This window comes from Chryseobacterium sp. AG363, from assembly GCF_003610675.1.
In the GTDB taxonomy this organism is placed as follows: Bacteria; Bacteroidota; Bacteroidia; order Flavobacteriales; family Weeksellaceae; genus Chryseobacterium; species Chryseobacterium cucumeris.
Genome location: NZ_RAQF01000002.1, coordinates 1,160,531 through 1,218,201, shown reverse-complemented (window position 1 = coordinate 1,218,201; position 57,671 = coordinate 1,160,531). Strand labels below are relative to the sequence as shown.

Annotated in this window: 54 protein-coding genes (1 of these 54 cut by a window edge); 17 read left to right on the top strand and 37 right to left on the bottom strand. The window is 35.8% G+C overall.

Going from position 1 to position 57,671, the window contains the following annotated elements:
* The 4 genes from DEU39_RS05435 to DEU39_RS05420 form a co-directional block, all read left to right on the top strand.
* Positions 1 to 816: the end of a peptidase domain-containing ABC transporter gene (locus tag DEU39_RS05435; protein ID WP_120231213.1), read on the top strand. Its footprint begins 1,401 nt before the window's first position; only the last 816 of its 2,217 coding nucleotides appear in the window; its start codon lies off the left edge, out of view; the stop codon is at positions 814 to 816.
* Positions 776 to 2,068: an HlyD family efflux transporter periplasmic adaptor subunit gene (locus DEU39_RS05430; RefSeq protein WP_120231212.1), complete on the top strand. Its 1,293-nt coding sequence runs from the start codon at positions 776 to 778 to the stop codon at positions 2,066 to 2,068. The genes DEU39_RS05435 and DEU39_RS05430 overlap by 41 nt, the downstream gene beginning before the upstream one ends.
* 434 nt (positions 2,069 to 2,502) lie before the next feature.
* Complete coding sequence (locus DEU39_RS05425) at positions 2,503 to 3,261, top strand: TonB-dependent receptor (protein WP_183037376.1); 759 nt, start codon at positions 2,503 to 2,505, stop codon at positions 3,259 to 3,261.
* A 919-nt stretch (positions 3,262 to 4,180) separates the two neighbouring features.
* On the top strand, positions 4,181 to 5,143 hold the full coding sequence (locus DEU39_RS05420; protein WP_120232200.1) for a hypothetical protein: 963 nt from the start codon (positions 4,181 to 4,183) through the stop codon (positions 5,141 to 5,143).
* Positions 5,144 to 5,153: 10 nt separating this feature from the next.
* On the opposite strand, the gene DEU39_RS05415 is transcribed toward DEU39_RS05420, so the two are convergent.
* The 9 genes from DEU39_RS05415 to DEU39_RS05375 all read right to left on the bottom strand — a co-directional run bounded on the left by DEU39_RS05415 (position 5,154) and on the right by DEU39_RS05375 (position 13,171).
* Positions 5,154 to 5,708: a DUF4256 domain-containing protein gene (locus tag DEU39_RS05415; RefSeq protein WP_120231210.1), complete on the bottom strand. Its 555-nt coding sequence runs from the start codon at positions 5,706 to 5,708 to the stop codon at positions 5,154 to 5,156.
* A 128-nt stretch (positions 5,709 to 5,836) separates the two neighbouring features.
* Entirely contained in the window at positions 5,837 to 6,235 is a 399-nt protein-coding gene (locus tag DEU39_RS05410) for a DoxX family protein (protein ID WP_062669345.1), read from the bottom strand.
* Between the two features lie 18 nt (positions 6,236 to 6,253).
* Positions 6,254 to 6,832, bottom strand: coding sequence for a YdeI/OmpD-associated family protein (locus DEU39_RS05405; RefSeq protein ID WP_120231209.1), 579 nt, complete (start codon positions 6,830 to 6,832; stop codon positions 6,254 to 6,256).
* Positions 6,833 to 7,041: 209 nt separating this feature from the next.
* Positions 7,042 to 7,515, bottom strand: a complete 474-nt coding sequence (locus DEU39_RS05400) for an SRPBCC domain-containing protein (protein ID WP_120231208.1) — start codon at positions 7,513 to 7,515, stop codon at positions 7,042 to 7,044.
* A gap of 140 nt (positions 7,516 to 7,655) precedes the next feature.
* The gene (locus DEU39_RS05395; protein ID WP_062669351.1) at positions 7,656 to 7,982 is read right to left on the bottom strand and encodes an ArsR/SmtB family transcription factor; all 327 of its coding nucleotides are present in this window, start codon (positions 7,980 to 7,982) and stop codon (positions 7,656 to 7,658) included.
* A gap of 150 nt (positions 7,983 to 8,132) precedes the next feature.
* Positions 8,133 to 10,247 carry a carboxy terminal-processing peptidase gene (locus DEU39_RS05390; protein ID WP_120231207.1) on the bottom strand — a complete coding sequence of 705 codons (2,115 nt, stop codon included), beginning with the start codon at positions 10,245 to 10,247 and terminating at the stop codon, positions 8,133 to 8,135.
* A 695-nt stretch (positions 10,248 to 10,942) separates the two neighbouring features.
* Positions 10,943 to 11,623 (bottom strand): NADAR family protein, encoded by a 681-nt coding sequence (locus DEU39_RS05385; RefSeq protein ID WP_120231206.1) that lies wholly within the window; start codon positions 11,621 to 11,623, stop codon positions 10,943 to 10,945.
* 8 nt (positions 11,624 to 11,631) lie between these two features.
* A complete protein-coding gene (locus tag DEU39_RS05380) occupies positions 11,632 to 12,717 on the bottom strand; it encodes a hypothetical protein (protein ID WP_120231205.1) in 1,086 nt (361 codons plus the stop codon).
* A gap of 46 nt (positions 12,718 to 12,763) precedes the next feature.
* Entirely contained in the window at positions 12,764 to 13,171 is a 408-nt protein-coding gene (locus tag DEU39_RS05375) for a helix-turn-helix transcriptional regulator (protein WP_120231204.1), read from the bottom strand.
* 150 nt (positions 13,172 to 13,321) lie between these two features.
* Between DEU39_RS05375 and DEU39_RS05370 the strand changes: the two genes are divergently transcribed.
* Positions 13,322 to 13,561: a SymE family type I addiction module toxin gene (locus tag DEU39_RS05370; RefSeq protein WP_034697863.1), complete on the top strand. Its 240-nt coding sequence runs from the start codon at positions 13,322 to 13,324 to the stop codon at positions 13,559 to 13,561.
* Between the two features lie 99 nt (positions 13,562 to 13,660).
* Here the strand turns inward: DEU39_RS05370 and DEU39_RS05365 are convergent, their stop codons facing one another.
* A complete protein-coding gene (locus DEU39_RS05365; protein WP_062669355.1) occupies positions 13,661 to 14,422 on the bottom strand; it encodes an O-methyltransferase in 762 nt (253 codons plus the stop codon).
* Positions 14,423 to 15,069: 647 nt separating this feature from the next.
* Here DEU39_RS05365 and DEU39_RS05360 point away from each other — a divergent pair.
* Complete coding sequence (locus DEU39_RS05360) at positions 15,070 to 15,852, top strand: YdcF family protein (RefSeq protein WP_120231203.1); 783 nt, start codon at positions 15,070 to 15,072, stop codon at positions 15,850 to 15,852.
* A 78-nt stretch (positions 15,853 to 15,930) separates the two neighbouring features.
* On the opposite strand, the gene DEU39_RS05355 is transcribed toward DEU39_RS05360, so the two are convergent.
* Both DEU39_RS05355 and DEU39_RS05350 read right to left on the bottom strand, forming a co-directional pair.
* Entirely contained in the window at positions 15,931 to 16,800 is an 870-nt protein-coding gene (locus DEU39_RS05355) for a DMT family transporter (protein WP_120231202.1), read from the bottom strand.
* Between the two features lie 197 nt (positions 16,801 to 16,997).
* Positions 16,998 to 17,393: a VOC family protein gene (locus tag DEU39_RS05350; RefSeq protein ID WP_120231201.1), complete on the bottom strand. Its 396-nt coding sequence runs from the start codon at positions 17,391 to 17,393 to the stop codon at positions 16,998 to 17,000.
* A gap of 143 nt (positions 17,394 to 17,536) precedes the next feature.
* Between DEU39_RS05350 and DEU39_RS05345 the strand changes: the two genes are divergently transcribed.
* A complete protein-coding gene (locus tag DEU39_RS05345; protein ID WP_120231200.1) occupies positions 17,537 to 18,130 on the top strand; it encodes a hypothetical protein in 594 nt (197 codons plus the stop codon).
* A 328-nt stretch (positions 18,131 to 18,458) separates the two neighbouring features.
* Here the strand turns inward: DEU39_RS05345 and DEU39_RS05340 are convergent, their stop codons facing one another.
* Both DEU39_RS05340 and DEU39_RS05335 read right to left on the bottom strand, forming a co-directional pair.
* The gene (locus DEU39_RS05340) at positions 18,459 to 19,412 is read right to left on the bottom strand and encodes a DUF6624 domain-containing protein (protein WP_120231199.1); all 954 of its coding nucleotides are present in this window, start codon (positions 19,410 to 19,412) and stop codon (positions 18,459 to 18,461) included.
* Between the two features lie 150 nt (positions 19,413 to 19,562).
* Positions 19,563 to 21,020, bottom strand: coding sequence for a PLP-dependent aminotransferase family protein (locus tag DEU39_RS05335; RefSeq protein WP_120231198.1), 1,458 nt, complete (start codon positions 21,018 to 21,020; stop codon positions 19,563 to 19,565).
* A 94-nt stretch (positions 21,021 to 21,114) separates the two neighbouring features.
* Between DEU39_RS05335 and DEU39_RS05330 the strand changes: the two genes are divergently transcribed.
* On the top strand, positions 21,115 to 21,450 hold the full coding sequence (locus DEU39_RS05330; RefSeq protein ID WP_120231197.1) for an antibiotic biosynthesis monooxygenase family protein: 336 nt from the start codon (positions 21,115 to 21,117) through the stop codon (positions 21,448 to 21,450).
* A gap of 21 nt (positions 21,451 to 21,471) precedes the next feature.
* The gene (locus tag DEU39_RS05325) at positions 21,472 to 21,879 is read left to right on the top strand and encodes a GNAT family N-acetyltransferase (RefSeq protein WP_120231196.1); all 408 of its coding nucleotides are present in this window, start codon (positions 21,472 to 21,474) and stop codon (positions 21,877 to 21,879) included.
* A gap of 99 nt (positions 21,880 to 21,978) precedes the next feature.
* Here DEU39_RS05325 and DEU39_RS05320 read toward each other — a convergent pair whose 3' ends face one another.
* From DEU39_RS05320 to DEU39_RS24290, 7 genes are all read right to left on the bottom strand, one after another.
* Positions 21,979 to 23,217 (bottom strand): hypothetical protein, encoded by a 1,239-nt coding sequence (locus tag DEU39_RS05320; protein ID WP_120231195.1) that lies wholly within the window; start codon positions 23,215 to 23,217, stop codon positions 21,979 to 21,981.
* Positions 23,218 to 23,306: 89 nt separating this feature from the next.
* Positions 23,307 to 24,095: a DUF2625 domain-containing protein gene (locus DEU39_RS05315; RefSeq protein ID WP_228436656.1), complete on the bottom strand. Its 789-nt coding sequence runs from the start codon at positions 24,093 to 24,095 to the stop codon at positions 23,307 to 23,309.
* Between the two features lie 10 nt (positions 24,096 to 24,105).
* Positions 24,106 to 24,981 carry a phosphotransferase gene (locus tag DEU39_RS05310; RefSeq protein WP_228436654.1) on the bottom strand — a complete coding sequence of 292 codons (876 nt, stop codon included), beginning with the start codon at positions 24,979 to 24,981 and terminating at the stop codon, positions 24,106 to 24,108.
* Between the two features lie 195 nt (positions 24,982 to 25,176).
* The gene (locus tag DEU39_RS05305; protein WP_120231193.1) at positions 25,177 to 26,334 is read right to left on the bottom strand and encodes an alpha/beta hydrolase-fold protein; all 1,158 of its coding nucleotides are present in this window, start codon (positions 26,332 to 26,334) and stop codon (positions 25,177 to 25,179) included.
* 145 nt (positions 26,335 to 26,479) lie between these two features.
* Entirely contained in the window at positions 26,480 to 27,973 is a 1,494-nt protein-coding gene (locus DEU39_RS05300) for a BspA family leucine-rich repeat surface protein (RefSeq protein ID WP_120231192.1), read from the bottom strand.
* A gap of 285 nt (positions 27,974 to 28,258) precedes the next feature.
* Entirely contained in the window at positions 28,259 to 30,643 is a 2,385-nt protein-coding gene (locus DEU39_RS05295; RefSeq protein ID WP_120232199.1) for a TonB-dependent receptor, read from the bottom strand.
* Positions 30,644 to 30,850: 207 nt separating this feature from the next.
* Positions 30,851 to 31,135: a bacteriocin-like protein gene (locus tag DEU39_RS24290; protein ID WP_062669384.1), complete on the bottom strand. Its 285-nt coding sequence runs from the start codon at positions 31,133 to 31,135 to the stop codon at positions 30,851 to 30,853.
* A gap of 449 nt (positions 31,136 to 31,584) precedes the next feature.
* Here DEU39_RS24290 and DEU39_RS05285 point away from each other — a divergent pair, with 449 nt between their 5' ends.
* Positions 31,585 to 32,373, top strand: coding sequence for an XRE family transcriptional regulator (locus DEU39_RS05285; RefSeq protein WP_062669386.1), 789 nt, complete (start codon positions 31,585 to 31,587; stop codon positions 32,371 to 32,373).
* Positions 32,374 to 32,442: 69 nt separating this feature from the next.
* Here the strand turns inward: DEU39_RS05285 and xth are convergent, their stop codons facing one another.
* Entirely contained in the window at positions 32,443 to 33,222 is a 780-nt protein-coding gene (gene xth, locus DEU39_RS05280; protein WP_120231191.1) for an exodeoxyribonuclease III, read from the bottom strand.
* A 191-nt stretch (positions 33,223 to 33,413) separates the two neighbouring features.
* Here xth and DEU39_RS05275 point away from each other — a divergent pair, with 191 nt between their 5' ends.
* Positions 33,414 to 34,649, top strand: a complete 1,236-nt coding sequence (locus DEU39_RS05275) for a YaiO family outer membrane beta-barrel protein (RefSeq protein WP_120231190.1) — start codon at positions 33,414 to 33,416, stop codon at positions 34,647 to 34,649.
* Here DEU39_RS05275 and DEU39_RS05270 read toward each other — a convergent pair.
* From DEU39_RS05270 to DEU39_RS05240, 7 genes are all read right to left on the bottom strand, one after another.
* Entirely contained in the window at positions 34,646 to 38,083 is a 3,438-nt protein-coding gene (locus DEU39_RS05270) for a sulfatase-like hydrolase/transferase (RefSeq protein ID WP_120231189.1), read from the bottom strand. The genes DEU39_RS05275 and DEU39_RS05270 overlap by 4 nt on opposite strands.
* Positions 38,077 to 39,144 carry a HEAT repeat domain-containing protein gene (locus DEU39_RS05265; RefSeq protein ID WP_120231188.1) on the bottom strand — a complete coding sequence of 356 codons (1,068 nt, stop codon included), beginning with the start codon at positions 39,142 to 39,144 and terminating at the stop codon, positions 38,077 to 38,079. The genes DEU39_RS05270 and DEU39_RS05265 overlap by 7 nt, the downstream gene beginning before the upstream one ends.
* Before the next feature lie 9 nt (positions 39,145 to 39,153).
* The gene (locus DEU39_RS05260; RefSeq protein WP_062669396.1) at positions 39,154 to 39,510 is read right to left on the bottom strand and encodes a response regulator transcription factor; all 357 of its coding nucleotides are present in this window, start codon (positions 39,508 to 39,510) and stop codon (positions 39,154 to 39,156) included.
* Between the two features lie 13 nt (positions 39,511 to 39,523).
* Positions 39,524 to 43,432 (bottom strand): response regulator, encoded by a 3,909-nt coding sequence (locus tag DEU39_RS05255; RefSeq protein ID WP_120231187.1) that lies wholly within the window; start codon positions 43,430 to 43,432, stop codon positions 39,524 to 39,526.
* A 388-nt stretch (positions 43,433 to 43,820) separates the two neighbouring features.
* On the bottom strand, positions 43,821 to 44,636 hold the full coding sequence (locus DEU39_RS05250; RefSeq protein ID WP_062669400.1) for a ferritin-like domain-containing protein: 816 nt from the start codon (positions 44,634 to 44,636) through the stop codon (positions 43,821 to 43,823).
* Positions 44,637 to 44,660: 24 nt separating this feature from the next.
* Positions 44,661 to 45,371, bottom strand: coding sequence for a ferritin-like domain-containing protein (locus DEU39_RS05245; RefSeq protein ID WP_062669402.1), 711 nt, complete (start codon positions 45,369 to 45,371; stop codon positions 44,661 to 44,663).
* Between the two features lie 79 nt (positions 45,372 to 45,450).
* The gene (locus DEU39_RS05240) at positions 45,451 to 46,020 is read right to left on the bottom strand and encodes a fasciclin domain-containing protein (RefSeq protein WP_062669404.1); all 570 of its coding nucleotides are present in this window, start codon (positions 46,018 to 46,020) and stop codon (positions 45,451 to 45,453) included.
* Between the two features lie 252 nt (positions 46,021 to 46,272).
* Between DEU39_RS05240 and DEU39_RS05235 the strand changes: the two genes are divergently transcribed.
* Positions 46,273 to 46,842 (top strand): RNA polymerase sigma factor, encoded by a 570-nt coding sequence (locus DEU39_RS05235; RefSeq protein ID WP_228432501.1) that lies wholly within the window; start codon positions 46,273 to 46,275, stop codon positions 46,840 to 46,842.
* 1 nt (position 46,843) lies between these two features.
* Positions 46,844 to 47,665, top strand: a complete 822-nt coding sequence (locus tag DEU39_RS05230) for an anti-sigma factor domain-containing protein (RefSeq protein WP_120231186.1) — start codon at positions 46,844 to 46,846, stop codon at positions 47,663 to 47,665.
* A gap of 177 nt (positions 47,666 to 47,842) precedes the next feature.
* On the opposite strand, the gene DEU39_RS05225 is transcribed toward DEU39_RS05230, so the two are convergent.
* The 3 genes from DEU39_RS05225 to DEU39_RS05215 all read right to left on the bottom strand — a co-directional run bounded on the left by DEU39_RS05225 (position 47,843) and on the right by DEU39_RS05215 (position 50,860).
* A complete protein-coding gene (locus tag DEU39_RS05225; RefSeq protein WP_120231185.1) occupies positions 47,843 to 49,237 on the bottom strand; it encodes an alkaline phosphatase in 1,395 nt (464 codons plus the stop codon).
* A gap of 78 nt (positions 49,238 to 49,315) precedes the next feature.
* A complete protein-coding gene (locus DEU39_RS05220; RefSeq protein ID WP_120231184.1) occupies positions 49,316 to 50,518 on the bottom strand; it encodes a GTP-binding protein in 1,203 nt (400 codons plus the stop codon).
* A 3-nt stretch (positions 50,519 to 50,521) separates the two neighbouring features.
* A complete protein-coding gene (locus DEU39_RS05215; protein WP_120231183.1) occupies positions 50,522 to 50,860 on the bottom strand; it encodes a MerC domain-containing protein in 339 nt (112 codons plus the stop codon).
* A gap of 86 nt (positions 50,861 to 50,946) precedes the next feature.
* On the opposite strand from DEU39_RS05215, the gene DEU39_RS05210 reads away from it, so the two are divergent.
* Positions 50,947 to 51,336 (top strand): Fur family transcriptional regulator, encoded by a 390-nt coding sequence (locus tag DEU39_RS05210; RefSeq protein WP_120231182.1) that lies wholly within the window; start codon positions 50,947 to 50,949, stop codon positions 51,334 to 51,336.
* 65 nt (positions 51,337 to 51,401) lie between these two features.
* Here DEU39_RS05210 and DEU39_RS05205 read toward each other — a convergent pair whose 3' ends face one another.
* Together DEU39_RS05205 and DEU39_RS05200 are read right to left on the bottom strand one after the other, a co-directional pair.
* Positions 51,402 to 51,887: a hypothetical protein gene (locus tag DEU39_RS05205; protein ID WP_034697952.1), complete on the bottom strand. Its 486-nt coding sequence runs from the start codon at positions 51,885 to 51,887 to the stop codon at positions 51,402 to 51,404.
* Between the two features lie 342 nt (positions 51,888 to 52,229).
* Positions 52,230 to 53,489, bottom strand: coding sequence for a hypothetical protein (locus DEU39_RS05200; protein ID WP_120231181.1), 1,260 nt, complete (start codon positions 53,487 to 53,489; stop codon positions 52,230 to 52,232).
* 163 nt (positions 53,490 to 53,652) lie between these two features.
* Here DEU39_RS05200 and DEU39_RS05195 point away from each other — a divergent pair, with 163 nt between their 5' ends.
* Positions 53,653 to 54,144 (top strand): hypothetical protein, encoded by a 492-nt coding sequence (locus DEU39_RS05195; protein WP_062669418.1) that lies wholly within the window; start codon positions 53,653 to 53,655, stop codon positions 54,142 to 54,144.
* A 63-nt stretch (positions 54,145 to 54,207) separates the two neighbouring features.
* Here the strand turns inward: DEU39_RS05195 and DEU39_RS05190 are convergent, their stop codons facing one another.
* Genes DEU39_RS05190 through DEU39_RS05180 form a run of 3 tightly spaced genes read right to left on the bottom strand, consistent with a single transcriptional unit; the run spans position 54,208 to position 55,820 of the window.
* Positions 54,208 to 54,435, bottom strand: a complete 228-nt coding sequence (locus tag DEU39_RS05190) for a hypothetical protein (RefSeq protein ID WP_062669420.1) — start codon at positions 54,433 to 54,435, stop codon at positions 54,208 to 54,210.
* An 18-nt stretch (positions 54,436 to 54,453) separates the two neighbouring features.
* Positions 54,454 to 54,915: an NUDIX hydrolase gene (locus DEU39_RS05185; RefSeq protein ID WP_062669422.1), complete on the bottom strand. Its 462-nt coding sequence runs from the start codon at positions 54,913 to 54,915 to the stop codon at positions 54,454 to 54,456.
* Between the two features lie 59 nt (positions 54,916 to 54,974).
* Positions 54,975 to 55,820, bottom strand: a complete 846-nt coding sequence (locus DEU39_RS05180) for an AraC family transcriptional regulator (RefSeq protein WP_147367554.1) — start codon at positions 55,818 to 55,820, stop codon at positions 54,975 to 54,977.
* Between the two features lie 90 nt (positions 55,821 to 55,910).
* Here DEU39_RS05180 and DEU39_RS05175 point away from each other — a divergent pair, with 90 nt between their 5' ends.
* Together DEU39_RS05175 and DEU39_RS05170 are read left to right on the top strand one after the other, a co-directional pair.
* Positions 55,911 to 56,891 carry a polysaccharide deacetylase family protein gene (locus DEU39_RS05175; protein WP_120232198.1) on the top strand — a complete coding sequence of 327 codons (981 nt, stop codon included), beginning with the start codon at positions 55,911 to 55,913 and terminating at the stop codon, positions 56,889 to 56,891.
* A gap of 145 nt (positions 56,892 to 57,036) precedes the next feature.
* The gene (locus tag DEU39_RS05170) at positions 57,037 to 57,426 is read left to right on the top strand and encodes a DoxX family protein (RefSeq protein WP_147367553.1); all 390 of its coding nucleotides are present in this window, start codon (positions 57,037 to 57,039) and stop codon (positions 57,424 to 57,426) included.
* Positions 57,427 to 57,671 lie beyond the last annotated feature (245 nt).

Genomic DNA, 57,671 nt, shown 5'->3' with positions numbered 1-57,671 from the left:
GAAGAAGATAATTATGAAAATAACAGCTTTACGCTGCCTTCCTCGGGAACCTTAAAGTTTTCAAATGTTTACTTTCAGTATTCTGCTCGCCAGCCCTACGTATTACAGAATCTAAATTTTGTCATCCCCGAAGGAAAGACTACTGCTTTTGTGGGAGACAGCGGTAGTGGCAAATCTACAATACTAAAGCTTTTACTGCGCTTATATGAGCCTTCGGCCGGTGAAATTACAGTGGGTGAAATGAATTATAAGAACATAAGCATTTCTAACTGGAGAGATCAATGTGGGAGTGTTTTCCAGAACGGTAAGATATTTAATGATACTGTATTAAATAATATTGTCCTCAACACAAATAATATTGATTATAAATTGCTAAAAGATGTCGTTGATATTGCAAACATGACACAAGAGATTGAGAATATGCCTTTGGGGTACAAAACTAAAATAGGTGAAAACGGAAGGGGGATAAGTGGTGGACAAAAGCAGAGAATACTTATCGCAAGAGCTTTATACCGAAATCCGAAATATATATTTCTGGACGAGGCGACCAATGCACTTGATTCAATCAATGAAAAAAATATTGTTCATTCTCTTTCCGGAGTATTCGTTAATAAAACGGTTGTAATTGTTGCCCATCGTTTAAGTACCATTATGGACGCAGATCAGATTATCGTAATGAAAGACGGTAGGATTATAGAAAGAGGAAATCACATGACCCTTATGAATCAAAAGGGACATTATTATAAGCTTTTTGAAAGTCAAATAAATGTTTTAAATGGAACCGAGAAATTACATACAGAGACCACCACAGCCTAATTCGGAGGAAATTACTTTTCTAGTTTCACGAATACCGAGTAATATCAGTATACGGATTTTTGTTTTGATTAGTTTACTTCTATTAGTACTTATCAGCGCCTTATTTGCGATAAAATATCCAGATTCTTATAAAGGGTCTGTCACGATCGTGGCAGATAATCCATCCATATCTCTTGTGGCCAATCATCAGGGGCCGGTAGTTATTTTGAAAAAAGACCACGAAGCTGTTAATAAAGGAGATATTGTCGCTTATATTGAAAATGAGGCCTCTTTTCAGGAAATGTTAGTGTTGGAAAAAACAATGCTAAATTTTAATGCGGATACAGATTTTGCTTCATTTTACCAGGCACTTCCTAAAATAGTTCATGTTGGAGAGATTAATAACAACTATTTTACTTTCCTTAATGCCTTACAGCAATATGTCCTTTTTTCCAAGAATGACCTTTATGACAAACAGCAGAAGCTTTTAGATAATCTTGCAAGTAAACAGGAGAAGGAGCTGAACTTACAGAAGGGCAGGGTTGAACTGATCAATAAGAATGACAAATTGGGGTACAATAAGCTTAGAAGAGATTCCGTGCTTAGGGATGCCCAGATCATTAGCCAGCAACAATTCGAAGATACAGAGCAAAACTATCTCAACGCGCTGCAATATAATAATACGACTAAACAGGAGATTCATAAACTGGATCAGGAAATTCTGACTACAAAAAATAAAAGCACGGAAGCACGGATCCTAAAAACGGAAAAAGAGGAAAAACTTATCTCCGACTTATACAATAGCTATAATGATCTTATTAATAAAATCAGGGCTTGGAAAAGAGCTTTTTTGATTATTGCACCTGTTGGTGGAAAGGTGCAATTTTTAAGTTTTCTGAAAAATAATCAATATATAAATCATCAGGATCCCATCTTTGCGATTGTTCCCGCATCCAATAAAGTCAATGGCCAAATGCTTATCTCAGATTTTGGATTGGGTAAAATTAAACAAAGCCAGGATGTACTGATAAGACTCAATAATTTTCCCCATGAAGAATACGGAGTCATAAAAGCAAAGGTGATAAAAGTTTCGTTTTTGGGAAATACTGTTAAAACGGTAAACGGTGATGAAAAGAAGTATATGGTAGACTTGGCGATCACAGCTGCAGGCAGTACGATCCTTTCGGATGGAGTAGTTGGAGAAGGAGAAATTTTGACTGATAACAAAAGACTTTACGAAAGGGTTCTGGAAAAAGTTATTCTGAACTTCTAAAAATAATGATAAATGATTAAAATGAATCTGCTATCGATGTTTATCTTATAAAGGTATAGAGCGGGACCCTTAGGATCCCTTTGCACGTTCCAATGAGATTCCCATAGCAAAGCAATTTTTGTGAACTGCCAGAACGATCGTACGTGGAGGGCACTTTCTGCATATTTTGTTTTATTATTTATTTAGAATTAATAAAAACAATATGTCTTTGCAATCCACTTTTTTTATAAAAAAATTCAAAGAAAAATTCTATTCAAAACAAGCAATGAAAATTAATCAATGCAGTATGGCTAAGATCGCCGTCGTATTATTATATTGTTCTTATTCGTTATCCTCCAGAGTTTTCGCTGCGGTAGCCTTTATTTAATCAAATCATTTATCTATATATTCTTTTCATGTTCAGCAAAATGGTACTATCACTGGCCGGGTTGTCAATGAAGAAGGAGTACCTTTGCAAAACGTCAAAATACAGCTACTTTCAGCCGTTCGCTTCCTTTTCACAGGGTTATTCTATCGGCGATGTAGGACTTATATTGCGAAACGGTGTTTCCTTAAGCCAGATTGATCCCAAACCAGTTGTTGTCAACAATTTTGAGGTGGGTATCAACGGTAAGCTATCTGTTTGGGACTACCAGCTTACAGGTTATTATAGTACGTCTAAGAAAGGAACTAATTTTGCGGAGACTTCTGTACCTGGTAAATATGAGCTGCTCCAGGTTCTTCAGCGTATTTATGGTGTTGAATTTGTCGCAAATGTAAAACCGGTTCAATGGTTGTCTATTGGTACGGTACCGGGATACATGGACGGACGTCAGGATTTAAAGAAGGAGGGAACTTTTAAAGATAAACTTGACAATTCGATAATTTCTCCCTTCAAAATTAACCTAAATGTTGACTTTAAGCTGACCAAAGAGTGGAATGTTTATGTGCAGTTCCTCCATTTAGGTGGAAGAGACGTGTTTCCGGCAGATGTATATAATTATGGAAAATATCCAATTTCGGGGTACAATTTAGTGGATTTCCAGACGAAATATAAATATAATAATTTTACTTTTTTGTTCTCCGTTAATAACCTATTTAACACCGATTACTATCCAATACATGCCGAAGTACGTGGCGCAACCAATGAGGGGCGCTATTATATCAAGAGTGCGGGGACAATGGCCAACCTGGGAGTACAGTTCGATCTGTAGTGGCAAAAGAATTTAATTCGGCTAATATTACCATATTTACAGTAAAGACAAGACAGAAAACTTCGTATGATTACCCTATATAGCAGGGTTCTGGAAAACTCCAGGACCTTTTCAAGCATTTTCTAGTTTTTATTCGTTCTACGCTATATACAGTTAAGTGAGATATAATTGTTGCAATTTTTTTCTGACTTTTGAAACGACTATACTGATGCCCACCTAAAACTATACCTGGCACGGGCCCCGTTTTTAGATTAAAACATGAGAATTTGCAATTCTTCCCAACTGCTGAAGGAAAGGTGTTGAACTTATCACTCGTAAAGAGCCGTAAACCTAACAGCTTTTTTATGATGGTGACATGGTTAAGCGAAACAAAATACATGAGAATTGTACAAATTTGGAGTACTTGATGCTCAAGTTGTTAAAACTATATTTTCTCTTGTGTTTGAATTAAATACTAATTTTATTGTAATGCTAGAGTACATTAGCTTAGAAATACTTTTACAAGAAGATTGTAATATATTTCGTATTTTTATAGCATAAAGTTACGAAGGCAATTCTTTGAAATCAAGTGAAATGCGTAACATTACCAAATCGTTACCTTGATTTTTGTAAAACCTCGCAAACCATTATTCAATAACGTTTCTATACAGAATGTTGTACTTATATATTAAAAATAGGATATGAAGAGATAATGATTTTTTGGTGAAAATTAATATTTAATAAAATGGATTTTAAGGAAAAATATTAATTAAAAAAATACATTGAAATTACTAATACTTACGGCATGTTAATTATGCTTTATCTAAGTGCACAAAAATGTTTAAAAATATTGCTCATCATGAAATACTATTTTAATGCTCCTAAAAATGTCTGATGTTTTTAGGCATGAAAAATGATTTACTCTTTAAAATTGATTGTAATGAAAAAGAGTGCTAAAGTGCTGGGCTTAGGATTATTTATTTTAGGTGTATGTTTTGTCGGGGGACAGACTCCTCAGAATTATATTTATACCTCCTCGGGAGATCTGCATGGAATTGAAAAACTGATTACCCGTAAAGATATCGGCGGAGTACAGATTGTCTATAACTGGAAAGCTTTGGAAACATCAAAAGATGTATATGATTTTTCTGTTATTGAGAAAGATCTGAATTATCTGACAAGTCTTAACAAAAAGCTATTTATCCAGCTTCAGGACAGATTTTTTGAACCACAAGCAAAATATATTCTGGAGTATGTGTTGAAAGATAAAGAGTATAAAGGAGGATTGATTCCTCAGTATGATAATCCGGGTGAAAATAAACCAGTTGGAAACGGTTGGGCTACCCAGCAATGGAATCCAGCGGTCCGAATGAGATTTCAGAAGCTGATAGGTGAGCTGGCAAAGCAATTTGACGGAAAAATACAGGGGATTAATCTTCCGGAAACAGCGATAGATATTGATATGAAAAAAGATAAAACAGGATTTAGCTGCGACCGTTATTTTCAGGCTGAATTGGAAAATTTACAATTTGCAAGAACTGCTTTCCATCAGTCTTACGTATTGCAATATGTTAATTTCTTTCCGTGTGAATGGGAAAATGATCACCAATATATGTCCAGACTGTTCGATTTTGCGTATAAAAATAATATCGGATTGGGTGGACCAGATATTGTTCCTGATAAAAAAGCACAAATGAAAAACTCTTATCCTTTTTTTAATCAGTATAAAGGAAAGCTTTCTCTTGTAGCCATGGCCGTTCAGGAGCCGACGCTGACGTATAAAAACCCGAAAACGAAAAAACCTTTTACCAAAGAAGAATTTACAGAATATGCTGAAAACTATCTTGGCGTTAATATTATTTTCTGGAGTGTGGAATCTCCCTGGTTGAGAGATCCCAGCTAAGAATTCTCCCTTATACTTTTAATAACCCTCGAAAGCCTCTTGCGGCATAATAAGAATCTGCACCATTGTGATAAGTAAATACAGTATTGTACCGTCTGTCACAGAAAATAGCTCCTCCAACTTCACGGATCTGCGGTGGTGTTTTGATCCAGCTTGAAGTCTTTTGGTCAAATTTTCCCAATTCCTGAAGTTGACGATATTCTTCCTCTGTCAAAAGTTCAATGCCCATTTCAGAAGCGGTATCAATGACATTGCTTTCTGGTTTGTTGGCTTTTCTGGCATCCCAGGCAGGATAATCATAGCATAAGCTTCGGCGTTTGGGGCTTTCCGGAGAACAGTCAACGAAAGAATATTCATCTGTTTTTTTATTATAATCTACCACGTCAGGTTCACCTTCTGTAGTTTCCATTTCGTATAAAGAACGGACCTTTTCGGGATGGGCTTCTAGTTTTTGTTGGATTTTTTCCCATTTCAGATCTTTATGACGGTTCATATTTTTTTCAAAACGGGCTTTTAGTGTTTTCAAAAGCTCGTTGATTTGTTCCTGGGTTAGTTTCTTTTTCATGTCAAATTTTATTTTTTTATGTTGATTGGTGTTGTTGGAAATCGCGAAGACGCAAATTTTATTAATAATGGTTTGTTTAAAGACGAAAGGATTTTACCTGTGATAAAATTTCTGAATCTTTAAAATTATTAATCAGTAATCGTAATTTTTCTTTCTGCAGGTCTGAAGTACCAGGAAATAATGACCAGTACCAATAATAATACCGCAGGAAAAGTTCTGCCGGCCGTATCACCAACGATAAGATGGGAAATTACAGCGCCTGACATGACAAAGAAAAATCCTGCGTAAGCCCATTCTTTGAGTATTAGTCGCTTAGGAATTAAGATGGCCATAACGCCCAGAATTTTCCAGACTCCGATGATGGTCATCAGATAAGAAGGATAGCCGAGATTAGTAAAATTGGCCAGTTCATCTTTGTTTTTCATCAGTTGGACAATGGCTGTTGAAACCATTCCCAAAGCCATCCAAAGGGTGAATATCCAATAGATGATTTTTGTTCTTTTTTGTGAGGGTTGTGGTGTGTTCATGATTGTTTTTTTATATAATTAGTCGTTTAATCCTATTCCGTCCATGATTTGTGGGATGCATTTTTCAATGCGGGCTTCACGGGTTTTAGATTGTTTTGCAGAGGAGAAGTGGAGAAGATAAGCTCTTTGTCTTCCGGGAGTTAATGCTTTAAAAGCTTCCTGTAATGCAGGATCTTGATCCAGCTTCTCCTGAAATTCTTCAGCCATTTCAAACTCTTTTGTTTTCTTCATTTCTACTTTAGCACCCGATTCTTCTATTTCAACGGCTTGAAACATATAAGAGCGAATAACTTCCTCCAAATCATTAATTTGTGCTACTTCGGTAAAACGAATCTGCCTTGCGGCCTGTACATTTTTAGACTGCTGAATCAAAATATGATCAGGATCTTTCATCAAAGCTCCTTTAAAGAAGAGAAGCGCACAATATTCTTTAAAACCATGGATCAGGAAAATATTTTTCCCTTCATAGGTATAACAGGGACAGCCCCATTTTAAATCTTCTACAAGCTCAGTACTAAGGGCAATAGCTCTTAATTTTTCAAATTCTTCCTGCCATTGTCCGGCATTTTCGAAGAAAAAATTAACTTTTGGATTCATGAGTTCTGGGTTTATGTGTTTGAGGGTTTGAGAGTGGGAGAGTTTTGGGTTACGGGATGTGGGATTCGGGTTATTTTGGGGTGTGATTTGAGTTATTCAGGTTTGAGGGTATTAGAGTGGGAGAGTTTCGGGTTTCGGGATGCGAGTTATTCAGGGTAGTTTATAAAACTCGCACCCCGCACCTCGAAACACGTATCCCATATCGTCTATTATCTCTTCCTCTCACCACCCAACAATTCCTGCAGACGATTATGCGCCATATTAATACCCTGTGCAAAAGGCATTTTCAGGTGCTGGTCTCTAAAGTCTACAGATTTATAAATGGTTTGGATTGTGATTTTGCTGGTGGTGTCCGTTAACTTTTCAAATTCTAAAAATTCCATCTGAACCGGAAATGGGGTGTTTTCCATCTGGAAAGTTCTTATAATTTTTTCATTCTGAACAATGTCATGAATAGTTCCATTGGCACTGAAAACCACATCGCCCTGAGGGTTTGATGTTTCAAAGCGGTAACTTCCATGTTGTTTGTTTTCGAAATGGGTTACTTTCGTTCCCATCCATTGTTCGAACAATTCAGCTTCTGTATACGCCTTGAAAAGAAGTTCTACGGGAAGGTCAAATTCTCTGATGATGAAGATTTCCTGTTTGCCGTCTTCTGCCTGGATTTTTGTTTTAAGTTCCATATTTTGGGTTTTGGTTTTGAGTTTCGAGATGCGAGATCCGGGTTTTTGTGTTACGAGGTTCGAGGTATTTTAAATTGCAATTCATTTATCCAATCTATCTTGAAACTTTGTACCCCGAAACATGTATCTCGCACCTCGCATCACGCTTCTTTATTCTGATACGCTTTCATCACACTTTCCAGCTTGTTGAATTTCTCATCCCACATGTTGCGGAAGGGTTCTATAAAATCGGCTATTTCTTTCATTTTATTGGGATTTAGGTGATAGATAATTTCTCTGCCGTTTTGTTCAGATCGCAGCAGTTCACATTCTGTAAGGATCTGGAGATGTTTTGAAACAGTGGGTCTTGCCGTATCAAAATTGGAGGCAATGGCTCCTGCTGTCATCGAGTGTGTCGCTACTAACATCAATATAGATCGTCTTGTAGGATCTGCTATCGCCTGAAATACATCTCTTCTTAAATTCATCGTGTAGTTATTTGACTACAAATATATGTGTAGTTATTTAGCTACGCAAATATTTTGTAATAAATTTTTGATTATAATGAAAAAAGCTCAACAATATAAGGTAATACATTGTTGAGCTTTGAATTTTTATAGGAGAATAGGGAAGTATGCTTAAGATCTTACTTCCAGATCTTCAACGATATTTATCGCTTCCTGCAGGTAGAGGTCTTTTTGCAGATTTTTAATCCATACCTCCGATTTATTTTTGAATGCGGCGTCATTTTTCTCTCTTTCAATATCTTTTGGATACATGGTAAATGTAAGACCACTTTCTAATGTTTTTAATACTTTGAACTTATCATCCTGAGTTTTTCTCTGCTTCATCAGGTCGCTGTATTTTTGTATGCTCAAAGGTACTGTTTTTTCCTTACCCAGATTTTCTTTCCATTGAGCGTATTCAAGTAATAGCTTATAATTATCGTTTTTAGCAATTCTCTCTGCACTTACTTTCTGCAAAGCCTGAATATTGAGAAAGTTTTGTTTATTGAAGCTAGTCCCCTGTATTTTATCCCAGGCTAATGCATAGTCATCATATTTTTCACCGATGTCTGCATAAGAAAAGATATCTTTCATCTGGATATCTGAGCTTACACCTTTTCTCTGGGTAGACTCTCCGGTGATTCTGTAATATTTCTGAATGGTTAGTTTTATGGAACCAAAATCTTCCTCCGTATTTAAAAACCTGTTCAAATCTACAAATACCTGTACCGTTCCTTTTCCATACGAAACAGGAGAACCCATGATAACTGCTCTTCCATAATCCTGCATCACACCGGCTAAAATTTCTGCTGCGGAAGCAGACAATTCATTCTGCAGAATTACCAGTGGGCCGTTCCAGATGGGAACTTCATTTTTATTTTTTAATGTGGTAATCTTTCCATTTCCATCTTTTACCTGTACATAAGGGCCTGCATCCATGAAAAGTCCCATAATATCACCAACTTCCGTTAAAGAACCGCCAGAGTTCCCCCTAAGATCCAAAACAATTCCCTGGATATTTTGTTCTTTAAGTTTGATGATTTCTTTTTTAATATCATCAGAAGCATTTCTGCCGTCCTTATCTTCAAAATCCGCATTGAACTTGGGTAGATTAATAAGCCCGTATTTTTTATCGGATGCATTGATGATAATACTTTTAGCGAAAGTATCTTCAATCGATATTTCTTCACGGATAATGGTCACATCCTGAATCGTTCCGTCCTTTTTCTGTACGGTTAAAGTGATTGGCGTTCCTTTTTCACCTCTGATTAATTTAATGGCTTCGCTGGAAAGCATATCCACAACGTTTACAGGATCAGTATCGGGAGTAGATTTTATTTTTAAGATCTTATCACCTTCAGTCAGCTGCTTGGTCTTCCATGCCGGAGCTCCAATGGATAATGTACCGATATAGAGGTTTCCTTTCTTTTCCTGAATTACGGCGCCTATCCCGATGATTTTTCCTTTGAAGTCCATATCAAAATCTTTCTTTCCCTGCGGTGAATAATAATTGGTATGAGGATCGAAAATATGAGTATACGCATTGATATATACAGTAAACCAATCCATTTTTTGCCTTTTCCTGAATCTGATAAATTTTTCTTCCAGAAGATCTTTCACATTTTCTGTCGCTTTTTTTATCTTTTCATCCTGGCTCAGCACTTCAGGCTTACTGGTGTTTTCTTTATTGTTAGAACCTTCCTTCTTCTTTTCTTCGCTTTTCCTGTTCATGGATTCTATCTCCTGCAGAATATTGTATTTCACATACTTCCTCCATTCATTGTACTGCTGCTGTTTGTTGGCTGGTGCATTTTTCAGTTTAGGTTCCAAAGTCAGTATTTCATCTTCTTCCAGATTGATGGGTTTACTGAAGATATCCTTCGTCATTTTATCAATTTCATCAATCCTTTGATACAATTTATCGACTGTCAGTTTATAAAAAGTCAAATCTCCCGTGTTCAGATAATCATCCAGTTTGGTTTCATATTTACGAAACTCATCCATATCAGATTGCAGGAAATAGGTTTTTGTAGGATCTATAGATTCAAAATACTGTTTATACACTTCTTTTGAATACGCATCATTAATAGGTTTGGGGCTGTAATGCAGATAAGACAAAATATTCTTTGTATTGACCATGATGATCTGCATCTTTTCTTCTTCATTGAGAGGAGGACGAAAACCGAACACGAAAAATGTAAGCGGAAGAAGAAGTAATAAACGAACGGCTCTAAAATTTTTCAACATATCTATGATTGTGCTTTTAATTGAAAACTATGCTTTTTTATTGCTATTAATTGATGTATTTTCCCATTTGATGATTGAAAATAGTAGCAAATAAGAGTTTTCAATATACTTTTATAAAATCACGTGAATGTATGAAAAATATTGATAATAAGTAGTTAGGGAGGAGTATTTTAAGATAAGTTTAAGGTTTGAAGGGCTAGAGTGCTATCAATATAGATTGTATCGTAGGATCTACTATCAACTGAAAAACTTTTCTTCTTAAATTCATTGTGTAGTTATTTATTTATGCATTTTTTTATTGTTTTGATTTGAATAAAGATATTTTAAATAAAAAATAGGGTGAAGACTCTACCTTCACCCCTAAAAACTGTAAAAGTTTTAATGGGGCTTGTGTGTGATAGTTACCATGATACTATAAATTATGGCTTTTAAGAGTAATTTTTTTGAAAATATTATGCTTCTTATCAAAATCAAATGCTACATACATTAATTCCTCAGAATTAGCAGTTGGAAACCTAACTAAATAAATCTGTTTTGTACGTTCCTGATTTTTAATGAAATCAATAATTCTAAATAACATAAACAAGTTATTCGAAAACTAATATTATAGAAAAATCCTCACTTCTAAAAGTAAGGATAATATTGGATAGCTGAAAAATATTCTAAAACTAACTTGTCAGATCAAGTTATGGCTATTATGTAACATAATTATTAAAAAAATCGAGTTGTCGATTATCAAAATATTTTTTAAGATCATTTATGAATTTTTCTCTAAAGTCTATATTTTCAATTTCTTGTCCAAATAAATTAAATTCTTCAATTTTAGGTTTTTCTACAACTAATAATGAATATTTATCAGGTCCTCTATATTGCTCTCTTAATTGCATTAATAATCTTCCTAAAGCGTTTTGTCCTATATAAATTGAATTATCTTTATTAGGAATTGCTCCCCAATAATTATCCTTATTTGAATTTTCAACAATATTCAAGTCTTTGGATGAATCTAAGATATATCCGAAAGTTATAAAGTGTTGAGCAAGTTTAATATTAAGGCACCATTTCATAACTTTTAGCTTTATATCGTCCCAATCTTCTCTGCTATTTCTCTTGTTTGCATTACTAATCATTTTTACTTTCATTGGGCTCCTTTCAGAAATAATTTCTTTTTGTAACTCAATCAAATGAGGAAATCTACAACATTGATATAAAGCCTCAGTATTCAATATTTTAGTATTGTTAACTAATAAAGGGAATTTCATAGACATATTGGATAATTCACCGTAACTATCATTATTTTTTTTAAAAATGATTGAGTTTGTAGGATCATATGCTCTGATATGTTCTATAGGAATATCATATTTTCCTTTTATTTCCATTTTCTTTTTTAGTATTCTATATAATTTCTTCTAAATAAAGGTGTCCATCCATGATGCCCGTACCAAAAAATAAGAGGAGTATTATAAGGGGCATTTCTCCAAGTAAAAAATAAAGTTCCAAAGCCTAAACTATTTTCAAGTCTTAGTCCATATCCCAAGGGTCTTGCTCTGGCGTTATCTAGTAAACCTTCTGATCCATTGTAAATATCTATACAAATTTCTGAAATAATTTTTTCATATCGTTCTCTATTTTCTTTGCTGGAATATAATTTTTCTTCATCTGGTATATCATCAGGTCTATAATAGAAATCTTCTTCTTTATAATAATTTGATGTATTTAGTTTGTTTTTTATTTGATTTTCACACTCTTCAACCTTATCAGATTTATTTGATTCGCTTAAGATAAAAAAATTGAACTTACAATTCTCTTCAAGGGTATTATCTATTTCCAAACCACTATTCCAAGAGTAATAAATGTCTAGAGAGCGTTTTAATCCATGTCTTAATCTACTTATTACTTTATATATATTTTTTTTATGTAGACAAAAAAAACTTAAAAGAAGCTTAGCATCATTTTCTATAAAAACTTCTAAATTAGTTTTACCATCAATATTTTTTTCAAAGAAAAAACCTTTTGAAGTTTCGGTATTGTTTGCTAAGCCTTTATAAAGTGTATCTCCTGTACATAAAACATCGTCAAAATATAAATAGTATTTAGCTTTTATATTCAAGTGATTACTTAAATCAAAATTAAAGTGTTCATTACAAACTTCATAAAGTAAATTTAATAAAATTTTTTGACTTTTTCCTTCAGGTTGATGATCTATTATTCTTACTTCCTCTAAGAAATCCTGTGGTGTAGCAAAATTATGCTTCTCATATAGAAATTCAATTCTATTTTTAATCAAAAGCTTGGCATTTTCTAATGATAAATAGCGGTGCTTCATTAAATGTGTTGTTTCTTCTAGGATAAATTCTCGATCTTTTTCATGAAACTGATTTATCCACTCTTCAATGAGATCTTGAGACATTAATCCGTCTTCTATTCTATAGTCTTTTATTTGCTCAAAAAGATTTGATATTTTTGTTTTCATTTAATTTGTAGTTTGTTATAGTTATTTAGTTTTATTGTTTAAATATTTACTTCTTCTCAATCAACCTCTCCAACTTCTCAATCATCTCCCTCTGCTGCTCCAGCATACGTTCATAAAGTTCAACCATCTTATCAAGAGGATTAAAAGTACAATTAAAATAACCAGAGTTGTTAGCAACTGAACCTTCATGAAATGTATTTGCTATAATATTCACAGCCTGTTCCTCATCAAAATTCTCAATCGCTTCTGCAGGAACTTTCAATATTTGAGCTACCTGCACCAGAATATCAGATTCTACGGTTTCTTTTTGTTCTAAAAGGGAGATTTTCTTCTGATTCCAGTCATCACCCAGTTCAAAAGCCAATGCTTCCTGTTTAATTCCCAGCATTTCGCGGAAACGCTTTATATTTCTACCCTGATGTATTTTCTTATTTTGCATATCTGTGTAACTCATAATAACAAATATAAAGCTTTAGATCAAAAAAATAAAGCGCTGTTTTAAAATAAATACTATTCTAAAATATCTCTCTTTCAGAATAAAATATCCTTTCCTCAGATGGTTTATCCTTCTTATTATCCCTTCATTTGTAGAAAAATAACACCTATGAAAAGAAAAAGAAGAATGAACAGCAGCAAATATAATGAACTGAACAATCGTTACCTTACGGTTTTCCTCAAATCATTTTCAAGAGCGTATGGCAAAATAGTGTACTTCCCCGAAATAAGAATAGCAGGGAAGTGGGTACAGCAATGTGGTTTTAAGGCAGGAGATAAAATATTGGTTACGGTGAGCAGAAACCAGATTATCCTGGAAAGGGAAGTGGATTATGAGGGATCAGTATGATTTCTTTGATGGTTTCTCGCAGATTTTGGAGATTATGCAGATCTTTTTAGAGTTATAATCTGCGATATCTGTTTGATCTGCGGGAGATTTTTAGATTGTTTATTTTATAAAAATACCGATATACTTTCCATTGTATTCTACTACGGTCGTTTCTATGTTTTTTTTGATACAAAAATCCTGATAAGCGGAATTGTCACCAATATCATCACTAATAAAGACTGCGCCAGGCTTCAATCTTTTATAAATCTGATGGTAAGCCCACATTCTTCCGTGGTAACTTTTGTCAGAATCATAGTGGAAAACATCAAAAGAGGAAACCTTTTTAAAAATTTTAGGTAATGATTCTCTGTCTGCAAAACGGAATAACTGCCAATACTTTTTAAGGTTTTCAGGAACAACATATCCTACATATTGATCACCATCCTGAGCAAGATAAGGCATATCTGAGCTGTAGAGTGTACCATTTCTTTGTTGAAGGGAAAGCAATATGGCCAGAGAAGACCATCCATACGCCACACCTGTTTCCAGAACGTTTTGTGCTTTGGTAAATTCACAGGCGTAATAAATAAGCTCCAGAGCACCAGGTCCACCCATTGTAATAGGACATTCTTGTTCTTTTAAACTGGCTTTTTCCAGAATATCAGCAAAGGTAGATCTGAATTGATCAGTATTCATAGAAAAAAGTCGGGAAACCGCTTCTTTTTGGGAAACTGCTATGGAGGCAGCCCAGGAATTTGTTTTTGCTTTTCCCTTGAACGGACTTCTTCTGCTTACCGTATTTTTAATGATTTTTCTGCCCAGTTCAGGATAAAGAGCAGGTCTTTTAAGATAAGCTACAAATGTTTTGAGAACTGTTGACATTTCATTGATTGTATTAAGGTTACAAGACAAATGTATCTTATTAAAAACCATATTGCATTGAGGCAATATTAATTTTGAGAGTAAATCTGTTTAAGATTTTTTAATAAACAGAGTCCGGTAATCAATCAGTGAAAGATCTTATTTTGATGTGAATGTTAAGTTTTAAAGCATTGATTTTCTTTGTTTTAAAAAGAACCAAGGATGATTACTAAACGTGCTGGGAGCTTCGTTAGCAGATTTTGGTGATTAGGCAGATGTTTATACAATAATTTGCGGGATCTGTTTGATTCGCAAAAGATCATATTCTTTGATTTCAGCTGTTTAAAGGAGAAATCATTTCTTTATACTTTGGGAAGAGTTTTTGTTTTTTTCTTTACAAAAATGTCTGTCCAAAAATATATGGAGTACGGTCATAAAAATGGCGATACTATTCTGCTTTTTCACTGGGTAGGTATTTGGTTTTCGTTAACACACTAAAAAGTGTGTTGTTTGCAAATGTATAAAATAATTGGATAAACAGAAAGAAAAATGAGACGAAATTATTCTGATCATTTTTAATAGTCTAATGCTGTGGAAAATGATACTCAGGAAATTGCCTTATCTTTGAGGTTTCTATGCCTTCCGGCATTAATCAATAGTATTCGAAAATGAAATTTTTATTAGACCTTTTATTCCGTGTTGTTCAGCTTTTTACAGAACCTTATTTCTTAGTATTTCTTGCGGTAGTCATCATTGCTCTGCTCAAAAGAAAAAACAAACGCAAAAATCTGAGAATAGGAGTTGGCTTTTTTGCCGTTTTAATGATCATTTTCATAGGAAATGGCTTTCTGGGAAAACTGACTTCCGGATATCTGCAGAAAAATTATGTGGGTACAATTGTGACTAAAAATAAACCTCCTCAAAACCCTGTTATTGTTGTATTGGGAGGTGGAATTGTAGATTTTGAACACACAGAAAAGCTGCATACCATGTCTTATTCCAGAATGGTAACGGCTTATCAGTTGTATCATGAATACAAGACCAATAATCTGCCTTGTAAAATACTGATTTCCGGAAAGGGAAGAGGACACAAAAGTGAAGCAGAATTATTCAGCGAAAATTTTAAAAGAATGGGAGTATCAGATGCTGATATCATAAAAGAAGATAAAAGCATGAACACATATGAAAATGCAAAATATTCCAGCAAGATCTTACAGCAGATGGCTCCTTCTGATGTATACCTGGTTACTTCCGGGTTTCATATGAAAAGGTCTATGGCTTTGTTTCAGACATTTGGATTAAACCCGGTTCCTCAAGCTTCAGATATTATAGATACTGAAATTACTGTATTTCCTAACAGTTATAATGCAGCATTTACTTTTGTGATGCTCAAAGAAGTGTTGGGAATATGGCAGGTGCAGCTGTATAACAGCCTGGGATTGAATGGATAGTTATTTAAAACTATGATATAAAAACCGGACACTTAAACTAACTTAGGTGTCCGGTTTTGGTTTAAAAAGCTTTGATTTTTATTTTGTTTTCTTAATAGAAATTGCCGTCTGCAAAACCACAGAAGCAATAATAAAGACCAATCCTATATAAAACGAAAGATTCACTTCTTTGCTTTCTCCGAAAAATAAGAACGCCATAATAATAGCATACACAGGCTCCAGATTGTATGTTAAGTTAACGGTAAATGCCGGAATTTTCTTCAAAACCTCTGCAAACATTACATATAAGCCAACAGTACAAAAAAGCGATAAAACGCCCAAATAAGCCGTGTTTTTTAAGTCAGGAACTATGCTATCTGACTGAAAATAGAGGAGATATACGGGCAAAAACGCTCCCCAGCATAAAGTACCGGCAATCATCTGATAATAGTTGATGATTTTGGTATCAAAATGACTCACCAAACGTTTGTTATAAATCGTATACAAAGCCCCGAATGCCGATGAAAAGACGCCTAGTATAATCCCAAGCTGATAGGAAGTATCAAAGTGAAATATTAAACTGATTCCTACAATCGTTAACGTACTGAGAAGTAATTCTGAAAGCTTGAATTTCTCCTTATCAATAACAGGTTTGAATACCGCGGTGAAAAAACTTGTCAGACAGTAACACACTACACCAATGGATATATTGGCATATTTTATACTGGCATAAAAAAGAAGCCAATGTAATGTAAGTAGTAATCCTGCCTTTGAGATCTGAATTTTTCCCCGCAAAGTAATATCCGTTGGGATTTTCAAGAGCTTTACAATAAAGAACAAAATAATAGAGGAGAAGAGGAGTCTGTACCAGACCAGTAAACCTTCGTTAAGAGTGATCAATTTCCCGAATACACCTGTAAATCCGGCCAAAATTACGGCCAGATGTAATAATAAATATGATTTTTTCATTTGAGAATGAACTGTAAAATTGGAATTAATATTTTTGTTAGAATGTGAAGCACGGCAAAACCGATCGTTAATAAGTTAACGACATGAGTATGCTTCAAATTAAATTGAAAATATTAAGGTGCCGGAGGAGGCAGACAGTTCGAGCGGTTCATATTGATCTGTTGAATGTCAAATATAGGGAAAAATATTTTGAAAGTTTACATAAAAAATACATTGAACTTGTGTCCATCCGGATCTGCAAATACAAAACCGTAGTAATTTTCTCCAAAGCTCTCAGGCTCTGAAACAATGGTTCCACCAGCATTTTTTACTTCTTCAGCCCATTCATCCACCTGGCTTTTGCTTTCTGCAGAAAGGGTGAATATAATTTCGTTGGAGCTTTGAGGATCTCCAAATTTCATGCTTTTCAGGTTGTTTTCTATGATATTTTTTAAGAAAAAGTGAACAACCAATTCATTTCCAGCCATAAAAAAACTTACCAGCTCATTGGAACTGTGTGGGCTATTAGGTCTGAATCCCAGTTCAGTATAGAATTTCTGTGTGCGTTCGAGGTCGGTTACAGCCAGATTGGCCCATATCATTTTAGGTTTCATACTATTTTATTTTTTGGTTAGGATAAAGGTATTCTGTTTTTACAGAAGAAAACCTGCCATGTGGCAAGATTTTGTATTTTTAAGATCAGTATGAGACTTTGAATGGTTTCAATTTAACATAATGTAATAATGAATTATAGTGCATGAATAAGAGTATTGTAGATAAAATTAAGCAGTTAGGAGGAAATACAGAGGGTTTGCGTGCTGATAAAAGTTTTGTTGAAAACTGGAAGAGTATTAGTTTCAGTCATCATCTTTATGACAAAGATTGGGATGTTTATGGGATCGATCAGTATTATGAGCAGTACAAAGATTTGTATATAGAGGATCAGAAAATTTTTTATAAGAACTTACTGGAACATTATTTTTCTAACCATGAATTGCCGTACGGTCAATATTTTTTCAAAGATTGGATTTTCACGCCCTTTAAAGAAAATATAGAGGATTATGAAGAACTGGATGGACTTGTAGATGAATATGAATTAAAAAAAATCGTACAAGGCAAAGAGATGGATTTTATCTGTATATTTTATTCTTATGGATATCCTGATCATTTTTTTGTTTGTGCAACAGATCCTGACCAGAATAATCCAACAGTCTACGGAACGGATCATGAAATGTATTTTCAGGAAATTGAGAATGAAGGAAAACTGGAAGAGTTTCTGGATCGTTTTATGACCCAGAAAGAGTTCTTAGAAACGGTTAAAGAATATTTGGCCAGGAAAATGACAGAATAAGAGATTCTCAGGCGGTTAGTTACTCTACTTCTAGGCTATAATAAAAATCCTATAATTTATATTATGTTAAATTGCATGTTATTTGGGTTTCAAAGATTCACAGAACATGTTATTATATTTCATGATTTTATACTTTCGGCCATTGCATCAGATTTTCAAGTATAATAAACTCTATCTTCCGCAACTGCTTATATTTTCAGATAAATCATCTTAAATCCAGAAAGTTTTTAATCCCTTACGTTTCTTATAAAATAAATGGCAGATTAAGGAATCTTTTAATTGAGCCTTAATCCGCCACTTGTGCCAACTGCTGTAATCAGATGGTTTTCTATTTATTTAATTTTTCTAATTCGGGTAATTCTCTTTTATATTTTTCAACGTCCCAAACCAAATTCCAATTTTTAACATAGTTAGAGATTGGATCTAAGCCAACTTCTGTTCTTCTTTTATCTACATTGTCAGGATCAGTTAAAGGTAAAATATAGTAAGTATTATTACTTTGATTGATTCCTATTTGGCTTCCGTAGATTTGTTTTCTGCCTTCGCGAATTTCTATTCTGTCAATTAACAAAGCTAAAGAACCTGGACTTGCATTTCCTTTTTTTACCGCTTCTTTCATCATGGGTAAATATTTTTTTTGCGTTTCCAGATCTGAATGTTGAATGACAAGAAATAATGCACTATTGGCTTGCGCGCCTACTTTGTCTTTACCCACCCAGCCTTTTTCATCTAATATTTTTTTTACTTTTATTAAGTTAATGGAGTCTTTCTGATTGGTTATTTTCCAAAGGTCATTTATTTCTTTAGAATTTGGGCCAAATTTTTTTTGAGTTTCACTCATTTGTACTCTATATTTCTGGTCTTCATCAAGAATTGCCAATAACTCAGCCTGCAGGGGTTTGTCATAATTTGCTTCTATGGCTGCTAATTTTTTTTCTAACTTTTCAATGGTTTTCCCCCACTCTTTTTTTGAATGCAAATTTTCTAAATCAGTATCAGAATTTAAGTGCTTTAGGTTGGTCCAGCCTTTTTCTATTGATAAGTTCAGCCATTTAAATGCTTGTTTTGTATTTCCCGCTAAAGAAGATGAACATGCACCATTATATAAGTGACTTGGATTTTCGCTTTCGATTTTAAAAGCTTTATCATATAAATCTGCAGACATTTTATACTCTTTTGATTCATATAATTGATTAGCTTCACTTATTAATTTTGAATATTCCTGAGCATTAACGCCTGAGAATAAAAATAGTAATAACAAAGTATAAATAGTATTTCTCATGTTTTCTGTATTTAATTCTTAAATCTTAGATGGTTATTATTCTACTAATATAAAATTTATTTTGATGATTGAATTGTTAAGAGATCATAAAAAAGAATTTATACTAGGTTTTCGTAGGATTGATGAATTTTTTGTTTTTTAATTAAATAATCATATTGAATACCTATTTGTAAGAATTTTCTTCATGAATAAAACGATCTCTTCAAGTTCTTTCTCATTCTTTGAAGCAAAACCTAATCGAAAAGCATTCTCTTCTTCATCTATTCGTTTGATTTGCAATTGTAAAGGAGTTTTCAATGTATTAACGCTGTAGGGATGTTTGAGCTGTATCCAAACCGACAGGCCGCCGTCTGGTAAGGTAAAAGAGATATAAGGGCTCAGATGCTGTTGCAAAAGTATATTCAGATGATCTCTGCGTTGATGGTAAGACTTTTTGGCTTTCTTCAGATACCTTCCCAAATCACCACTTTTAATCAATTCTGCTAATGCATTCTGCATATATCCATCCCCTCCTACATCAATTGCTTTTCGTAAAACAACAGCTTCCTGAATGAAATTTTTAGGAGCAACCATAAAACCAATACGAATGGAAGAACCCAATATTTTTGAAAATGAACCAATGTAAATGACATTCCCCTTATGAGCTCCACTTGCCAAAGGTAAATATGGTGAGGAGGAATAATGATAATCATAATCGTAATCATCCTCAATAATAGCAAACGAATATTGATTGGAAAGCTCCAACAGTTTCATTCTCCTTTCAACGCTCAAAGTGACTGTTGTAGGATAATGATGATGAGGAATGAGGTATACAGCAGTTATTTTTTTCTTTTTACACATTTTTTCGAGAGCATTAATGTCCAATCCGTTTTCGTCTACAGGAACCTCTATTACAGATGCTTTTGTTTTCTCAAATGCACTGTTCGCAATAGGATATCCCGGTTTTCCGGAAACAATAATGTCTCCATCCTGGAAAAGCAACTGAGCCGCCAGATAGATGCTCATTTGTGCGCCATGGGTAATCAATAGGTTATCAGCGGAAATATTCAGCCCTCTTGTTGCAGATAGATATCTCGATAGCTCTTCTCTTAGTTTTAATGTACCTTGAGTTGTCCCAACAACTGCTTTTTTAATGCTAAAGCTTCTTGATGTATAGCTGCGGTAAATTTTCAACAGTTCATCTATAGGAGAAAGGCGAATATCGGGATGCCCATCATCAATGAAAATCTCAGGAAGAACAGTCAGCTCCTGCTGTGACGGATCTTTCTTTGATAGATGAATCGGAAGGTCGAAATTATTTTCATAGGATAAAGATGAATTTTGAGCGTTCCACTTTTGAGGTTGTAGAGTTGGAATACGCTCAGATACTCTGACCTGTTTCCGGGGAATAATCAGGATCCAATCCTGGGCATTGAGTTCTTCATATGCAGCGATTACCGTCTTACGATGCACACCCAGTGTTTTTGCAAGTTCTCTGGTACCAGGAAGAGTCATTCCGGCCTTTACATTACCATTTCTTATTGCATTAATAATAGAAATGGCTATCTGTCTGTAAACAGGAAGCTTTTTTTCTTTATCAATAGTGATGATATGTTCAAACGGAAACATTCTGGACTACTCTATATGTTTAATCTGGTATACAAATGTAGTCCAAATTACCTATAATTTTGCCCTGTAAATCAAATAATTTTTAATTAAAAGTATGATAGCTGTAATATTTGAAGTCGCTCCTGAAGAAGGAAAAAAAGATGAATATCTGGATATAGCGAGATCCCTAAAGTCAGAACTGGAAGTGATTCCTGGATTTATTTCGATTGAACGGTTTCAAAGTCTCGTAGATCCCCGAAAAATCCTTTCCCTGTCCTTTTGGAAAGATGAAGATGGTATAAAAGAATGGCGCAACAGAACCACTCACAGGAAAGCACAACAGGCAGGACGGAATTCTGTGTTTGAAGATTACAGATTGCGTGTAGCTTCCGTGATACGGGATTATGGGATGTCTGAAAGACAGGAAGCCCCTGCGGATAATATCTTTTGAAATAACAGTAAAAAAATAAAAATGATTACGTATCAAATTGAAGAGAAAATTGGAATAGAAGAATTTACTCAGGTGCTGGTAAACTCTACATTAGGAGAAAGACGTCCGGTAAACGAACCGGAAAGAATAACAGAGATGCTGCAGCATGCCAATCTTATTGCAACTGCCCGGGATAATGGTAAATTGATTGGAATATCAAGATCATTAACTGATTTTGCATTCTGCACTTATCTTTCAGATCTGGCGGTTGATGAGAATTATCAAAAGAAAGGCATTGGAAAAGAATTAATCCGATTGACAAAAGAACACACCCCAAAAGCTACATTGATTTTATTGGCCGCACCAAAAGCTGTGGGCTACTACCCTAAAATCGGGATGAAACAGTGGGAACAGTGCTATATACTGAACAATGTGGAGGATTTGAAATAATGAAATACCCCGGAAAATAAGAAGACATGTACTAAAACTACATGTCTTCTTTAAGTAAAATCACTTATTTATATTGTTTCCCGCTAAGCTATATATCTTTTACCTGTTAAACGGATACTCATTAATCCAATGAAAACTCCTCTTGTTTAAAAGATAATCTTCTTTTTTCTTTCTTATTGTTTTTATTTTTACAGAATCACGACCCTTATTTCCTGTAAAAATGATACTATCTTTTTGACTGTTGTAATGCAGGTAAGCATATAGGTCCTGATGATCTATTTTACGAAGCATAAGTGTTTTATTTTCAGTATCTAAAACGCTCTGGAATGTTTTAGTACTGTCATTGTTCAGGATTACTTTTGTCCGGCTTGGAGAAGTTATCAATATTTTTTTCCAGCCAATGGAATCGTTGCATGATATTTCCTGGTTGTTTATGATAAATTTATCTACAATATATGCACCCTCCATCGGAGCGGCCGGAGGTGTATAGAATAGTGCTGATGAAGAGCTTAATATGAAAAAAGCTATTACAAGCCATTTGAATACAATAACTGTAATACTCTTCCACTTTTTGTCGAATGTTCTTTTTTGAAAACGTAACTGCGATGGCTGATGCAAGATAAAAAAACGATATAATGCCATTGCATCACCGCTTACAATAAAAAGACAGAACAAAACAATATGACTGGAAAATATTTTAACCGGCACATCATAGAAAAAATTCAACAGAGCTACATTGATCATTACCGTCATGGAAAAAAGTGCACCAAAGGTTTTGGTTCTCCTGAAAAGAAGCAAAAGTCCACCAATAACTTCCAATAATCCGGAAACAAATGTATAACCAGTGGAAGCTCCCATCATAGTCCATACCATCCCCATTGGTGACATGTCTCCAACTTTTTCTTCCAACCTGCCAATTGAATTAGGAGGAAACTGCCCGTCGTGTAGTTTTGCAAAACCGTATGAAAGCATTATCATAGCTACATAATAGCGTGCCACTACTACCGTAAACCAATGAAGATCTTTAAATGTCCGCTGTTTTTTATCTGCAAGAAGTATAACGAGTGCAGCCACTACCGCTAAGCCAATATTTACAAGCACTACCCAATAATCTAATGTAGTATCGCCGCTGCCAGTCATTGTAATATATTCTACCTGCGTTTGCTGAAAAACATTTTTACACAACCACAAGACTCCACTCTTATGTATTCCTGCTAAAGGCGAAAACTGAGAGGTAAAAATAAAAAGATACACATAAGAAATAACAAACAAATGCAGAAAACGTAGTACAGCATTATGCTTTCTCTGATTGGGAAAAGTGATGGGTTTTGTATTCATATTAACAATATTTATTTAAGATAAGAAAGCTTGCATTCATCATATAAATTTTTAGATATAGTTTGAGTGAAATTTAAAAGCTCTATTATTTATTTCTCTGCATCAAATCCAAGTTTCTTTCTAAATTCAAGAGTAAGCTTGTAACTTTCTTCAATTTGAACTTTCTTTTTTGATCCTTTACTCATATCCTTACCTTGTTCTGTCCATAAGTAAGGAAAAAAACTGAATACCTGGTCGCCTTTAAGTTTTGCTACATCTTTTTTCCAATTTGCCCATCTGTATTCTTTATAAAATTCATCAAGATTTTTATTAAAGCAAAAATTCAGAAATTCAGTGTAAGTAATGTCAAGAGGTTCATATTCCAAATTATCAGGTGCCAAATAATATACTTTTCCTAAATCGTTTCCAAGTCCGCCACCATTAAGAATGAAAATACCTCCTATTGCATCGTCAGCAATTAAAAGATATGGAATTGGCTGTCCATAATCCTCAAATGTTTTTCCTCTATTCCATTCCGGCAATGACCTGCTTAGCTTATCACTACCTGAGCCAAGAATTCTTATCCAGCCATTATCAACCAAAAGGCCCCCTGTCATGTATACAATTGAACCCATTGGAGATTTGGTTGTAACTTGGGTTTTGTATAAAGCATCCCTTGCTTGGTTGCTATCTACGGGTAATATTTCCACTTTATTTTTTGCGGTGTCTATCCATTCTTTTACAAGAATCCAACCTTGATCTTTATCGTTTATTAATTCATCAATAGAGCGCATTTTTGTTTGTCCATAAGTTGTTAATGAGAAGAAGGATAATATAATAATTGTCAAACATTTTATCATGCTGATTAGTTTTCTAAAATGATAATTAATTGTATACATTTTTCTGTCATTATTTTACCTCAATTTTATGATAAGCAATCCATCGTTTGAGATTGCCCACCATTCTTTTTAAATGATCTTCATTCAGGAAAATATTGGTCCAATATTCAAATCTGTTGCACTGAACACTTATATAATAGGTCATAATAGCCAGACATGCGTAAGGTAAAAACTTTTTTTCTTCATCATGAATTTTAGTGACAGTTTCATAGCCTTTTATAAAGCTATCTGCTTTTGCTTCATACTCCTCTTCGTTCAGGTGGGTTGTAAATAACTGAAATAGAAAGTAAGAGATATCAAAGCATAAATAACCATTACCACAAAAATCAAAGTCAAAAAATGTGATTTCTTTTTCGTTATCAATATGTAAATTATCAAACCAGACATCAAGATGAATCGCTCCATATCTCATTTTCTGCAGGTCTGTATTTTCCATTTTTAGCGTTAAAAAATCGGAAAGACTTTCTAAAAATTGAATTTCGGTCGTGTTTTTACTATAGAAATTTTTTGTCCTTACAACAGGATTCTTAAGCAGGTTTTGAGCATTGTAAGACATTCTCATCAGTTCTACATGTTCTGTTGATTGATGAACTTTAGCTAGTGCCTGCCCAATCAGAAAGCTGGTTTCCGGTGAGAATTTTGCTGTTTTTATACCCTTAGCATATGAAAATAAAACACCGAATCTTGTTCCTTCCGGAGCTTCAATTTTCTGAATAAAATTGTTTGATTGATCTGCTATGGGAAAAGCAACTTGTCGGTCTGCTTCTTTCAGGTGATTGAGAAGTCTTAATTCTTCTTGAATTTCTAATTCGGTTCGCCAATCATGAGTGTACACTCTAAAAACGTATTTGTTTTCGCCATCATGAACGATGTATAAATGGTTCATTGCAAGCCGGAAGATCCTGCATTCTGTGTTTTCGGTTAGTCCATATTTTTCTTGAATAAGTTGACCAAGTCTATCAGGTGAAAGGGTGCTGTTTATTGTCGGAAATTTCTCTGTCATGTAATTCTCGTGCGTAGCTGGTTATATAGTTTGTGCAATTTCGTTAACATTTTTCGATTTTACACCTATTACATTCATTTATTTAACTATTTCATGCAATTCAATTTCTAAATCCTTCTTTTCCTTTTCTTTATAAAATTCAGAATTTGCTAATGAAATATTGAATTCTTTAACAGTTGCAGAGTAATCCTGTTTTAGTAAGATTTTAGCCTTTATAATATTTAAATAAGCCTCTGAAAAATTTGGATAAGAATCTATAAGGATTTTCCAGGCCTGAATAGCTTTATCATATTGCTTTTCATTATAAAATGCCCACCCTTTTCCGTTTAAAATACCCAATGAAAAATTTAGATTAATGCCGTAATTGGATCGTATTTCTTTATCCAATGATGATTTAATGCTTAAGTCTGTTTGCTTATTTGATATATACTTTGACTGAATGGCAGACCAATCTTCAAATATCTCGTAAAGAGCTGTATTAATAAGTAAGCCTGGCGTTGCATTATGATCTGCTTTTTTAAACTCATATCCTTTCATATCCAGAAAGGGATTGTTAATTTTCTTAATGATGGAATCCATCTTCAGGAAATCTTCGGGATAATCGTTTCCAATTCCATAGCGATAATATTTTTTTGTATGAAAAGAGCGCTTACTGAATTGATTTATAGAATCTGTTAGGTCAACATTTTTCTGAGTAAAAAATGGGCTCATAGAAATAATTGCATTCAAGTCATTTATTCTGGAATTCAATAATGATGTTGTAAAATATCCATATCTGGAATGACCAATTAAAACTCTAAAAGAAGAGGCTTTGTACTCTCTCTCAGCTAATGGGATGAGTTGTTCAAAAATAAATTTTTCATTCTCTTGTGCAAGGCCGTTGGGATCTGAAATTTTATACTGTGTTTCCAGATAGCGGTATCTTTGTTCTGATTCAACGCTTATTACGATAGAGGAAGGAATCTGTTCATTACTCGTTAAATAGTCAATGGTATTGAGAATATAATGATTACTTCTTTTATTTTGCCGATCAAATACAATAATTAATGGGAATTTGTTCCCGGACTTCTTTTGCCATTCTATGGGAACTATTACAGAAATCTTTTTCTCAAATCCCAGACTTGTTGATTGTAATATTGTGTCTTTTAGTGTTTTATATCTTTCATAGTTCTGGGCAAGCAGTGAAGACGTTGCTGAAGTGAAAACTAAAAGAAAGAGTAAGTACTTTTTTATCATGGATATCAGTTAAGACTCAAATTTACGGATTGTGTTCATATAAAATTTGTAACGATGGTAATGTTGTTCGATTTTTTCCATAAAAAGCTCCAAAATCTTTAGATTTTGGAGCTGACTTTAAACAGACAGCCTTTCAGCTGATTAATTATTGCTTGGTGATTTTATTAAAAAAAGTATCACCTTTAAAGATATAGTCTCCTGAAGGATATTCAGTAAGATCGATGGTATTTTTCCCTTTTCTAAACAATATATTTTTAATGAGGCTACCGTTATTATCATATAAATAAACATTTTCGTCTACTGAGGATTCCACGTTGATCAATCCTGTTGTTGGGTTAGGATACACGGAAGTTTTCGTTTTTGGGGAAACTTCTCTTGATGACAGATAACAACCTGAAATATAGGAATCTCCAATAATATTAAAGCCTTTGTTGATGAGTTGGGCTCTCGCAAGCATCGCTTGCGGTGTAGAATAAACCAATCCTGTTGCATCTATAACTCCGGACGTTATTGTCGAATTCGCCCAGGTAGGATTATTATTCAGATCGATGAGAAAATTGCTGTAATTCGTACATGATAAGCCGACATTTTTAAATCCAAAATAGATTGAATTCCAGCTGAAGTTCTGAAGCTTGATATTCCATGAAGAAATATCCTGGTCAAAATGTGAAGCACCTGCAAACATATTAAATCCAGCAAAATAATCAATCTTACTTACATCCCAGTTTCCGATGGGCTGATTGAATGATACTGCATTTTCAAACATATGCTCAAAATCTGTCACTTTACCAGTATTCCAGTTATCAAGTGGCTGATTAAATGCTGCTGCATTATAGAATGTATAGCGGAAATTAGTCGCATTTTCTGTATTCCATGAATTTAATGGCTGGTTGAAAGCTGTGGCATCTGCAAACATGGAGGAAAAATCAGTTCCGGATATCGTATTCCAGGCAGAAATATCCTGATTGAAAGAAGATGCAGAAGAAAACATGCTGCTGAAATTAGTTACTTTTGCCGTATCCCAGTTTCCGATATTCTGATTAAACAGCGTCGCTCCGCTGAACATACCGCTCATGTCCGTAATACGGAATGGATTCCAGTAAGAAAATGAAGTATAGCCTGTCAAAGATGAACAGTTAAGGAACATTTGTGATAAACTGGTTATCTGTGTTAAATCAGGAGTATCTGCAGCCGTTACGTTAAGATTGGGACAGTTGGCGAATGCTCTGTCGAATTGCTGAAGCCATGTCGTATTTCCCCACTGGCTAAGTTCTATAAGTTCCTGATTTCCACCTGGAGGTATGATTTCGGTATTGGCCCTGAATCCGTAAAATGATCCGTTACCGCTTGATACTTTTAATTCGTAAGTGGCCTGCAGAGGATCTGGATGGAATGATGGCCCAAAATATATGAGTAAAGGCTCATTGCTGCTGGAGTTTACATAATCAAACATCCCGTTATGCTCAGGATATCCTACTTCTTCCCAGTGAATGGTGTAATCGGTTCCTGTGCCACCGAATCTTATTGAATGATCAATGACGCCGTTTGCATTGGGTTTCCAGATGGTAGTAAATTCATTCTGCGCATAGGAAATGCAAAATAAAAGGAGAAAAATGATTATTAGTTGTTTTTTACACATAAATTAAAAGAGGTTTTTGTTAGGTTAAAATTGGGTTTAGTAAGACAATTAATTTCCCGGGATTCTTTATCTTATCTCTAATACAAAGGTACTTACGCGCGGCGACAGAACTCGTCGTATTAAAAGTTATAACCTCTTTTTTTAAGTTTTTTTTGATTAATTTTTGTATAAAAAACAGGTTGAAAACAACCAGAAATAGTCTGCATCCTAAAAGGTGGTTTTACATGGATAACCTAAAAAAATCTGCAGCTATTAATTCATAATAACTGCAGAAATGAGATTGATTTATATTGTTATTTTCATACCGGCTGAAATATTAATTCGGGGAAGCGGGCTGAGAAACTTTAACTGAGAGTTCTGAAGCCTTGCCTCGGTGTTCAACAGATTATTTCCTATAATATAATACTCCAGATCACCTATGCCTAAACTGTTGTCTTTATAGGCTAAACGTACATTTAGCAATGAAAATGCCGGCATAGGAAGCTCAGGATTGATATTCTTTCCTAAATATTTTTGTTTTAAATAATGGTCTAAACTTACATTCATACTGAAGTTCTGTATACTTCCTTCCAGAGAGAATCCAAAACGGCTTGTTGGCATATTGGGCATATAATCACCATCACTCCACTTTCTTATGGAGCTGTCGGCAACACTTATATTTCTTACCAGATCATAATATCCGCCTATCTCCCACTTTCCTATTTTTCCAAGATCTGTTTTATAAGTAGCTTCAGCTTCAATTCCATTGATTTCTGTGTCATCAGAACGCCATTCTTTTACAATAAAAGTATTTCTGGAAATTCCGGTATGGGCAAGGTAAATATAATTTTTATAAGAAGTATTGTACCAGCTGGCTGAGACTCTTAGGTTTTTCAGATTAACTCCAGCCCCGATTTCAATGGTGTTGGCTGTTTCCTTATCCAGCTTGTCATCACCATTTTCTTCTGTCAGGATCGCAAAATGATTGTTTCCTGAATACAGTTCATTCACTTCGGGAGCTCTTTCTGAATGGTTGTACTGTACTTTCAGATATCCTTTTTTAAAAATATTCCATTGTGCGGAACTATGAAATTGGTGAAGCGTGAAATCTCTGTCGCTGAGTTTTCCGCCCGAAAGCCCTCGGCTTCTGACATACTTATTATCTGCTTCCGCTCTACGTTGCACATGATCATTTCTATACCCAAGATCAAACTGAATGATATTAAAATCAAGATGCTGCATCGTAAAGATCCCAATTTCACGGCTTATAGTATTAGGCAGATATCTTTGGCCTCCGGTTCCTTTCATATCTCTGTATTGTACTTCAAGACCTGTAGTTCCTGTGAGAAATTTCAATTTCTGCTGTGTGATTTCCAGACGTCCATTGTGTTGGTTTACAGCAAACTGATTGGCACGGTAACGGTCCAGAAGTTCTGCGTTTTTTGAAAATACACCCATATAATTCAGTTTGATGCTTGAAATCGGAGAATGGGTAAACTTGTAACCGGATTCAAACATAGCTTTATGGGATAAGCTTCTGATATTAATGGGACTATATTCTATTTTGGGTTGTGGTTTTCCATGGCTATGTTGGGGAATTTTAGGGATGGCATACCCGGGAACTCCAAAATAGGAATAAGAATTCTGATAAGCCCCTCCCGCATACAATGATTTTCCAATATAACTGGTTCCTACATAAAATGAATTGCTTTCCGAATGACTGTTGGGTATCACTCCATCTTTTGTTTCCACATAATCCTTGATTCCGTTTACTTCACTTTTATAACGGTCTTTCACGGCATCCTGACCAGGAACATACAGATCATTCTTTGGATTGGGATAATGTTTACCATCAGCAGGATTGTAATACGTAGAACTGAAGGTGTAAAGATCATCTTCAGAGAGTTCATATTCGATCATGTGATCCTTGGCAAACTGGCTGATGTAAGGAAAAAGACTTTTATTGAGTACGCGTCTTGAATTTACATCGATCTGGCACAACGACTGTAAGATACTGTTGAAACCGACAAGATCCGGATCATAGCATCTGCTGTCTTTTGATTTTCCGGGAATTCTGACCATTTCCTGCTTCTGATTGGATGCTCCTACCGTCCAGACCCAGTTTTTAGCAATAACTCCTTTCGCTGAAAAAGCTTGTCTTTGTCCACTGTTGCTTCCGCCTTCAAGAAGACCTTTTATATTGATCTTTTTAGCCGGCAATTGTCTTGCGATATAATCCGTTTCAATATCTATGGCTCCTCCAATAGCCTTTCCTCCATATAAAACTGATGCAGAGTTTTTATAAACAGTGATACTCTGAACATTGTTCATCTCTATATCCGTATTAAAATCAGGGCTTATCCCGGAAAGATCATTCACTGCTGTTCCGTTTTCCAGTATTTTTACCCGGTTTCCGCTTAGGCTTCGGATCACGGGAGCACCGGAATTCGGTCCGTATCCCGAATTTTGAATTCCTGGAATTTTACTCAATGTTTCTCCCAGGGTATTGGATTGAATAAAATCCAGTTTTTTTCTTGAAATATTTACGGTGTTATAATTAGATTTTCCCTGTACTTGTACAGACTCTATGTCTTTTACAATTTTTTTTTCAGGGGTACTTTTCTGAGCTTTCAGAATGGATGGTGAATACATAAGTGTGCCACCCACCAAAAAATAAACAGTCCTTTTCATGTGCATATACTTTAATGATCCGGCAAAGCTAGAACATTAAATTCATTAATGCAACAATGTTGCTTTATTGGTTTTTATTGAAAGCGCTGAAAAAAATTTAATCATCTGAAAATAAATGTGTTATGAGATATTTTGCGGTCTATAAGGATATAGAAAAACCGCTCTGAAAAGAGCGGTCTGATTTTTTACTGTGAATTTGCTTACTGATTAGCAAGTAGAACCGCACTCAAGTAATTTGATGTGGACTACACCATTAACAACACATTGTGTTTGGCATAAAGCGTTAGTTACAACAGTGCTTACACCGCCTACTACTCCACCTACTGTAGATCCTACGCCAGATACAACACCTCCAACGATAGTACCTACACCGCCTACTACTCCACCAACTACACCTCCTAGTCCACCTAGAAGACCGCCGATTGGATCTAGTAATCCGTTACCTGAAATAGCTTTTAATTCGTTTCTGTCCAATTTTTTTAAGTTTTTCATAACTATAATTTTATATGATTATTACATCACGAATATATGAATAATAACTTTACAATTGCAAATTATTTTGAATAAATTAATTATAAGTTTTTATTATTTAATATTTCATTAATATAAGTGTATTTTAATAAGGATATAATTTTCACTTATATGTGATTGATTTTCTAAAAGTTAAAAATGATAACTCAATTTGTGGAATTTAGAGTTATTATTTTTGCATTAAATGCTCTTTATTGGTATTTATTTTTCAATGGCTATAAAGCCTCTGTAATTTGCCTATAAACAGGCTTCAGATAAGGTGAAAGTTGATCGTTTGAAGTCTTCAGATAGAGTAATTTTTTTAAAAAAGATAAAAGGAAGATAAAATTTGTGTTCTTCTTGTGGTAAAAACCATTCTGTTCATTGATAACGGAATCAAATTTTGTATTTTTGCTGACATACTTATATCAATGTCAGTTTTTTCAAATAATATACGCTTTTTAAGAGCCAGGAGAAAGCTCTCCCAACAGAATGTAGCCGATGAATTATTGATTTCAAGAGTCCGGTATTCAAAATATGAAAACGGAATTTCTGAACCTCCTATCGAGTTGTTGGTAAAAATCTCAAAATATTTCCATGTAAGTATTGACCTTATGCTGTCTGTAGATATTGAGAAGCATCCGATAGATGAAATGCTAAAGCTTCCGGATAACAGAATTGTTCTTCCGGTTGCGGTAGATAATCATGGAAATGATACGATAGAAATTATTCCTCAGAAAGCTTCAATGGGATATCTGGAAGGTTATAGCGATATAGACTACATCGAAAGTCTTCAGCGTATTGCTCTTCCTTTTCTTACCAATGGAAAATACAGAGCTTTTCCTGCAGATGGGGATTCTATGCCCCCGTTCAGAAATGGGTCTTATATTGTAGGAAAATATGTAGAGGGAATCAATGAGCTGAAACAAGGCAAAACCTATGTTTTCGTTACCTTAAATGACGGAATTACCTATAAGCGTTTTAAAGAAAGAAAAGAAAATGCCATCTGTGTAAGTGCTGACAATTCGTTTTATGAACCTTATGATATTCCTTTTGAAGAAGTAGTGGAAATATGGCAGTATGCTTCAGGAATTTTCCCTGAAGATTTTGAACCGGGAGATTATGAAAGCTACAATTTTAAAGAAATGTTCCGTGAACTGAGACAGGATATCAGGAACCTTGACAAAAAGGTTTCTGGCCGTCGTCGTAAACAATCTTAATACTTATAATATTTATTAATATACTCCCGGTTTTTACTCCGGGAGTATATTATATATGAACTTCTCTAATTACAAACGATCCGATAGTTCAACCCACACGGGAGCATGGTCACTGCTTTTTTCCCACCCCCGTACATGACTGTCTACTCCACCGGAAGTCAGTCTAGGCTGAAGATATGGACTTAATAGGATGTGATCTAATCTCATTCCTGCATTGCGGTCGTAGGCTTTATACAAATAATCCCAGAAGGTATAGACTTTTTCGTCGGGGTAAAGACTTCGTACAGAATCAAGCCACCCTTTTTTCTGAAGATCTTTAAATGCTTTTCTCACTTCCGTTCTGTATAGCGCATCATTTTCCCAACGTTCAGGTTTATAAACATCCATAGGTTCGGGAATGATGTTAAAATCGCCGATAAGGATAGCAGGGAGTTCCATTTTGATGAGCTGGTTGGTTCGTCGCTTAAAACGTTTAATCCAGGATAATTTATAATCAAATTTAGGTCCGGGATAAGGATTTCCATTGGGAAGATACAAACAGCAGATGACCATTTGATCAATAATAGCTTCTATATAACGGCTTTGTACATCGTCTGTGTCACCCGGTAAAGCTCTTTGTACCTCGGTGATTTCTTTGTTTTTTGCCAGTATGGCTACTCCGTTCCAGCTTTTCTGCCCTTTCCATATCGCCTGGTATCCTGCTTTATTGATTTCCTGTACAGGGAAACGTTCCTGTGGGGCCTTTAGCTCCTGAAGGCAGACGATGTCTGGTGAAGCTTCCTTCAGCCATTTGAGTAAAACAGGAAGCCTGCCGTTGATTCCGTTTACGTTATACGTTGCTATTTTCATGATGAAGCTTTTTTAAAAAATCAATTCTTTTTTAATTACGACAATAATTATTCCATCATAAATATCTATTATTTGATGTTTTGTGGAATAATAATCTCAAAAAAGTAAGTTTTAATAAATAATCTCTGGGTTGAGAGATAAAAGTTCAATATATTTGTAATAAAGATGTAGCTCATTAATAATAAACCTCGATGAAAAGATATCCGACCTTTTTATTAGCTTTACTTTTTCCAATTACGCTATACAGCCAGCAGAATCTTACTGCTGATGAATTATTTGTTAAAGCCCGTACCACTGCTTTTGAGCAGAAAGACTATGCTACATCTATTGCCCTGGCAAAAGAGGCTTTGGAAAAAGCTCCCAATTATACTGATATTTCGGTTTTTTTGGGAAGGCTATATACCTGGAACAAAGATCTGGCTGCAGCAAGAGCTGTGTTTGAAGATCTCGGAAAAAGAGAGGTCCGGGATGAAGACTATTTTCTGGCGTATGCTTCATTGGAATATTGGAATGATCAGAATACAAAGGCTATCGAAATTATAGATAAAGGACTTTCTTATCATTCAAAATCTGAGACATTACTGTTGTTGAAAGCAAAAGTATATTTTGGAATGGATCATTATGAGGAAGCTGATAAAGCGATAACCACTCTATTATCTATCAATCCAAAAAATACAGAGGCAAGGGCTCTTGCAGTAAGAATCAAGGATCTGTCTTCTAAAAATGCTGTCGGAATTATTTACAACTATTCCCATTTTGACAAGCAGTTTGATGACGACTGGCATATCGTGGGCGTAAGTTACAAAAGAATTACACCTATTGGTTCTGTGATCCTTCGTGGAAACTATGCGAACAAATTTGCACAAGGCGGTACACAGATTGAGTTGGAAGCCTATCCGAGACTTTCCAAAATGTTCTACCTTTATGTAGGCGGAGGATATTCTGATGATGTAGGTCTGTTTCCGAAATACCGTACCGGAGTTTCCCTGAATGCCAATCTTCCTCACAGTTTTGAGGCGGAACTGGGCTACCGCCAGCTTCATTTCAGCAACAGCATCTGGATGTATACTGCGGCTGTAGGAAAATACTATAAAAATTTCTGGTTCAACCTTCGTACTTATATAACGCCTGACAGCAAAAACATTTCCCATTCTTATACAGGAACGGTACGTTATTATACTAAAGGAGCTCAGGACTATTTTGCTTTTCAGATCGGAACAGGAATAAGTCCGGAAGAATACCGAAATAACCTTTTGGAAAATGAGACCTTTAAGCTTAAAACCTTTAAAATAGGTGCAGAGTATAATTTCTCTTACCGCTCCGTCAATCTTTTTTCTGTAGGAACGATGTATTATAACCAGGAATTCCGTCCGGGTGAAAAAGGGAATCAGTTTGATATTACTTTAGGCTATACCCGAAAGTTTTAAAACTTTGACTTTGTTTTTTTCTTAAAGTTGACCATTACCGAATCCGGCATCAGTTTTTTCGTGGAATAAAACTGAGCATTCATGCTTTTATACTGATTGAACCTGCCGTTGATTTTACCCATGGCTGCAGCATCATTGGAAGCATCTTCTTCCATATCCTTAAGTGTGAAAAGCTGTCCGTCATGGATATAATATTTTTCAGAAACAAAATCTATAAGCTGGTTTTTACTCTGCATCATAGGAATTCCGGCCTTGCTGATTTCAGAATCTGCAGAAAAGCCACGTCCTACCCATGTAACTGTAGAAGGGGTATTGATTTGATAATTATTTCTGTAGTACGCCAGAATGGAAGGCGCGATATCAAAATGACTTACTGTTTTATAGAATCGCTTTGATTCTTTTAATAACGGCGAATAGATTAATAAAGGCACATGGAATCTGTCAATTTTAGATTCTAAGGTTATTTCAGGCATACTATGATCTCCTGTAATGACAAAAATTGTGTTTTTGAAATCAGGGCGTTTGCTGTAATTTTCAAAGAAACCTTTCATCGCATCATCAGCATTCAATACGGAGATGAGCTGATTTTTGTGAGCGGCTGCCCACTTTTTCTGTTCTTTGGTTAAAATCCCTGAGTTAAGTCTTTGGTTGTACAACTTTTCATAATAATCCTTATTGTTGATTAAAAAAGGATTATGGGTTGAAAGCGTAAGTATCATATTGAAATACGGTTGATTCTGTGCTTTCTGCTGCTGTTGCATTTTACTTAAAACAGCCTGATCTTCATATCCCCAGCTCTCCCCGTTGTTGGCAGGAAGTTTACGGTAAGGACTGCTGAATGAGGCTTCATCTACGATATGATCTACTCCACTGTACTCCAGAAATTCACGGTAGCGGTCAAATGATATATGGCCTCCGTAATAGAATCCTGTTTCGAATCCGTTCGCTTTAAGGATATTATAAAGATTGAAATTCTCTGGTGTTTTTTCTATTTCAAGGAACCCGTTTTTTCCAAAAGGAAGAGACCCCGTCAATGATGGTAATGCTCCGAATGTTCTTCCTGCTGAGCTTAAACTGTTTTCCCAATACAACCCTTTACTGGATAAAGAATCAAGATAAGGGGTGAAGTTACCGATATATCCCTTCGGCGATGTATACGCATGTCCGAAGCCTTCCATCACAAGAAAAACAAGATTAGGAACTTTCTCGGATTTGTGCATATAGAATCCTAAGAAATCCGGGGTGTTTTCTTTTCTCCAGAACGGAAAGTTTTTGTCGATCATTTCTGCATTGGCAGTAAAATCTTCATTATCGCTCAACAATTCTGTGAGTTCCGGATGATCGCTGATGAAATTATCTTGGTTGGATTTAAAGAAATAAGCCCATTTACTTTTTGCTGCATTTTGGTTAAACTCAGTATCAGAATTCAAAACTTTTGCTCCTGCTAGATTGGAGGGAATAAAGAATGCTGCTAACCCGAAAACCAATAGTATCATTCCCGGATAGATTGATTTTAAAGCGGTTTTACCTGCAATCCATAAAGGAACAAGGGAGGCTGCTATCAAAATTCCCAATAATGCAAAGTTTTTGAAGTTGAGCATTCCGCTTGCCTGTAAAATCTGCTTCATCTCTTCTTTGCTATAGTATAAAAGGTCTGCACCCAATACATTACGGCTTTCAGAAAAATATAGGAATAAGATATATTGTGTAACGGTTACAACAACCAGGGTTAGTACTCCCAGAATTCTTGCCCAGCCTTCTTTGATAAAATTAATAATCAGATATATAACTCCGACACAGAATGTCAGTTGCAGTGCAAATAAGATATTTTCAAAGAAAAGAGGGCCAATAATGGCTGATGTTTCAAATTTGGGAAAGGTATATTTGTACCATAGAGATTCTGCGGTTACTCCTATTAAAAATAATGCAAAGAAAACCAACGCCAGCATTCCCCATTTTTTGATTCCCGCCTGAAGAATAGCATATATCCTTTCTTTCAGAGGTAAATGCTGTGTGCTTTGGTTGAAACCTTGTCTTGTCATTTCGCCCCAGCCATGAGATTTTTTGAAATAATCTATAAATCCGTTAACTCCTGCTTTTACTACAATGGGATGAAAATAAAAAGGTTCGGAAAAAGCAGTGAAAATTAATCTAAAGAAGTCTTTTCTTTTGGTGTAAACCTGATGGCTTACGAGATCTACCAGTATCGCATAGATGGAATATAAAAATCCCATTGAAATCACAAGGGCGAACAGAACGATAAAGAACGGCCAGTTGATAATTCCCAGCAATAAAAAGATGATAAAGATAATATAACCTGAAAATTCGATGAGCGGACCGAGAAATTCAAAGAAGAACCAATAAGGAAGGCTGATCATCCCCAGCTTTTTATACTTTGGATTGAACATCATTTTTCGGTGTTTCCAAAGGGTTTCCATGGTGCCGCGCATCCATCTGTTTCTTTGTTTTCTAAGAATATCTTTGGATTCAGGAACTTCTGTCCAGCATAGTGGATCCGGAATAGTAAGTACTTCGTAAGGCTCATTTCTTTCCTCCATGTACTTTCTCATTCTTACCACCAGCTCCATGTCCTCTCCCACTGTGTTTTTATCATAGCCGCCGCAGGCCAGTACAATTTTTCGGTCAAAGACTCCAAAAGCACCGGAAATCAGTATCAATCCAGATGCTCTGGACCATGCCATACGTCCAAGTACAAAAGCTCGAATGTACTCCAATGCCTGTGTTCTTCCCAGAAGAGATTTCGGCATATTGACACTTACTACTTTTCCGTTTTCAATAACGCAGTTGTTGGCCAGGCGAATCACTCCACCGCAGGCAATGAACTTTTTATCAGTTTGCTCCAGCATTGGTTTTGCGAGCTTTAAAATCGAATCCTGCTCCAGAATACAGTCAACATCAATGCAGACCAGATATTCACCGGAGGAAATATTGACGCCAACATTTAAAGCATCCGCTTTTCCTCCGTTTTCTTTATCAACAACAATCAGTTTTTTGAAGGCCGGATTTTTACTTTTATACACTCCTCTTACCGCATTGGTTTCTATTTTTCCCTGAATAAAATAAGCTACAGACTCAAGTTCGTAAGCTTCGATCAGCTTTTGAATGGAATCATCCTTACTTCCGTCATTTACAATGATAATTTCAAGATTATGATAGTAAAGAGATAAGAGGGAACGTACATTTTCCACAATGGTCATCCCTTCATTATATGCCGGAGCAATAACGCTGAATACCGGAGCGTTGGGATTGGCCGCAATAATACTGTAATCTGTGAATGTATTTTCTTTTTTATAACGCAATACAGCACCAAGCGCATAAATTCCTATCCAGCCATAGATAAGGGTTACTGCTGTTCCGTAAATCAAAAACAGCCAAATAACAACTTCATAGATGATGTGTGAGAATTCTAACATACTTTTTCCTGTAATGCGTATTTAATAATTTGAATGAGTTCTTCTGAAGAGGTTTCTTTTTGGGATATTTCTGCCAGGTATTCCTGTTGCTCCAAAGCACATAAAGCTTCTGCTGCATGCACTTTTATTCCTGAGTCTTGGTTATTTAATAATTGATCTTTCAGAAAATCTGTACTGTATTGGTCTTTCGACTTTTTCATGACTTTCAGAATCTCTTTCTGTACTTCAACCGGCTGATCGGGATATATTTCCATAAGATGAGCTATGGTGGAAGAATTTTCCAGTGACAATAAAGTTTGTACGGTCTGTATTCGTACATCAACAGAAGAATGATCCAGGAGATCAATTACTGTAGAATAGAGTGATAATATCTGAAATTTCCTTAAGAGTTTAAGGGTGAAAATGACTACGGATTCATTAGAACTTTTCATCCAGTTTTTAATATCATCCCCTGAGTTCTCGGGAATGTTGTTGATCGAAATAAGCAAACGAAGCTGCTGCCATTCTGATATTATGGAGGAAATGCTGTTCAGGAAATGAAGACCTTCGAATCCTTTAAGGTTAACCATCGCATATTGAGCCTCCTGATACACCTGAGTTGAAGGATGGGTTAAAAATGTAGAAATTTTTGGCAATGCTTCTTCCACATGCATCGCTGTAAGTTCCTGTATTCCTCCTGCAATGATATGTTCTTTCTTTTGATTCAGCTTTTTCAATGCTTCTTCCTGAAGTCCATATTCACGGAATAAGTCTTTGATTTTATTTTGTGCTGCTCCGGAAAATTTTTTCTCAGATTCTGCCAGTTTCTGAAGGAACAGATTTCTGAATGAAGGACTGCCGGAAGTTACTGAAAAGGTAGTGTCTGCAGGCATTTCCTCTTCACCATATACAATCACTTCTGAGATTTTTTTATTGATCACTTCAGACCATCTGAATGACTGAACAGATTCTCTGTACTGATAAAAGCTGTAAATCAGTACAACGATGATCAGTAAGAGTACTAAAGACAGCATTCCCAGAAAAACAAGAAAAAGAAAATGCACAGAAGTGGTGAGAAACATGGTTGCAGTTTATTTTAAAGAAAATCTTTTTATTCTTAATGTTAATTCATTGGGACTGAATGGTTTCACAATAAAATCAACAGCTCCGAGGTCAAAGGCATTCAGTACTACTTCTTCCTGCCCCATACTGGAAAGCATGATCACCGGTATCTGCTTGCCCATTGTTTTAATAGCCGAAAGTATTTCAATTCCTGAGGCAAACGGCATCATAATATCTGTGATGGCCAGATCTACATCTTTGGTTTTAAGGGTTTCAATAGCGTCTTTCCCGTTTCTGGTCAGGATCACTTCATGTCCTTCTTTTAATAATTTGTGTTCAATCGTTTTTAGAATCAGTTCGTCGTCTTCGGCGATTAGAATCAGCATAATTTTAGTTTTTTTATTGTATTAGATTTTTAATTAATTGTAATCCTGTTGTTATCTCCCGGATAATTTCTTCTTCCATGGAGATAAAATCCATGTCAGGATCTGCTTTATTTTCCCAGCTGGCAGTACGTTCTGTAAGTTTTACCAATCCTGCTGTTCCTGCTGTTCCTTTAAGCTTGTGAAGAATCAGTTTCAGATTGGCACTGTCTTTTTCTGCTGTGCTTTTTTTGATATTCTCTTCAGCCTGAGTAAGCTGATCTACTACAAGATCTAGGAATATTTTTCTGAAATCCTCATCATCATCGCCTATCTGTTCATTCAGGATATTTATATCGAGGTAATTTTCCTGATGGGAAGAATCTTCAGCAGGGCTATTATTTTCGTTAATGATATACTTTTTAAGCATTTCCAGCAGATCTGCCTGTCTTAAAGGTTTAGGTAAGAAGTCATTCATCCCGGAATCCAGACATTTTTCTTTCTCTCCCAGCACATTCCCTGCTGTTACTCCAATAATCGGAACATTGGAATATTCCGGGAGTAAGCGGATTTGTTTGGTAGCTTCAATGCCATCCATTACCGGCATCTGAACATCCATTAAAATGATATTGAATACCTTTTCTTTACACTGCAAAACCGCCTGAAGTCCATCCGTAGCTTCTGTAAGCTCTGCATCCGGAATCAATGAACGCATCATTTTGTGATTAAGAACCATATTGACAGGGTTGTCATCTACCAGTAAAACCTGCGGTGCCTGCATCAGTATGGAGGTTTCTGTTTCAGGTTGTTGAATGCTGGTTACCTCTTTTTCAGTATTTTTTACAGCTCGTCTCAATGTTTTATAGAGTTCTTCAGACTTGATAGGCTTCAGCAGGAAGAATGAATTGTTTTCCTGACGGAAAGAATTGATCACATCATGTTCCTCGGAAGACGTGTGGAGAATAATCAAAGGAGAAGATTCATTTTGTTTGCTGAACAGTTCTTTGATTTTTTCTATCGTTTCCAGTCCGGAAATAATAGGCATATGGTAGTCCATCAGAATAACATCAAAACGCTCTCCTGCAAGTAATATCTGAAGAGCTTCCATTCCATTGGCTGCAAGCTTCGAATCTATATTTTTATAAGCAAGCATGTGCTGAATGATAATTCTGTTGGCTTCATTATCATCTACAATAAGTACTTTGTTTATTTTCAGATCTTCGTCTTCATGACGATCAGATATCTCATAAGGAACTTCTAAGTCAAAATAGAAAACAGATCCTTTTTGGGGTTCGCTCACCAATGATAGTTTACTTCCCATATATTTCAGAATATTATTGGAAATGGTCAATCCGAGACCCGTTCCTCCATACGTTTTACTGATAGAGCTGTTTTCCTGCGTAAAGGCATTGAAAATATGGTGTTGCTTTTCCTTAGGAATACCAATTCCGGTATCTCTTACAGAAAATCTAAGTTTGATATTCTTGCTGTCCAGATTTAGTTTTTCTACTTTAAGCTCTATTTCTCCCTGTGCTGTAAATTTCACGGCATTTCCAAGAAGGTTGATCAAAATTTGTTTCAACCTTGATTCATCCAGCCAGATGGTCTCAGGAAGTCCCTGTTCGATATTGAGGAGTAATTCTATATTTTTTTTCTGTGACTGGTAAAGGATTACATTGATCACCTGGCTTACCATGTCATAAATATTGGATTTTTCAATGATAAGATCCATTTTTCCGGATTCTACCTTGGAGAAATCAAGAATATCGTTGATGATATTCAATAAATTCTCCCCTGATTCATTGATGTAATTGAGGTATTGAGTCTGTATATCATTCAACGGTGTTTTTAAAAGAAGGTCGGAAAAGCCAATAACACCATTCAGCGGAGTCCGGATTTCATGGCTCATATTGGCTAAGAATTCAGACTTTGCTTTGCTGGCAATATCTGCCATTTTCTTGGCATTTTTCAGTTCACTATTGATTCTTACGGAGGGTGTAATATTCTGTGCAGAAACAATAATTCCTCCTATAACATTATTGGAAAGATACCATGGTGTCACTTCTACACTGTAATGCTGAATGATTCCTTTACCCGGAACTTCTATGGCCATGTCTTCATTTTTATAGGCCTTTCCTGCCAGTGCATCCAGATATATTTTTAATCTCTCATCCGGTACATTGGGTGAGATTTTAAACATGTTCTCTCCAATAAGTCTGATGTCATTCATCTGAAACTCATCTTTCCAGCTTCTGCTTACGGAAACATAATTGAGATCTTTATCAAACATGGCTACTGTAGAAGGTACGTATTTTACAAAAGACTGCAGCATAGCTTCTTTTCTGGCCAGTTCAAGGTAGATATTTTTGAAGGTATCAATATTCTGAATGATTCCGTAGACTCTCGTACATACTCCATCTTCAAATTCCGGTATACCTTTTACCCTTACCCAGATCATCACGCCGTCATTTTGTATAAGCTGTAATTCTTCATCGTAGGGAACGCCTTCTTTTACAGCCTTTTCGAATAAGGATTCCAGCTTTTCGCGGCTTTTTTCACTGTAAAAACCCAGTGCATTTTCAAAATCAGGCTGAAAATTTTTATCTATTTTATGAATTTCCCGGGTGGACTGCGACCAAAAAACCGTGTTGTTTTTCAGGTTGACTTCCCATCCTCCCACCTGGGCAACAGCACTGGTTTGTTCCAACATCTTTTTGGTATGAACAAGATCTTTTTCCAAACTTACTCTTTCCGTAACATTCAGTGCAGTGCTCACCACATAAGGTTTTCCTTCTTTGTTGATTTCCACAAGATTATGGTACATCCAGATCATTTCCTCACCTCCTTTTGCTTTCAGGATCATAGTCCCGAAATCTTCATGGTTCTTATTAATTCTTTCGAGATATTGCTCCAGAAGAGGCCAGTTTTTTTTAGGAACAAGATCTTTTAAATTTAACATTTCTACCTCTTCAGCAGAATATTGAAGGGTTTCTCTTCCTTTTTCGTTGACCGCAATGATATTTCCTTCCATATCATGCATACTCATCAAGCCTATAGCGTTTTCAAAGAAGCTTCTGAAGCGGCGTTCAGAGCTTTCAAGTTTAAGCTTTTCTTCGATGCGTTGGGTGATATTAATTCCAAAACAAAAAATCTCTGAATGATTTTGATTGAGCTTTAAAGACCATTCAATAATGATCGTTTGGGTATCATCTATTTTTGTTGAAGTTGTAAATGTTACTTCTTCATCCGTATTGGGAAGGTTTTTGGAAAGTAATTGGAGCTGAGAATTATGATTCCCTATCAGATCAAGAAAATTCTGGCCGAGAATCTGACCTTTATCCATTTGAAAAGTCTTTTCAAAAGCCGGATTACTCTCTTTCAGTGAAAAGTCTTTATCCAGAACACAGATCAGGTTATTGGAAATGGTAAAAGTCTGTTGAAAATATTCAGCCTGAATATTTTTCCTTTTACCCGTCAGAATTTTTGTGATTGCGTCTCCTATTTTTTTCAGAGTAGATATCTGGTCTTTTGTGATGGTTTTAGGTTTATAGTCGATAACGCAGATCGTCCCCAGTACAAAACCTTCATCGTCAATCAACGGAACTCCTGCATAAAACCGGATTCCACCCGCCAGAATAAGTGGATTTTCTGATGATCTTTCATCCAATAATGTATCATTGATGACCAGAATTTCTCCACTTGCTATTGAATATTGGCAGACCGTATTTTTTCTGTCTACAAAATCAAGAGCCATTCCCACGCAACTCTGAATGGTCTGGGTTTCGCTTTCCATCATAGCAATAAGCGCTGCAGGACAGTCTGTCACCAGACATGCTGTTTCTGCAAAAATGTCTAACTGGGGATCTTTTTCAAGGTTCAAAAGATCAAAATACTCCAGTTTCTTCATTCTCCCTTCTTCATTCGCAGGAATTGGATATTTCTTCATATATTATGTCAACAATTAGAGACTTTTCTTTTTTGATTATTAAAAAATGATAATCAAGGCATTAAAGTTTATATTTTAAATATTTTTAAGTGCTTTAAATTATTATTTTAATAAGTAAACCAAATTACGAAATTATTTCGTATTCCGTTACAGTAAATTTGATAATAAAGCTATATGTGTATTTATTTAAAATTTGCCGGCAAAAGTTTTAAGTAAAGAAGTACCATCTATTATGAAGATAAAAGTACCTTGTCTGATCGTAAAATCTGTTGTATAATACACTTTAAATGTGAATATTTTTGAAGGGAGAACATTCATTATTACAAAAAAAGTCCATTCCCGGAAAATTCGGAAATGGACTCACCACTTATCATCATCCAAATCACAACTAAACTATGAACAATGAAGCAATAGCCTGTGCATCGCTGCCACTTAAAATTTCATCATAAGCTGCAGAACCTGCCGCAGCCCCAAATAGAGTTGCTGTATTGTAGCCTGCCTGATTGGTATTGTCTTCTCCTGCATACACAGGATTGGTGGCTGAAGGCATACTTCCACCGTTAGCAAGCTCAATCCACCCTTTGTTAGCTCTCATTCTTCTTACTTGTGAAGCATGTCTTGCTTCAACGGAATGAATCTGTAATGCTGCCTGAAGCACTACTTTGTTGGACATCACATTTCCTGCCTGTCCTTTATAAGCTCTTACTCCGGTATCTTCAAAGGCCTGAGCAAGGATAAGAAATTGGTTATAATCTGTAAAAGGCATGAAATTTCCGCCTGCTGTAAAATCAAACGTTGGCTTATTTCCGGGAGTTGTTCCTAAAGAAGTCAGTGTGCTTTTCAGGAAGCTTACATGGGCGGATTCATGTTTTGAAATCTGCATGAAAACGGTTCTGTCTCCATTAGGGATTAATCCTGGTGTTGATAATCCTATGCTGTAGTACTCATTTTCCAGATATTCCAGTACCAATGCCAGTTGTAAAGCATCTGTGAGTGTACTTTTTAAAGCCATACCTGTTAACCCTGTTTTTGGAGCTTCTGCTTTGGCTGGAGTAGCCATCATCGCTCCTAATCCAAGAGGCACAGCTGCTGTAGCTGCTTTTTTTCCGAATAAAGAAATATTCGTGATGGTTTCCAGTCTTGAAGCTTCTGAAGTGAAAAATTTATCATCAGAAAGCTTATCCAGTAATCTAAGAATATTCATAATGTGAGTTTTTAAGGTGAATGATTAGTTGATTCCTCTTTCTTTCCAGGTAAAAGGTGTTTTGATAAATGTTCCGGCAGCCATTACAATGTCTTTTGGCTCTTTGGCGAGATCAAGTCCATTGGCATCTATCACATCGTCTCCCGAAAAATCTGCTGAGCCGGGATTGATTAGATTTCTGATGGCAGAGGCATGTCTGGCTTCCACAGAAACTATTTTACCTGCAATCACAAGATAGGCAGGATTGGAAATGTATTTTCCTGCTCCATTGTAAGCTGCTACGCCGGTATCTTCCAATGCTTTTGCGGTAGCCAATACTGAATTTCTGTCATTAAAATTCACATTAGGATACTGGAATTCAAGCTTAGGTAGCACATGATCTGTAGCACCGCTAATCGCAACTTTGAAGAAATCACGGTGAATCACCTCGTGATGATAGAGATCTGTAAAAACCTCTTTTTCAATACTGGAAATCCCCGTATAAAAATTGTTGACCACTTTCGTGTAAAAATCGGCTTCAAGCTGTTCTAAAGCATAGGCATAATTGAGTACACCTACATCTCCTGTTCCAAGATCATACTTGGATTCTTCTATAATCTGGAAGTCATCATCGTCATTACATCCGATAATGGTAAGGCCTGCGATGGCTAATCCTACTCCACCTAATTTTAAAAAGTTTCTTCTGCTGGTATTAAGGGTGGCACCCTGATTAGAAACCTGAATTACTTTTTTCATACTATTAATTTTTTTAGTGTTAGATATAAAAGAAACAAAAACAGCATATTGGATATGCTGTCTGAAATCTTAGAATTTATTATGGCATCAATACAGTATCTATTACATGAATCACTCCATTAGATTGGTTCACATCAGCAATTGTTACTTTGGCACTGTTTCCTTTTGCATCTTTTATGTAAAGATCTTTACCTTTTGTCCAGAAAGTAAGGTTTTCACCCTGTACAGTTTTCATCATACTTTTTCCGTTTCCTGCTTTTACGGCTGCCCAAATTTCTTTAGCACTGTATCTTCCTGGAAGAACATGATAGGTTAAGATCGAAGTAAGTGTGGCTTTATTTTCAGGTTTTACAAGATTTTCTACTGTTCCTTTTGGTAGTTTTGCAAAGGCAGCATCTGTAGGTGCCAATACGGTAAAAGGTCCTGCTCCCTGTAATGTTTCTACCAGACCAGCAGCTTTTACGGCAGCTACAAGAGTTTTATGATCCTTGGAGTTGACCGCATTTTCAATAATGTTTTTGGAAGGATACATAGGAGCACCTCCTACCATTACTGTTTTTTCTTTCATCGTTTGTGCAGTTACCTTTCCGCTGAAAGCAAATGATAAAACTACCATTGCTAAAACTGTGATTTTTGAATGTGTGTTCATTGCGTTGATTTTTAGTTAATTATATTGAATGTGTTTTTAAAGTCATTTACGAGGCTGGTTTTGTTTTAGATTGAAAAAAAAACAAATAAATTATAACTGTCTGATTTGTAGTATATTATTTTTAAAGAAAAATAAAATCAACTCATGAAATACGATTTTTGTATTGAATATTTTTTAATAATTTTCAGGAAAACATGTACGAAATAAAAGATGTGTTGAATTTTGTTGCCCATATGTTTTATTTTATTACATTTGAACAGAAAAATAAATATTATTAAAACAACCTATTCTGAAGAGGAACTTATCGTTTTATTAAGAGAAAAAAACGAAAACGGTTTTCATTATCTGTATGACCACTATTCGGGTGCGTTGTACGGGATCATTCTTCGAATCGTTCAGTCTAAAGAATATACCGAAGAAGTTATTCAGGATGTTTTTGTCAAAATATGGAACTCCATTCATCAGTACGACTCCTCCAAAGGACGGTTTTATACATGGATGATCAATATAGCCCGGAATACGGCTATCGACTATCTAAAGTCTAAAGGATTCCAGAATGAGCTTAAAAACCAATCACTTCCTGATTTCGTATATAATACTGCAGAGCTTTCAACTACCAATAATTCTTCTGATTATATCGGATTTAATAACGTGCTGGAAGGTCTGGAAGCAGACAAGCAGGAGCTTATAAATCTTGCTTATTATCAGGGATATACCCAACATGAAATATCTGAAAAACTGAAGATACCGCTGGGAACGGTAAAAACGAAAATGCGGAATGCACTGATGAAATTAAAAGATTTGCTAAAAGATTACCAATAAATTGAACACTAAAGAATACATATCATCCGGAATTATAGAATCTTATATTCTAGGTCATGCTTCTCCCGAGGAAGCAGGGATTTTGGAGTGTGTGATGAAGAATAATGCTGAAGTGAAAGCGGCTTTTGAAGAAGCACAGAAAATTTTGGAACAACTTGCTACAGCTCAGGCTGTAACACCTCCAGGTGATTTGAAATCTAAGATCTGGAATAAAATTCAGCAGGAACAGATTGTTGAAGAAGTAACTCCTACTCTTTCAACAGATATCTCTGAAGTAAAAACTCACAGGGAAATCACTCAACAGGAGAGAACTCAAACTACGACTCCCTGGAAAACTTATGCAGTGGCGGCTTCGGCATTGTTTCTTGTAAGTGTTGCCGGAAATTTATTCTGGATGAACAGCCAATCTGCCAGTAAGAAAGAAATATCATTACTGATAGCAGATAAAAAACGTCAGGATAAGACGATGGAGAAGATGAATCAGAAGCTTGATATGTTCTCTAATCCCGATATGCAGATGGTTATGCTGAAAGGTGTAGAAAAACACACAGAAGCCAAAGCAATGGTTTTCTGGGATAAGAAAACAAAAGAAGTTTACCTGAATGCTGAAAAACTTCCTAAAGCTCCCGAAGGAATGCAATATCAGCTTTGGGCTATAGAAGATGGAAAACCGGTAAATGCAGGAATGTACACTGAAGATAAAGACAGTAGGATTGCCTTGGCCAATATACCAAAAGCCCAGGCTTTTGCGATTACTCTTGAAAAAGAAGGCGGAAGCAAAGTCCCTACAATGGAAAATATGTTTGTAATGGGTGGAATTTAAGTTTCACCCATTTCATTTATATAAAACAGGATCATTTGACAGAATACTTAATGTGAAATAAGTGAAAAACTTATCTTTTAATTTTTATGGAAGTCTTTTTTGCATAAAAAAACAAGGCGGACACAATCAATCCGCCTCGTATCTCCCAAATAATTAAATATGAAAAAATATGAATGTCTATACCAGACAGGCCTTCAGCATTAGATCATGAAGGTCTGTATTTTTAATAAACGGCTGTAAAAGCTCGTTTCCAGGACCATAAGCCGCTACTTCCACATAATCTCCGGAATGATCCATGCTGATCCACCCCACAGAATTCCTGCTTTTCTGAATTTCTGAATACAATTTAAAAGGCAGTTTCTTATAATTATAAAGCCCTTCTTCTTTTTCAAGTCCGTTGTAAAAACTTAGCAGATGCTTGGCTTCATCATCGGTCAATGTGATTTTGTTACCTTCATAAATCCAGTCTTTAATATCTTTTACCGAATAATCTTTGTGAATCCTGTTGAGAATGTATTCATTGGTGTATTTGTAATCGGAAATGCTGTTAAATTGCCTGGTTGCATCCGCTCCGTAAATAGTGCCCGGATTAGCGTTTCCATGGTCTGTAGTGATGATGACTAAAGTATTTCCGTCTTTTTCGGCAAAATCCATTACCGTTTTCACCGCTTCATCAAATGCCAGCTGATCATGGATGAGTGCCGCTACGTCATTGGCATGGGCAGACCAGTCTACTTTTCCGGCCTCGATCTGAAGGACAAAACCTTCAGGATGATCTTTCATCTGATGAATAGCAGTATTGGCCATTTCAGCAAGAGTCGGTGTATTTTTGTACTCAGTAAGGTGCATTTTGTCAATGGTATACGGTAATGCTCCTGTACTGAAGATTCCTAATAATTTTTCTCCTCTTTTGATTTCTTTCAGATCGCTTTGTGTTTTTAGAATCCGGTACCCTTTTTTACTGTAAACAGAATAGAGGTCTTTTTTGTCTTCTCTTTTGGAGGGATTGAAAAACTCGTCTCCGCCTCCTAACAGCACATCGAATTCCAGCTCTGCATACATTTCTGCAATTTGAGGTTCAGCATTTCTTTTGGAAGAATTTATACAGAATCCGGCTGGAGTCGCATGAGTAATGGTTACCGTAGTCACGCAGCCTGCTTTTTTTCCTGCTTTTTTATATTGCTGCCATATCGGAAGATGTTTCTCTCCGTTAGCTCCGATGTTTAAAACTCCGTTTTTCACTCTGATTCCTCCTCCAAAGGCTGAACTTGCGGCAGCAGAATCTGTGACAACAGAACTTGCAGAAGCGGTGTCCATCAAAGCACGGGTCACCTTTTTATCATAATACAGATTAAGCCAGTTACTTCCTTTTCCTAAAATGTTCCGTGAATACAAGTCTGCCATTGAAAGTGTTCCCAGGCTCATCCCGTCACTTACCATGAAAATGATATTCTTCGCTTTTCCTTTCTGGTGCAGTTCCGTATTTTTCCCGAAGCTCCATAAATCAGATGGTGATAAGGTCAATAACCCTGAAAGTAATGCAGATCCTTTTAGAAATTTTCTTCTGTCCATATTGTTTTTGAAATAATGCTGCAAGTTATTGTATTTAAATTTTTATCGTAACATTGTTGCATTAATTAAAAGTTAATTTTAAATGTTCTTTGGAAACGGATCTTCAAAACTTTGTTTTTTGTCAAATAGTTCCTTTTCCCTTTCATTAATAAGACAATGTTGAAGGTCTGATAACATTTGATCTTTATCCAGATTCTGCCCGATAAATACCAATTCATTGATCCTGTCCCCCCAGTTTTTATCCCATCTGTTTTCTATAAATGTTTGGTTTTCTACAAATGAAGAATACTGAACCCTATGATTCATAGGCATACTACTCCACCAAACTCCTGCTTTTTCAAGCCTGAATGAACCTCCTGCCTGAGAAAAATTCAATGCATCATCAGGTCTTGAAGCTAACCAGAACAACCCTTTAGCTCTTATGGTTCCTTCCGGATAATGATGATTCAGATATTCCCAAAGCCTTATGGGATGAAAGGGCTTTCTATCTCTAAAAACAAGTGAACTTATCCCGTATTCTTCAGTTTCCGGGGTATGATGATCAGATTGTAGCTCTTTTTGCCAGCCTGCGGATGACTGTGCCTTATCAAAATCGAAAAGCTTAGTATGTAAAATCTTTTGGGGATCAATTTTTCCAAACTCAGCGTGTAAAAGATCTGCGTCGGGATTCAGTTTTTGGATTGCTGCTTTTAAAAAGCCAAGTGTTTCAGTATTGATAAGATCTGTTTTGTTTAAAATAATCACATTGGCAAATTCAATCTGATCGGTCAGAAGATTAACAATCGTTCTGTAGTCGCCCTCCATATCAGTAAGATCGCGGTCCAGCAACATTTCATTAGAGCCAAAATCTTTCATGAAATTAAAACAATCTACCACCGTTACCATTGTATCAACATAACTGAAACGGGACAGATCTATTCCACTCTCTTCATCAATATAAGTAAAGGTTTGAGCAACAGGAATAGGTTCACTGATACCTGTACTTTCAATAAGGAGATAATCAAAACGGTTTTCATTCGCCAAACGTTCTACCTCTACCATAAGATCTTCACGAAGTGTACAGCAAATGCACCCATTACTCATTTCAACAAGCTTTTCTTCTGTTCTTGAAAGGGTATTTTGATTTTCAACCAGGCGGGCATCAATATTAATTTCGCTCATATCGTTCACTATTACAGCTACTTTTAATCCTTGTTTATTGTGAAGAATATGATTCAGTAGTGTCGTTTTTCCAGCTCCCAGAAAGCCGCTGAGTACTGTTACAGGAAGTTTTTTAGTCATGATTTAATGTTTATGATTTTTAAAATTGATGATATGACCTGTAATCAAACCGATAGCTCCAATATAGATCAGAGGAAGATGAACTTCAAACAGAAAATCTGTCAATATAGAAATGAAAATAAGGCTTAATGATATCCAGAACAGAAACTTCAGCCACCGATTTTCCATTTTTTTTGTTATTCTGAATACCACAACGGCTCCTATGAAAAGGAAAACCAGATCAATATAAGGATCATGGGAGATTCCCAATGGAACAATTAATAGCAGTGGAAAGACAATACAATGAATCATGCATAAAACAGCAGCGAAGATTCCTACAGCATCAAGAATTTTTGATTTCATAATAGTATGGATTAATTTTCTTATCGTAACTTTGTTGCAAAAGTAGAAATAAAAATTTAAATAACGCAACTTTGTTGCATTAAAATATGAAACAGGTCAGAAATACTCACGCCAAAACGGAAATTTTAAACCTTATTAATAGTTCGGATGTTGCCCTTACCCATTCTGATATTCAGAAGAAACTGGGAGATCTGTGCAACAGAGTAACCATCTACAGGGTTCTGGAAAGGCTTGAGAACGAAGGTGCGATACACAAGATCGTCAATATTGATGGTGTGGTGAATTTTGCAAAGTGCAGTGGAAAATGTACCCATGAACAGCATTTTCATAATCATGTACATTTTAACTGTAAGGAATGTCATTCCGTGACGTGCATTGAAAATGCTATTCCGGAAATCAGTTTACCGGAACATTTCATCGCACATGAATATAATTTTATCATCAGCGGGATATGCCCGAAATGTGCTGATGCTTAAAAAATAAAAAGGCAGAAAAGCGAATATGCTGATCTGCCTTTTGTTGTACTGAAATATAAATTCTGTTATAAAGAAGAAATATAGACTTCTATCTTGGTACCATCATAATTGAAGGTTCCGTCAGAATTCTTTTTGCCTAATACCCATTTCATATCCACAGGTACTGTCCATGCCGATCCTAATGAAAATCCGTTCACAGATCTGATTTCATTTCCGTTTCCTGTAGTAATTGCTGAGTGAAAGAATGTTTTATCAATAAGCCTGTAAAAACCAATAGCCTTCCCTGCCGGAATGGGTGTGTATCCGTCCCATTTTTCTCCAGCAGGATAATTGAATAAGGTTAACCATTTTTGTCCTGCAGATTCGGCAAGCTGAGTAGGACTTATCCTGGCACCACGCATATACAATGCATAGGCAACCACATCATGACATACTCCACTGTTGTATTTCGAAATATTCTCTTCCCCAGAGAGAATGGAATGAGCAACGGGTGCCCTTTCAGATAGGGATAGCTGAGCCTTCCTGGCTCCTTCAGGTGTTATAAATGACATATTGTAATATTTTGTTTGGTGACGTAAAGATACGGCTTTAAAATTTAATCACTTATGTTAGAAAATATTTTAAGTTTCGGCTAAAGCCAATGGAAGAATACTTTATAAAATAGGCGGGCTAAAGCCCACCTCTATTGATATATAAATGTGGTATTATAGCAGAAACAAATGTAAATATTCAATAGGAACAGGCTTTAGCCCGTTTTAACAATTAAATACAGATATATTGGCTTCAGCCAAAACTTAATATTGGCTAAGTTCAGGCTGAAACCTTTGAAAAATAAATAATAAAATGTGCGGGTTAAAACCCGCCTCTATTGATCAATATAATTAACAATTCATTTAACAATAATACATGCATTCATAGCTGAAAAGCTTCCCCTCTTTAAAAGTAAAAATAAAGAGCCCGGCATCTCCATTCTGAATGTAATATTCGTGCGGAGAAGAAATCCAGCGTGTTGAGAGCAGATCTCCAAAACGGCTAACAAAATCCTTTTCATTATAATTAGAATCCATACGTTCCTTTCCCAGAATCACAGCTTCACCGCTATTAAAAGACATTTTGTAGATACTTCCGGAAACTTTTCCTTTATATTCTTCAAAGGCTACAATCATATCAGATGTTCTGTAAAAATATTGAGGTTCCCAGCCGCATTCAGGGGTATTGGGAATGTCTTTTACCTTCTGCATCTCCAGCTGTTTCACCTGTGTTTCTGTAATTTTTCCGTCAAAAAGCTGGGTCTCTTTCCACACAAAATGCATATTTAAGGCTTTCAACTTTTTTTCATAAGCTTCAGTTTCTGGTTTTTTTGCCAGTTGATCCGCCAGAAGAAGTTCAAAATTGATATCTATCTTTGGATTTTCTATGCCTGAATAAGATTCTTGCCAATAAAGTAATGCTTGTTTAAGATTTTTATCTTCCAGCCATGCAATTTCGCGCAATCTACCAACCTGAGTCAGTTCTTTTTCCTTGTTCTTTCCTTTTGCAGCCAGATAATCTTTCAAAATTTTGTCGTATGTAAGTTCTGTTCCCAGGTATTTCATCTGGATATATTCCGGATTTTCGTGGAAATGGTCGCCAATATATACCCAGCCATCCTGATACAGGGGTACATAATCAATGCAAATCAGTTCGTTTAAAGCCAATTTTCGTGTTGCCGTACTTTCCGTTGTAGGGCCTTTTCGTACACGTAATTCTGATCCCTGCACATAAAAATGGGGACATTGATATCCCTCTTTTCCTCTATAGAAATATTGTAGTGGTTCACCCGCTGATTTTTTCCCACGCATAGACTTTTGGAGTGGCTGGCGGTCTATAAAACCAATATCACCGTTGCTTACCTGTACTTTGTATTGCGTTTGGGTAGAATCCAGGAGGTAAACTGGTGCTTCAGTAGAAAAGATTCCCAAAACGTCCTTATTTTTTCCATTTTCACGATAAAGGTGACCCCATTCGGAGGTATAGGCCGGGCGTGCTCCGGCACTCTGAGCCTGGATATTGTAAAAGCAGCATTGAATGATTCCGGCTGCCAATAGTATCTTATTCAATATATTGTAATTTATATCTGCAAAAGTTTCCACGTCTTTTACAGAGGTGTTCATAATGGTTTCTATGGTTATTGTTTCAAAAATAATGAAAAATAAGAGTTTGTCCCAAAGTTATTGTTATTCAGAATGGGTATAAATTCCATCCTATTCATCTGTTTCCATTGGGTAGCGTAAATAAAAATACTATTTTTATCGCCCAAAAAAGTAAAGACTAAATATGCCGACTGATGCTTCTCTTAAGCTGATTCCGATGACAACTTTCGTGCTGGAGTATTATTCCCACGAAGGATATGCTGATCTTCAGATTTTGAATCTGATGAATAATTATGCCAATTTCTTAAAGAAGCGTTTGACTCTTGGAATGTTTGTTCCTGTAGACCGTAAAGGAAATATTCTAAAAGAACCGAAAAATTATACCGCATGGAAATCTTTGGATCATAACGATGGAAGAAGAACGGATATTGTAGGTTTCGAAGAATATGCAGAGTATCAGAAGGCCGAGCAGAACTGCATGTTTGAAGGATTTAAAGTAGATTATAATGGATACTCAAAAGTGAGAATCATTGCTTCATACGACCCTTCTATCGAATTGTCTTTTAATAAAAATGATCTGATCCCTACAGGCTTCAATGATGTAGAATCACTGACGGTATTTGATGATATCTTTTTAACATCCAGTGCATTAAAAGCAATTGGGATAAAACGATAAATAATAGTTGTACTATATAAAAAACCTTTATCAGCACTGATAAAGGTTTTTTGTTTTCTTGTTCTATCTGACACATTCTCCCGAATGGCAGTGGTAGCCTGATGGACAAAGCCCGTTGATGCAGGGGCCTGCAGCATCAGGATAGCACCTTTCATCTGCACGGCAATGAGAGTGAGGAGGACAAAGGGAAAGCAGATTGCCAAGGCAAACGCCTACAGGAAGCGGAAGATTCAGCTCTATTCCAATGGCTCCGATCATGTTTTTTAATGTTTTTCTGTTTAATTTTTTCATGGCTTTTGTTGTTAGGTGTTAGTAATTTTTTAATATACTTTCAAGTTCTGTGATGAGATCTTTCTGTGCCGGATTGATCCGTTTTTGTGCTTCTTCTGAAGCAAACCATTCCCATTGGTCCACTTCGGGAATTTCAATTATTTTGCCGGATTTGGGTGGCCATTCTAATGGAAAGCTATTGCTGTAAAGACCTGAAGTATCAATATCTCCTTCCAGGGCCCATGCATAAACTGTTTTTCCTCCTTTTTGTCTGATGGGTGATAATTCTATGAATTGGCCTTCTGCTGCTTTACCTGTTTCTTCTTTAAATTCCGTTAATGCCCTCACCAATGGGTCTTCATCGGGAAGAATTTCTCCTTTGGGGATAGACCATGCGCCAGAATCTTTATTTCTCCAGAAAGGGCCGCCGGGATGAACCAGAAAGTAATACAGACTGTCTTTTTCTTTTTTAAAGAGCAGAATCCCGGAACTTGTTTTCATGGGTTTAAAGATTTGATTATTAAAGATATAAAAAAAATATAATCAGATGATCAATAAGATCAGCCTTTCTTTTTAAACTGAGAGGGTGACATTTGTTTGTACGTTTTGAATATTTTATTAAAGTGGCTGGCATCATTGAAACCCAGCCTGTCGGCAATTTCACTGATATTATAATGGCTTTGCAGTAAAAGCTTTTCAGCAGTCTTCAGCTTATGCTGTATGATATGCTGTTGTATGGAGAAACCTGTCTGTTTTTTAATATAAATGCTGATGTAATTGGGAGAAAGCATAAATTCTTCAGCCAGGTTTTCAATTTTCATTTTATCAGCATCCAGAGCATTGACATTGATATAATACAGTATCTTTTCAATTCTGTTTAGATTTTGAGTGAGCCGGTTTTTTGCAGTAGCATTTTGCATCGTATTCCGGATAAGAATAGTCATGATACCCGAAAACAGATCAGTAGTTATCTCTTTGTTATAGGTGTTTTTATGGCTGAATTCATACAGAAGAATCCGGGCAAGCTGTAAAAGATGTTCCCTGTCTGTTTTGCTCTTAATCGCTGATTCATATACAAAGGAATGATCTTCCATCAGGAGCTGTACAGCCTTTTTAAGTTCATTGTTTTTGTTGGGCAGTAAGTTTTCCCAGATATACTGTTCTGTGAATTTTATATAAATGAATTTCGTTTTGTTTTTAATTGAAAATTCGTGGCCGTCACTTGGTCTGAGTAGAAATACATCCCCTTTTTTATACGGGAAAGTAATGCTGTTGAGGTGATGAAATCCTTTTCCGTTTTCTATAATGATCAGTTCATAAAAATTATGATTGTGATATTCAACATCCCAGTTTTCCTTTTCAATACTGAAAACATTGAAAGAGCTGAAATTAACGATTCGTTTCATAGAAGAATGGATTTTTACAAATTTACCATTAATTTTTACAATATATGCCAATGGATTATTGATGAATTTTGCCTTATCAATACATTCAAAATGAAATATATAAAACAATCAGTATTGCTGCTTGCCTCTGCAATTGTTCTGATGTCCTTTTCTGATCATGAAAAGGGTAAAACAGAAAAAAAGCAGCAGTATGAAAAACAGGCCCGAACAAAAAAATACTGGCCCAATGGTGCTCAATTGGTTATTTCTGTCTCCATGCAGTTTGAAACAGGTGGACAACCGGAAGGCGCTGAAAGTCCTTTCAGTGGAACGCCTCTTCCCAAGGGACAGCCGGATCTTCCCGCAGAAAGCTGGTACCGCTACGGAGGAAATGAAGGAATTTACCGTATGCTGGATTTATGGAAAAAATATGATATTAAAGTTACCTCTCATGTAGTAGGAAGTGCTGCTGAAAAGTATCCAGAAGTCGCTAAAGCTATTGCAAACGGAGGTCATGAAATTGCCGCTCATGGTTTTACCTGGGATAATCAGTGGAATAAAAATTATGCTGACGAACTGAATTTCGTAAAGAAAGGTGTGGATGTTGTAGAAAAGATTACAGGACAGAAAGCTGTTGGGTATAATGCCAACTGGCTGAGAAGAAGCCCGAATACACTTAAAGTATTACAGGAACTGGGTTTTCTGTATCATATTGATGATCTAAGCCATGATGAACCTTTTATAACTAAAGTAAAAGGAAAAAACTTTGTAGTCGTTCCTTATACGCTTCGTAACAATGATATTGTCAATATTGAAGGGAAACACTGGAGCCCGGAGCAGTTTTTGGCCCAGCTGAAATTTGAATTTGACCGCTTGTATGAAGAAGGAGCTTCCAAAAGGAGAATGATGAGTATCAGTTTTCACGACAGAATCGGTGGAACTCCTGCAATGGTACATGCTATGGAAGAATTTATAAAATATGCCAAAGAAAAGCATGGCGTAGTCTTTATGAGAAAAGATGATATTGCGAAAATGGTGATGAACGATCCCGATACTCCGGTTGACAACAGCGAAGAAAAGTTTAATAAGTAAGGAAGCTGGAAGCTGGAAGAAGAAAGTTATCGAAGTCTGTAAAAACAAATTAGAGATAATTGAAAAACACCGTAAAAGTGAATCACAGCAGATTTATATCTTCCAGCATCCGGGTTCCCGTTTCCATCCTAAAAAAAATACCTTTATGAATAACACAAAAACAGCCTATTTTTTCCTTCGTGTATCGATGGGAATTAACCTTTTGGGACACGGATTGGTTCGTCTCGTGAAATTGCAGGACTTTGCATCAGGAATGGTGAAGGGTTTTGAAACAAGCTGGCTTCCGCAGCCATTGGTCCATCTTTTTAGTGTCACTCTCCCCTTTCTCGAATTTACAATCGGCCTTCTGCTGATCATTGGTTTTAAAACCCGTATTGCGGCGATGGCCGGAGCTTCTCTGATTATCCTGCTCCTTTTTGGAAGCAGTACTGTTGAAAACTGGGAAGCAATGGGCATTCAGATGATCTATGCAGGCCTGTTCTATATTCTGATCAGCAGAATTGAGGATAATTACCTGGCCTTGGATCGAAAATAAAAACAGTAAGGCTGAAAAAGTAAAGAATTATACCTGATTATTGTAAAGTTTTTTACTCTTGATCCAACCACAAAAGTCACAAAAGGGTTCATTTTAGTACACTTAAGTTTATTTAGGTAAAATGATATCGCATGAAAGTTCACATAAGATGAAAATCTTTGATTTTCACAAAACTTTGGTGTACTTATTACACACAATGTTAGGCTCTGAAAAAATTGAAGTATTTAAAACTTTTGTGCCTTTTG

What these genes read in the sequence shown, in the direction of transcription:
- DEU39_RS05430 (WP_120231212.1), top strand. Translation starts at nt 776, where the DNA reads ATGGAACCGAGAAATTACATACAGAGACCACCACAGCCTAATTCGGAG.
- DEU39_RS05425 (WP_183037376.1), top strand. Translation starts at nt 2,503, where the DNA reads ATGAAGAAGGAGTACCTTTGCAAAACGTCAAAATACAGCTACTTTCAG.
- DEU39_RS05420 (WP_120232200.1), top strand. Translation starts at nt 4,181, where the DNA reads ATGAAAAAGAGTGCTAAAGTGCTGGGCTTAGGATTATTTATTTTAGGT.
- DEU39_RS05415 (WP_120231210.1), bottom strand. Translation starts at nt 5,708, where the DNA reads ATGAAAAAGAAACTAACCCAGGAACAAATCAACGAGCTTTTGAAAACA.
- DEU39_RS05410 (WP_062669345.1), bottom strand. Translation starts at nt 6,235, where the DNA reads ATGAACACACCACAACCCTCACAAAAAAGAACAAAAATCATCTATTGG.
- DEU39_RS05405 (WP_120231209.1), bottom strand. Translation starts at nt 6,832, where the DNA reads ATGAATCCAAAAGTTAATTTTTTCTTCGAAAATGCCGGACAATGGCAG.
- DEU39_RS05400 (WP_120231208.1), bottom strand. Translation starts at nt 7,515, where the DNA reads ATGGAACTTAAAACAAAAATCCAGGCAGAAGACGGCAAACAGGAAATC.
- DEU39_RS05395 (WP_062669351.1), bottom strand. Translation starts at nt 7,982, where the DNA reads ATGAATTTAAGAAGAGATGTATTTCAGGCGATAGCAGATCCTACAAGA.
- DEU39_RS05390 (WP_120231207.1), bottom strand. Translation starts at nt 10,247, where the DNA reads ATGTTGAAAAATTTTAGAGCCGTTCGTTTATTACTTCTTCTTCCGCTT.
- DEU39_RS05385 (WP_120231206.1), bottom strand. Translation starts at nt 11,623, where the DNA reads ATGGAAATAAAAGGAAAATATGATATTCCTATAGAACATATCAGAGCA.
- DEU39_RS05380 (WP_120231205.1), bottom strand. Translation starts at nt 12,717, where the DNA reads ATGAAAACAAAAATATCAAATCTTTTTGAGCAAATAAAAGACTATAGA.
- DEU39_RS05375 (WP_120231204.1), bottom strand. Translation starts at nt 13,171, where the DNA reads ATGAGTTACACAGATATGCAAAATAAGAAAATACATCAGGGTAGAAAT.
- DEU39_RS05370 (WP_034697863.1), top strand. Translation starts at nt 13,322, where the DNA reads ATGAAAAGAAAAAGAAGAATGAACAGCAGCAAATATAATGAACTGAAC.
- DEU39_RS05365 (WP_062669355.1), bottom strand. Translation starts at nt 14,422, where the DNA reads ATGTCAACAGTTCTCAAAACATTTGTAGCTTATCTTAAAAGACCTGCT.
- DEU39_RS05360 (WP_120231203.1), top strand. Translation starts at nt 15,070, where the DNA reads ATGAAATTTTTATTAGACCTTTTATTCCGTGTTGTTCAGCTTTTTACA.
- DEU39_RS05355 (WP_120231202.1), bottom strand. Translation starts at nt 16,800, where the DNA reads ATGAAAAAATCATATTTATTATTACATCTGGCCGTAATTTTGGCCGGA.
- DEU39_RS05350 (WP_120231201.1), bottom strand. Translation starts at nt 17,393, where the DNA reads ATGAAACCTAAAATGATATGGGCCAATCTGGCTGTAACCGACCTCGAA.
- DEU39_RS05345 (WP_120231200.1), top strand. Translation starts at nt 17,537, where the DNA reads ATGAATAAGAGTATTGTAGATAAAATTAAGCAGTTAGGAGGAAATACA.
- DEU39_RS05340 (WP_120231199.1), bottom strand. Translation starts at nt 19,412, where the DNA reads ATGAGAAATACTATTTATACTTTGTTATTACTATTTTTATTCTCAGGC.
- DEU39_RS05335 (WP_120231198.1), bottom strand. Translation starts at nt 21,020, where the DNA reads ATGTTTCCGTTTGAACATATCATCACTATTGATAAAGAAAAAAAGCTT.
- DEU39_RS05330 (WP_120231197.1), top strand. Translation starts at nt 21,115, where the DNA reads ATGATAGCTGTAATATTTGAAGTCGCTCCTGAAGAAGGAAAAAAAGAT.
- DEU39_RS05325 (WP_120231196.1), top strand. Translation starts at nt 21,472, where the DNA reads ATGATTACGTATCAAATTGAAGAGAAAATTGGAATAGAAGAATTTACT.
- DEU39_RS05320 (WP_120231195.1), bottom strand. Translation starts at nt 23,217, where the DNA reads ATGAATACAAAACCCATCACTTTTCCCAATCAGAGAAAGCATAATGCT.
- DEU39_RS05315 (WP_228436656.1), bottom strand. Translation starts at nt 24,095, where the DNA reads ATGTATACAATTAATTATCATTTTAGAAAACTAATCAGCATGATAAAA.
- DEU39_RS05310 (WP_228436654.1), bottom strand. Translation starts at nt 24,981, where the DNA reads ATGAACCATTTATACATCGTTCATGATGGCGAAAACAAATACGTTTTT.
- DEU39_RS05305 (WP_120231193.1), bottom strand. Translation starts at nt 26,334, where the DNA reads ATGATAAAAAAGTACTTACTCTTTCTTTTAGTTTTCACTTCAGCAACG.
- DEU39_RS05300 (WP_120231192.1), bottom strand. Translation starts at nt 27,973, where the DNA reads ATGTGTAAAAAACAACTAATAATCATTTTTCTCCTTTTATTTTGCATT.
- DEU39_RS05295 (WP_120232199.1), bottom strand. Translation starts at nt 30,643, where the DNA reads ATGAAAAGGACTGTTTATTTTTTGGTGGGTGGCACACTTATGTATTCA.
- DEU39_RS24290 (WP_062669384.1), bottom strand. Translation starts at nt 31,135, where the DNA reads ATGAAAAACTTAAAAAAATTGGACAGAAACGAATTAAAAGCTATTTCA.
- DEU39_RS05285 (WP_062669386.1), top strand. Translation starts at nt 31,585, where the DNA reads ATGTCAGTTTTTTCAAATAATATACGCTTTTTAAGAGCCAGGAGAAAG.
- xth (WP_120231191.1), bottom strand. Translation starts at nt 33,222, where the DNA reads ATGAAAATAGCAACGTATAACGTAAACGGAATCAACGGCAGGCTTCCT.
- DEU39_RS05275 (WP_120231190.1), top strand. Translation starts at nt 33,414, where the DNA reads ATGAAAAGATATCCGACCTTTTTATTAGCTTTACTTTTTCCAATTACG.
- DEU39_RS05270 (WP_120231189.1), bottom strand. Translation starts at nt 38,083, where the DNA reads ATGTTAGAATTCTCACACATCATCTATGAAGTTGTTATTTGGCTGTTT.
- DEU39_RS05265 (WP_120231188.1), bottom strand. Translation starts at nt 39,144, where the DNA reads ATGTTTCTCACCACTTCTGTGCATTTTCTTTTTCTTGTTTTTCTGGGA.
- DEU39_RS05260 (WP_062669396.1), bottom strand. Translation starts at nt 39,510, where the DNA reads ATGCTGATTCTAATCGCCGAAGACGACGAACTGATTCTAAAAACGATT.
- DEU39_RS05255 (WP_120231187.1), bottom strand. Translation starts at nt 43,432, where the DNA reads ATGAAGAAATATCCAATTCCTGCGAATGAAGAAGGGAGAATGAAGAAA.
- DEU39_RS05250 (WP_062669400.1), bottom strand. Translation starts at nt 44,636, where the DNA reads ATGAATATTCTTAGATTACTGGATAAGCTTTCTGATGATAAATTTTTC.
- DEU39_RS05245 (WP_062669402.1), bottom strand. Translation starts at nt 45,371, where the DNA reads ATGAAAAAAGTAATTCAGGTTTCTAATCAGGGTGCCACCCTTAATACC.
- DEU39_RS05240 (WP_062669404.1), bottom strand. Translation starts at nt 46,020, where the DNA reads ATGAACACACATTCAAAAATCACAGTTTTAGCAATGGTAGTTTTATCA.
- DEU39_RS05225 (WP_120231185.1), bottom strand. Translation starts at nt 49,237, where the DNA reads ATGGACAGAAGAAAATTTCTAAAAGGATCTGCATTACTTTCAGGGTTA.
- DEU39_RS05220 (WP_120231184.1), bottom strand. Translation starts at nt 50,518, where the DNA reads ATGACTAAAAAACTTCCTGTAACAGTACTCAGCGGCTTTCTGGGAGCT.
- DEU39_RS05215 (WP_120231183.1), bottom strand. Translation starts at nt 50,860, where the DNA reads ATGAAATCAAAAATTCTTGATGCTGTAGGAATCTTCGCTGCTGTTTTA.
- DEU39_RS05210 (WP_120231182.1), top strand. Translation starts at nt 50,947, where the DNA reads ATGAAACAGGTCAGAAATACTCACGCCAAAACGGAAATTTTAAACCTT.
- DEU39_RS05205 (WP_034697952.1), bottom strand. Translation starts at nt 51,887, where the DNA reads ATGTCATTTATAACACCTGAAGGAGCCAGGAAGGCTCAGCTATCCCTA.
- DEU39_RS05200 (WP_120231181.1), bottom strand. Translation starts at nt 53,489, where the DNA reads ATGAACACCTCTGTAAAAGACGTGGAAACTTTTGCAGATATAAATTAC.
- DEU39_RS05195 (WP_062669418.1), top strand. Translation starts at nt 53,653, where the DNA reads ATGCCGACTGATGCTTCTCTTAAGCTGATTCCGATGACAACTTTCGTG.
- DEU39_RS05190 (WP_062669420.1), bottom strand. Translation starts at nt 54,435, where the DNA reads ATGAAAAAATTAAACAGAAAAACATTAAAAAACATGATCGGAGCCATT.
- DEU39_RS05185 (WP_062669422.1), bottom strand. Translation starts at nt 54,915, where the DNA reads ATGAAAACAAGTTCCGGGATTCTGCTCTTTAAAAAAGAAAAAGACAGT.
- DEU39_RS05180 (WP_147367554.1), bottom strand. Translation starts at nt 55,820, where the DNA reads ATGAAACGAATCGTTAATTTCAGCTCTTTCAATGTTTTCAGTATTGAA.
- DEU39_RS05175 (WP_120232198.1), top strand. Translation starts at nt 55,911, where the DNA reads ATGAAATATATAAAACAATCAGTATTGCTGCTTGCCTCTGCAATTGTT.
- DEU39_RS05170 (WP_147367553.1), top strand. Translation starts at nt 57,037, where the DNA reads ATGAATAACACAAAAACAGCCTATTTTTTCCTTCGTGTATCGATGGGA.